This is a genomic window from Acinetobacter colistiniresistens (assembly GCF_000413935.1).
Lineage (GTDB): Bacteria > Pseudomonadota > Gammaproteobacteria > Pseudomonadales > Moraxellaceae > Acinetobacter > Acinetobacter colistiniresistens.
The window spans coordinates 199,209-256,879 of record NZ_KE340381.1; the positions used below are offsets into that span (position 1 = coordinate 199,209).

52 protein-coding genes, 3 tRNA genes, 1 pseudogene and 1 riboswitch (1 of these 57 only partly in view) are annotated in these 57,671 nt (G+C 40.8%); of the genes and pseudogenes, 26 read left to right on the forward strand and 30 right to left on the reverse strand.

The features are described 5' to 3' along the window. The first annotated feature begins 20 nt into the window (after nt 1-20). The 8 genes from F907_RS04530 to F907_RS04495 all read left to right on the forward strand — a co-directional run bounded on the left by F907_RS04530 (nt 21) and on the right by F907_RS04495 (nt 4,834). Nucleotides 21-95: transfer RNA gene (locus tag F907_RS04530), tRNA-Gln, on the forward strand. A gap of 18 nt (nt 96-113) precedes the next feature. Continuing rightward, a tRNA-Gln gene (locus F907_RS04525) sits at nt 114-188 on the forward strand. Nucleotides 189-272: 84 nt separating this feature from the next. Next, nucleotides 273-347: transfer RNA gene (locus tag F907_RS04520), tRNA-Gln, on the forward strand. A 37-nt stretch (nt 348-384) separates the two neighbouring features. Next, nucleotides 385-1,338, forward strand: a complete 954-nt coding sequence (locus F907_RS04515; RefSeq protein ID WP_005239282.1) for a ribose-phosphate pyrophosphokinase — start codon at nt 385-387, stop codon at nt 1,336-1,338. A gap of 96 nt (nt 1,339-1,434) precedes the next feature. Further along, complete coding sequence (rplY, locus tag F907_RS04510; protein WP_005239283.1) at nt 1,435-1,731, forward strand: 50S ribosomal protein L25; 297 nt, start codon at nt 1,435-1,437, stop codon at nt 1,729-1,731. Between the two features lie 19 nt (nt 1,732-1,750). Continuing rightward, nucleotides 1,751-2,332, forward strand: a complete 582-nt coding sequence (gene pth / locus F907_RS04505) for an aminoacyl-tRNA hydrolase (RefSeq protein ID WP_005273295.1) — start codon at nt 1,751-1,753, stop codon at nt 2,330-2,332. 139 nt (nt 2,333-2,471) lie between these two features. Beyond that, the gene (gene panD / locus F907_RS04500; RefSeq protein ID WP_004655255.1) at nt 2,472-2,852 is read left to right on the forward strand and encodes an aspartate 1-decarboxylase; all 381 of its coding nucleotides are present in this window, start codon (nt 2,472-2,474) and stop codon (nt 2,850-2,852) included. A 191-nt stretch (nt 2,853-3,043) separates the two neighbouring features. Beyond that, nucleotides 3,044-4,834: a patatin-like phospholipase family protein gene (locus tag F907_RS04495; protein WP_016652871.1), complete on the forward strand. Its 1,791-nt coding sequence runs from the start codon at nt 3,044-3,046 to the stop codon at nt 4,832-4,834. A 12-nt stretch (nt 4,835-4,846) separates the two neighbouring features. On the opposite strand, the gene F907_RS04490 is transcribed toward F907_RS04495, so the two are convergent. Beyond that, complete coding sequence (locus F907_RS04490; protein WP_016652872.1) at nt 4,847-6,025, reverse strand: hypothetical protein; 1,179 nt, start codon at nt 6,023-6,025, stop codon at nt 4,847-4,849. 15 nt (nt 6,026-6,040) lie between these two features. Further along, entirely contained in the window at nt 6,041-6,253 is a 213-nt protein-coding gene (locus tag F907_RS04485; RefSeq protein WP_005273290.1) for a hypothetical protein, read from the reverse strand. Between the two features lie 187 nt (nt 6,254-6,440). Continuing rightward, nucleotides 6,441-6,596: riboswitch (FMN riboswitch) on the forward strand. A gap of 97 nt (nt 6,597-6,693) precedes the next feature. Between F907_RS04485 and ribB the strand changes: the two genes are divergently transcribed. Then, nucleotides 6,694-7,353 carry a 3,4-dihydroxy-2-butanone-4-phosphate synthase gene (ribB, locus tag F907_RS04480; RefSeq protein WP_016652873.1) on the forward strand — a complete coding sequence of 220 codons (660 nt, stop codon included), beginning with the start codon at nt 6,694-6,696 and terminating at the stop codon, nt 7,351-7,353. Between the two features lie 45 nt (nt 7,354-7,398). Here ribB and F907_RS04475 read toward each other — a convergent pair whose 3' ends face one another. Then, nucleotides 7,399-8,073 (reverse strand): HAD-IA family hydrolase, encoded by a 675-nt coding sequence (locus F907_RS04475; RefSeq protein ID WP_016652874.1) that lies wholly within the window; start codon nt 8,071-8,073, stop codon nt 7,399-7,401. Nucleotides 8,074-8,166: 93 nt separating this feature from the next. Here F907_RS04475 and F907_RS04470 point away from each other — a divergent pair, with 93 nt between their 5' ends. After that, nucleotides 8,167-8,934, forward strand: coding sequence for a hydroxymethylpyrimidine/phosphomethylpyrimidine kinase (locus F907_RS04470; protein WP_016652875.1), 768 nt, complete (start codon nt 8,167-8,169; stop codon nt 8,932-8,934). 78 nt (nt 8,935-9,012) lie between these two features. Here the strand turns inward: F907_RS04470 and lysM are convergent, their stop codons facing one another. From lysM to F907_RS04440, 6 genes are all read right to left on the reverse strand, one after another. Then, entirely contained in the window at nt 9,013-9,486 is a 474-nt protein-coding gene (gene lysM / locus F907_RS04465) for a peptidoglycan-binding protein LysM (protein WP_016652876.1), read from the reverse strand. Between the two features lie 206 nt (nt 9,487-9,692). Continuing rightward, entirely contained in the window at nt 9,693-9,929 is a 237-nt protein-coding gene (gene acpP / locus F907_RS04460; protein ID WP_004655272.1) for an acyl carrier protein, read from the reverse strand. An 86-nt stretch (nt 9,930-10,015) separates the two neighbouring features. Continuing rightward, nucleotides 10,016-10,750, reverse strand: coding sequence for a 3-oxoacyl-ACP reductase FabG (fabG, locus tag F907_RS04455; protein WP_005239296.1), 735 nt, complete (start codon nt 10,748-10,750; stop codon nt 10,016-10,018). After that, nucleotides 10,747-11,739 (reverse strand): ACP S-malonyltransferase, encoded by a 993-nt coding sequence (gene fabD / locus F907_RS04450; RefSeq protein WP_005273278.1) that lies wholly within the window; start codon nt 11,737-11,739, stop codon nt 10,747-10,749. The genes fabG and fabD overlap by 4 nt, the downstream gene beginning before the upstream one ends. Before the next feature lie 197 nt (nt 11,740-11,936). Next, nucleotides 11,937-12,122, reverse strand: a complete 186-nt coding sequence (rpmF, locus tag F907_RS04445) for a 50S ribosomal protein L32 (protein ID WP_004638135.1) — start codon at nt 12,120-12,122, stop codon at nt 11,937-11,939. Nucleotides 12,123-12,197: 75 nt separating this feature from the next. After that, a complete protein-coding gene (locus F907_RS04440) occupies nt 12,198-12,758 on the reverse strand; it encodes a YceD family protein (protein ID WP_005273275.1) in 561 nt (186 codons plus the stop codon). A 96-nt stretch (nt 12,759-12,854) separates the two neighbouring features. Between F907_RS04440 and F907_RS04435 the strand changes: the two genes are divergently transcribed. Together F907_RS04435 and F907_RS04430 are read left to right on the forward strand one after the other, a co-directional pair. Further along, nucleotides 12,855-13,517, forward strand: coding sequence for an elongation factor P hydroxylase (locus tag F907_RS04435; RefSeq protein WP_016652877.1), 663 nt, complete (start codon nt 12,855-12,857; stop codon nt 13,515-13,517). A gap of 87 nt (nt 13,518-13,604) precedes the next feature. Next, entirely contained in the window at nt 13,605-14,222 is a 618-nt protein-coding gene (locus F907_RS04430; RefSeq protein ID WP_004655282.1) for an L-threonylcarbamoyladenylate synthase, read from the forward strand. Nucleotides 14,223-14,232: 10 nt separating this feature from the next. Here the strand turns inward: F907_RS04430 and F907_RS04425 are convergent, their stop codons facing one another. Then, nucleotides 14,233-14,949, reverse strand: coding sequence for a GNAT family N-acetyltransferase (locus F907_RS04425; RefSeq protein WP_016652878.1), 717 nt, complete (start codon nt 14,947-14,949; stop codon nt 14,233-14,235). A gap of 246 nt (nt 14,950-15,195) precedes the next feature. Between F907_RS04425 and F907_RS04420 the strand changes: the two genes are divergently transcribed. The 3 genes from F907_RS04420 to rluB are packed head-to-tail and all read left to right on the forward strand — an operon-like array spanning nt 15,196 to nt 17,572. Next, the gene (locus F907_RS04420) at nt 15,196-15,990 is read left to right on the forward strand and encodes a segregation and condensation protein A (RefSeq protein WP_016652879.1); all 795 of its coding nucleotides are present in this window, start codon (nt 15,196-15,198) and stop codon (nt 15,988-15,990) included. Further along, nucleotides 15,987-16,586, forward strand: coding sequence for an SMC-Scp complex subunit ScpB (gene scpB, locus F907_RS04415; RefSeq protein WP_016652880.1), 600 nt, complete (start codon nt 15,987-15,989; stop codon nt 16,584-16,586). The genes F907_RS04420 and scpB overlap by 4 nt, the downstream gene beginning before the upstream one ends. Nucleotides 16,587-16,627: 41 nt before the next feature. Next, entirely contained in the window at nt 16,628-17,572 is a 945-nt protein-coding gene (rluB, locus tag F907_RS04410) for a 23S rRNA pseudouridine(2605) synthase RluB (protein WP_005273264.1), read from the forward strand. A gap of 59 nt (nt 17,573-17,631) precedes the next feature. Here rluB and F907_RS04405 read toward each other — a convergent pair whose 3' ends face one another. From F907_RS04405 to F907_RS04380, 6 genes are read right to left on the reverse strand one after another with little or no spacing between them, the layout of a single operon-like run. Continuing rightward, nucleotides 17,632-19,362, reverse strand: coding sequence for an ABC transporter ATP-binding protein (locus F907_RS04405; protein ID WP_016652881.1), 1,731 nt, complete (start codon nt 19,360-19,362; stop codon nt 17,632-17,634). A gap of 13 nt (nt 19,363-19,375) precedes the next feature. Further along, nucleotides 19,376-20,518, reverse strand: a complete 1,143-nt coding sequence (locus F907_RS04400) for an ABC transporter permease (RefSeq protein WP_016652882.1) — start codon at nt 20,516-20,518, stop codon at nt 19,376-19,378. A 10-nt stretch (nt 20,519-20,528) separates the two neighbouring features. Next, entirely contained in the window at nt 20,529-21,467 is a 939-nt protein-coding gene (locus F907_RS04395) for an ABC transporter permease (RefSeq protein WP_004655290.1), read from the reverse strand. Between the two features lie 12 nt (nt 21,468-21,479). Next, entirely contained in the window at nt 21,480-23,498 is a 2,019-nt protein-coding gene (locus F907_RS04390; protein ID WP_016652883.1) for a M3 family metallopeptidase, read from the reverse strand. 25 nt (nt 23,499-23,523) lie between these two features. After that, nucleotides 23,524-25,338, reverse strand: coding sequence for an ABC transporter substrate-binding protein (locus tag F907_RS04385; RefSeq protein WP_016652884.1), 1,815 nt, complete (start codon nt 25,336-25,338; stop codon nt 23,524-23,526). A 14-nt stretch (nt 25,339-25,352) separates the two neighbouring features. After that, entirely contained in the window at nt 25,353-27,137 is a 1,785-nt protein-coding gene (locus F907_RS04380) for an ABC transporter substrate-binding protein (RefSeq protein ID WP_016652885.1), read from the reverse strand. A 655-nt stretch (nt 27,138-27,792) separates the two neighbouring features. Between F907_RS04380 and F907_RS04375 the strand changes: the two genes are divergently transcribed. The 5 genes from F907_RS04375 to F907_RS04355 all read left to right on the forward strand — a co-directional run bounded on the left by F907_RS04375 (nt 27,793) and on the right by F907_RS04355 (nt 33,129). Continuing rightward, nucleotides 27,793-30,471 carry a TonB-dependent receptor gene (locus F907_RS04375; RefSeq protein ID WP_032862293.1) on the forward strand — a complete coding sequence of 893 codons (2,679 nt, stop codon included), beginning with the start codon at nt 27,793-27,795 and terminating at the stop codon, nt 30,469-30,471. 148 nt (nt 30,472-30,619) lie between these two features. Beyond that, nucleotides 30,620-31,333 carry an energy transducer TonB gene (locus F907_RS04370; protein ID WP_016652887.1) on the forward strand — a complete coding sequence of 238 codons (714 nt, stop codon included), beginning with the start codon at nt 30,620-30,622 and terminating at the stop codon, nt 31,331-31,333. Nucleotides 31,334-31,375: 42 nt separating this feature from the next. Continuing rightward, nucleotides 31,376-32,251 carry a MotA/TolQ/ExbB proton channel family protein gene (locus tag F907_RS04365; RefSeq protein ID WP_016652888.1) on the forward strand — a complete coding sequence of 292 codons (876 nt, stop codon included), beginning with the start codon at nt 31,376-31,378 and terminating at the stop codon, nt 32,249-32,251. A gap of 11 nt (nt 32,252-32,262) precedes the next feature. Further along, entirely contained in the window at nt 32,263-32,688 is a 426-nt protein-coding gene (locus F907_RS04360) for an ExbD/TolR family protein (RefSeq protein WP_004914066.1), read from the forward strand. Between the two features lie 21 nt (nt 32,689-32,709). Further along, complete coding sequence (locus F907_RS04355; protein ID WP_016652889.1) at nt 32,710-33,129, forward strand: ExbD/TolR family protein; 420 nt, start codon at nt 32,710-32,712, stop codon at nt 33,127-33,129. 75 nt (nt 33,130-33,204) lie between these two features. Here F907_RS04355 and F907_RS04350 read toward each other — a convergent pair whose 3' ends face one another. The 7 genes from F907_RS04350 to F907_RS04320 all read right to left on the reverse strand — a co-directional run bounded on the left by F907_RS04350 (nt 33,205) and on the right by F907_RS04320 (nt 39,278). Further along, nucleotides 33,205-33,873, reverse strand: a complete 669-nt coding sequence (locus F907_RS04350) for a hypothetical protein (protein WP_016652890.1) — start codon at nt 33,871-33,873, stop codon at nt 33,205-33,207. Between the two features lie 16 nt (nt 33,874-33,889). Next, nucleotides 33,890-34,387: an SMI1/KNR4 family protein gene (locus F907_RS04345; protein WP_016652891.1), complete on the reverse strand. Its 498-nt coding sequence runs from the start codon at nt 34,385-34,387 to the stop codon at nt 33,890-33,892. Beyond that, on the reverse strand, nt 34,371-35,030 hold the full coding sequence (gene bioD / locus F907_RS04340; RefSeq protein WP_016652892.1) for a dethiobiotin synthase: 660 nt from the start codon (nt 35,028-35,030) through the stop codon (nt 34,371-34,373). Before bioD ends, F907_RS04345 begins: the two co-directional genes overlap by 17 nt. Next, a complete protein-coding gene (bioC, locus tag F907_RS04335) occupies nt 35,027-35,779 on the reverse strand; it encodes a malonyl-ACP O-methyltransferase BioC (RefSeq protein WP_016652893.1) in 753 nt (250 codons plus the stop codon). Before bioC ends, bioD begins: the two co-directional genes overlap by 4 nt. Continuing rightward, nucleotides 35,776-36,930 (reverse strand): 8-amino-7-oxononanoate synthase, encoded by a 1,155-nt coding sequence (locus F907_RS04330; RefSeq protein WP_016652894.1) that lies wholly within the window; start codon nt 36,928-36,930, stop codon nt 35,776-35,778. Before F907_RS04330 ends, bioC begins: the two co-directional genes overlap by 4 nt. Beyond that, on the reverse strand, nt 36,917-38,212 hold the full coding sequence (bioA, locus tag F907_RS04325) for an adenosylmethionine--8-amino-7-oxononanoate transaminase (protein ID WP_016652895.1): 1,296 nt from the start codon (nt 38,210-38,212) through the stop codon (nt 36,917-36,919). Before bioA ends, F907_RS04330 begins: the two co-directional genes overlap by 14 nt. Before the next feature lie 352 nt (nt 38,213-38,564). Further along, nucleotides 38,565-39,278 (reverse strand): alpha/beta hydrolase family protein, encoded by a 714-nt coding sequence (locus tag F907_RS04320; RefSeq protein WP_032862337.1) that lies wholly within the window; start codon nt 39,276-39,278, stop codon nt 38,565-38,567. A gap of 195 nt (nt 39,279-39,473) precedes the next feature. Between F907_RS04320 and F907_RS04315 the strand changes: the two genes are divergently transcribed. After that, on the forward strand, nt 39,474-40,052 hold the full coding sequence (locus F907_RS04315) for a peroxiredoxin (protein ID WP_016652897.1): 579 nt from the start codon (nt 39,474-39,476) through the stop codon (nt 40,050-40,052). 52 nt (nt 40,053-40,104) lie between these two features. On the opposite strand, the gene ftn is transcribed toward F907_RS04315, so the two are convergent. Continuing rightward, the gene (ftn, locus tag F907_RS04310; protein WP_016652898.1) at nt 40,105-40,569 is read right to left on the reverse strand and encodes a heteropolymeric bacterioferritin subunit Ftn; all 465 of its coding nucleotides are present in this window, start codon (nt 40,567-40,569) and stop codon (nt 40,105-40,107) included. Nucleotides 40,570-40,920: 351 nt separating this feature from the next. Between ftn and F907_RS04305 the strand changes: the two genes are divergently transcribed. Next, nucleotides 40,921-41,976, forward strand: a complete 1,056-nt coding sequence (locus F907_RS04305; protein WP_016652899.1) for an SDR family oxidoreductase — start codon at nt 40,921-40,923, stop codon at nt 41,974-41,976. A 61-nt stretch (nt 41,977-42,037) separates the two neighbouring features. On the opposite strand, the gene F907_RS04300 is transcribed toward F907_RS04305, so the two are convergent. Together F907_RS04300 and F907_RS04295 are read right to left on the reverse strand one after the other, a co-directional pair. Further along, on the reverse strand, nt 42,038-42,556 hold the full coding sequence (locus F907_RS04300) for a DUF6155 family protein (RefSeq protein ID WP_016652900.1): 519 nt from the start codon (nt 42,554-42,556) through the stop codon (nt 42,038-42,040). Further along, nucleotides 42,553-43,434, reverse strand: a pseudogene (locus F907_RS04295) (helix-hairpin-helix domain-containing protein); the annotation flags it as partial. The pseudogene F907_RS04295 and the gene F907_RS04300, both read right to left, overlap by 4 nt. A gap of 108 nt (nt 43,435-43,542) precedes the next feature. Between F907_RS04295 and F907_RS04290 the strand changes: the two are divergent. Genes F907_RS04290 through F907_RS04275 form a run of 4 tightly spaced genes read left to right on the forward strand, consistent with a single transcriptional unit; the run spans nt 43,543 to nt 50,069 of the window. Next, entirely contained in the window at nt 43,543-46,161 is a 2,619-nt protein-coding gene (locus tag F907_RS04290; protein ID WP_016652902.1) for a hypothetical protein, read from the forward strand. A gap of 11 nt (nt 46,162-46,172) precedes the next feature. Beyond that, on the forward strand, nt 46,173-48,161 hold the full coding sequence (locus F907_RS04285) for a hypothetical protein (RefSeq protein ID WP_016652903.1): 1,989 nt from the start codon (nt 46,173-46,175) through the stop codon (nt 48,159-48,161). A gap of 16 nt (nt 48,162-48,177) precedes the next feature. Next, nucleotides 48,178-48,714, forward strand: a complete 537-nt coding sequence (locus tag F907_RS04280; RefSeq protein WP_016652904.1) for a hypothetical protein — start codon at nt 48,178-48,180, stop codon at nt 48,712-48,714. Further along, nucleotides 48,714-50,069 (forward strand): site-specific integrase, encoded by a 1,356-nt coding sequence (locus F907_RS04275; protein ID WP_016652905.1) that lies wholly within the window; start codon nt 48,714-48,716, stop codon nt 50,067-50,069. The genes F907_RS04280 and F907_RS04275 overlap by 1 nt, the downstream gene beginning before the upstream one ends. 669 nt (nt 50,070-50,738) lie before the next feature. Here F907_RS04275 and F907_RS04270 read toward each other — a convergent pair. The 4 genes in view from F907_RS04270 to F907_RS04255 are tightly spaced (each overlapping or abutting the next) and all read right to left on the reverse strand, a layout consistent with a single transcriptional unit that may run on beyond the window. Beyond that, nucleotides 50,739-53,855 (reverse strand): HsdR family type I site-specific deoxyribonuclease, encoded by a 3,117-nt coding sequence (locus tag F907_RS04270; protein WP_016652906.1) that lies wholly within the window; start codon nt 53,853-53,855, stop codon nt 50,739-50,741. Beyond that, nucleotides 53,848-54,978 carry an AAA family ATPase gene (locus F907_RS04265; RefSeq protein WP_016652907.1) on the reverse strand — a complete coding sequence of 377 codons (1,131 nt, stop codon included), beginning with the start codon at nt 54,976-54,978 and terminating at the stop codon, nt 53,848-53,850. Before F907_RS04265 ends, F907_RS04270 begins: the two co-directional genes overlap by 8 nt. Continuing rightward, nucleotides 54,978-56,144 carry a restriction endonuclease subunit S gene (locus F907_RS04260; protein ID WP_016652908.1) on the reverse strand — a complete coding sequence of 389 codons (1,167 nt, stop codon included), beginning with the start codon at nt 56,142-56,144 and terminating at the stop codon, nt 54,978-54,980. Before F907_RS04260 ends, F907_RS04265 begins: the two co-directional genes overlap by 1 nt. Further along, nucleotides 56,141-57,671: the 3' portion of a type I restriction-modification system subunit M gene (locus F907_RS04255; RefSeq protein WP_016652909.1), read on the reverse strand. It continues 29 nt past the right edge of the window; only the last 1,531 of its 1,560 coding nucleotides appear in the window; the start codon falls outside the window, past its right edge — the gene reads right to left on this strand; its stop codon occupies nt 56,141-56,143. The genes F907_RS04260 and F907_RS04255 overlap by 4 nt, the downstream gene beginning before the upstream one ends.

The following is a 57,671-nucleotide window of genomic DNA, read 5'->3' on the forward strand; positions in this document are numbered from 1 at the left end:
TGTAGATATATGTAATATATAGGGGCGTCGCCAAGTGGTAAGGCACCGGGTTTTGATCTCGGCATCCGTTGGTTCGAATCCAGCCGCCCCTGCCATTACATATCATCAAATTTAGGGGCGTCGCCAAGTGGTAAGGCACCGGGTTTTGATCTCGGCATCCGTTGGTTCGAATCCAGCCGCCCCTGCCATATCTAAGACAGACTTGTTTTATATTGATATTTGATCAAATATATTGACATTATCCTGTAAAACTATTAAAGTTCTGCCGCATTAGGGGCGTCGCCAAGTGGTAAGGCACCGGGTTTTGATCTCGGCATCCGTTGGTTCGAATCCAGCCGCCCCTGCCATCCAAATTCATTATAAGCCAACCGCCAAGGGTGCTTCATGCCCAATCTTGTCGTTTTTAGTGGAAGTGCTCATCCACATTTCGCGCAAAAAGTCGTAAGCCATTTACACATTCCTTTAGGTGCTGCTTCTGTAAGCAAGTTCTCTGATGGTGAAATTTCAGTAGAAATTACTGAAAATGTTCGTGGTAAAGACGTTTTTATCGTTCAGTCTACCTGTGCGCCTACCAATGATAACCTGATGGAAATCTTGGTTATGGCTGATGCTTTGCGTCGCGCAAGTGCTGGTCGTATCACTGCTGTCATTCCTTATTTCGGTTATGCACGTCAAGATCGTCGTCCGCGTTCTGCTCGTGTACCAATTACAGCGAAAGTTGTTGCAGATATGCTGACAACCGTTGGAATTGACCGTGTGGTAATGATTGACTTACACGCAGACCAAATTCAAGGTTTCTTCGATATCCCTGTTGACAACATCTATGGTACGCCAGCGTTATTGGCTGACTTACGTCAACAACAACATCATAACCTCGTGGTGGTTTCACCTGACGTTGGTGGTGTTGTTCGTGCCCGTGCTGTTGCAAAACAAATGGGTGATATCGACTTAGCCATCATCGATAAGCGTCGCCAAAAAGCAAATGAATCACAAGTGATGCATTTGATTGGTGATGTAAAAGATCGTGACTGTGTCATCGTTGATGACATGGTAGATACAGCAGGTACGCTTTGCAAAGCTGCGGATGCACTGAAACAATTTGGTGCTCGCCGTGTTGTTGCCTATGCGACTCACCCTGTTCTATCTGGCAAAGCAATTGATAACCTTCGTAATTCTGTGATTGATGAATTGGTTGTTACAGACACCATTCCGCTTTCAGATGAAGCATTGAACCTAGGCAAAATTCGCCAAGTTTCTGTTGCAAGCATGGTTGCTGAAACAATTCGTCGTATCAATAACGAAGAATCTATTAGCGCAATGTTCGATAGTTATCTATAATAGCCCAGCTTTTTTCTTAAACCCTAGCTCGCTAGGGTTTTTCTATCACTAAACTGGTCGCAAGTTTAGTTACTTACACTCAATGAGGATATGCCCATGGCAAACTTCGTATTAAATGCTCAATCACGTGAAGCTGCACAACAAGGGAAAGGTTCGAGCCGCCGCCTTCGCCACGCTGCTCAAATTCCAGCAATCATCTACGGTGGTAGCGCTGAGCCTGTAGCAATTACTTTAGAGCTTCGTGAAATCGTTAAAGCTTTAGAAAACAACGCTTTCTTCGAAGAAGTTATCGAAATCAAAATCGGTGACAAAGTTGAAAACGTTAAAATCCAAGCGTTACAACGTCACCCAGCTAAAAACACTCCTATGCACGCTGACTTCAAACGCGCATAAGTGTTAAAGGCGTAAATTAGTGTCAAATATTTCGCTAATTGTCGGTTTGGGCAATCCTGGAAAGGAATACGCCCAAACCCGCCATAATGCAGGTTTCTGGTTCGTTGAACAGCTTGCAGATCGTTATGGCATCTCTTTAAAAGCTGATCCTAAGTTTCATGGATACAGTGGTCGTGGCCAGATCGAAGGTCATGACGTTCGTTTATTATTACCCACCACTTTTATGAACCGTTCTGGTCAAAGTGTTGTCCCCTTCGCCAAATTTTATCAAGTTGCTCCTGAAGCAATCCTGATCGCGCATGATGAACTGGATATGAATCCAGGTATTATTCGTTTGAAAACAGGTGGCGGACACGGCGGACATAATGGTCTTCGCGATATCGTTCCGCATATCGGTGCGAATTTCCACCGCTTACGCATTGGAATTGGACACCCCGGTTCAAAAGAGCGTGTTTCTGGTCATGTTCTTGGCAAAGCACCAAGCAGTGAACAAGGCTTAATGGATGCAGCCATTGATCATGCCTTATCCCAAGTGAAAATGCTGGTTGATGGGCAAGTGTCACAGGCCATGAATCAAATTAATGCTTACAAGCCTGCTTAAACTGAATTGTTGATCAATCCCGCTTGCCATATTGTATTTTTAAGCGCAAAATGCGCATCAAACCGCCCATAGCCCGCGGAAAACGTGACAAGTCAACCTTAAGAGAATCATCTTAGGTCTTACTCAGGAGACGCTAGCCATGCTATCTCGTTTATTAAAATGTAAAATTCACCGTGCAGTTGTGACTCATGCAGAGCTTCATTATGAAGGTTCTTGCGCAATTGATGGCGTATTAATGGACTTAGCAGGGATTCGTGAATACGAAGAAATCCACGTATGGAACGTCACCAATGGTAAACGCTTTACCACTTATGCAATTCGTGGTGAAGACGATTCAGGCATTATCTCAGTCAATGGTGGTGCAGCCCATCAAGCTGATGTCGGTGATTTAGTGATTATTGCGACTTTTGGTGATTTTACCGAAGTTGAAGCCAATCTTCACAAACCACGTTTAGTCTATGCAAATCCAGACAATACAGTGAACCACACTGCAAACTGTATTCCTGTACAAATTGCATAAGCAATCAAAGATTTCCAAAAAGCCAGTCGCATATATGAACTGGCTTTTTTATTGACTGAATAACATCAATTTAATATCTCCAGTATAAATACAAAAACACTGAAAAATAAGGTCAGGTTTTACGCAAGCAAACTTGCAAAATAGCGCTAGAATTTGTTCAATAAAAAGACAATAAAGATAATTTGAACAATATGGATATTATTAATATTTTAAGTAAAGTGAGCCTCTTTGCTGAGCTAGATCATACGATGCTTGAGCCATTGCTACCCTATTGTCATATTCGTCATCTGCAAACGGGACAACAACTGTATTGTGTCCATGATATTGCTGATCATGTCTATATTGTTGCCTATGGGCGCGTCAAACTTACCACCACGACGGGAGTATTGACCTATTATGGCCGTCATGAGCTTATCGGTGAAACGGGCGTGATTTCCAATCAGCCGCATCATGGTACGGTCAATGCTGTTCGAGACACAGCCCTACTCGGTATTCCTCAGCAACAGTTTTTAGATTTTATCCATCAGCATCCCAAAGTCCTGTTTGCCTTATCCAGACTGATCATCAATCGTTCACAACCTGAACAGCAACATTGTCACGTGATGGGAAGCAGCCGAACACTTTCGGTCATTCCTGTCTCTGCCCAGATTCCCGCCAGCCATTTGGCAGAAAAACTCACTGAACACCTACAGCGTTGGCCGCATGTACGTTTAGTAACTGCGGCGCATATTGATGCCCTGTTTGGAGTAGGTTTCAGCCAAACCCCATTGGATTACAGCCCTGAAGATTTACAACTTAGACAATGGTTGGCCAGCTTAGAAGAAAAGCATTGCTATGTACTTTATGCCGCCGACAACAGTGAGGATGAATGGTCAAAGCGCTGTTTGCATCAGGCAGATCGGATTCTGATTCTGGCCGAGGCCAATCAAACACCGACCCAAACCCCACTCTCGCATGTGCTCAGTCAACACGAATGGCAAAGCCCAATTGAATTGGTTTTGCTTCGTTCCGAAGGTGATCCTTCACCCCATACCTTAATCTGGAAACAGCTCTATCATGCCCGTGCCCATTACTTTGTCCATCCTTGGGCTCAGAATGATATCTGTGCGGTGGCGCGTCAGATTTCCAGTCAAGGTGTGGGTTTGGTCCTTGGCGGTGGAGGTGCACGTGGCTTTGCCCATATTGGTTTAATTCGTGCGCTGGAGCAATTGCATATCCCGATTGATATTGTCGGTGGTACCAGTATGGGGGCTTTTGTGGCCGCATTGGTCGCTTGTGGTTTTGACAGTGTCGAAATGACCCATATCGCTTATGAGACTTTTGTAGCACGCAATTATCTCAATGATTACACCATGCCACGGGTTTCCCTGATTCGGGGACAGCGCTTTCATAGCCGCCTCCATGCCATTTTTGGACACCGACGTATCGAAGAACTTAGACAGACCTATTACTGTATTTCGACCAATCTCACCACAGGACAGGCCGTCATTCATGATCAAGGTGAACTTGCAACTTGGGTCGGCACCAGTATGAGTGTGCCCGGGGTTGCACCACCCGTTGCTTGGCATGAAAATCTCCTCTGTGACGGTGGTGTGATTAATAATCTCCCCACCGATGTCATGCAGAATTTAGAAAGAGGCACCATTATCGCCAGTAATGTCAGTTTACACGATGATATCCGAGTCCCTGGTATTGGTCTGGATAAACCCGATCAAAGTGCCCTGCTCAACTGGAATAAAGTGATTAAAGATAAACTATTACATGCACCACGACTGGCAGAAATCCTGATGCGTACTGCGACCCTTGCCAGTGATACCATGATTCAAACAGCAGCCATTGAACGGGCCAATTTACATGTGCGCATGCCGATCGAAGGCATCGGTATGTTTGACTGGCATAAACTGGATGAACTGGTTGAACGCGGCTATGACCATGCCATAGAAATGCTGCTCCCCATTCGAGAAACACTACCCAGTGCATAAGTAAGATAGGAATTACACATCGGAAGACTGAATCTGATAGCGATCAAGTAAAGCATCTAAATACCGATAAGTTTCAGGGTCTAGTTGCTGCATATAGCCATCAAGAATACGATGGCACTGTTGCTGCTTTGCAACAGGCATCCGTCGCATAATGTCAAATGTCACTTCCCATTGTGAGCGTAATAATGAGGCATAAGCAATATGATGCAGGACTTGCTCATCAATTTGGGCAATTGCGGTTGCGACGACCTCTCTTGCCTCATCTTGCATATAGTTCACAATAACCAACATATCAGTCCACAAATCGCAACGATCTGCCGCCTCAACAATACTCTGGATAATGTCCACACGCCTTAATGCTGGCAAATTGGCAACAAAACGCTGTGCTTGTGCCGACAAGCAAGCCACAACAGGCAACATATCTTCCCATAACTGATCTTCCTGTGTGGCTTGAATAATGGCATTGACCACAGGTTCGCCTTGCAGAACCGCTAGATCACCCAACTCCTGTTTCAGCCCATAACTGATATAACTCATCAGCGCCAAAACTTTGGGCCAGACTAAGCGCTGTGCTGGATCACCAATAATCAATAAGGCTTTCTCAATCCGCTGTTTGGGCAAGACATGCACCAAATGATCAATTTGCTCACGTGACTCGATAAAAAAAGCAATCTTCAGCAAATCACTCTCACTCTCAACCACTTGCGCCACATCTTGTAAAACCGCATCAGACAACATGCTGACGAAGCGCCCCATGGTGACAAAATCACGCTGTTCCAGCAGGACTTGACTAATCTCCGTAATCTGATGCGTAGTAAGATAGCCCAACAACTCTCTGGCCAAGCGTGGATCTAAATACACTGAGATTGCAGCAACAGTTTTAGCCGGCAAGTGCTTCACGATACGATAAGAACGCTCAGTGGACAAATACACCGCAATTTGCGCCACGATAAAGGGTTCCAAGACGTGTTTCACCATAAAAACACTGATCCAGCGCGGTAGCCAATTGACCCAGGCGGCCAAATAGCGAAATCGTTTTTTCTGCTGATTCTGTAATCGTTCTAAGAGCGCAAAACGGAATTGCCTTAAATTTTCAGGCGCCAAGGACTGCATAAATACCAATTCTGCTTCAGTAACCCTCAAGATACGTGCCAACTTGATGATTTCTGCCTGTACCGCAAGTCGAGTCATGGCTTTCCTTCCCCCTTATCGATCTCGGAACAACCAACGTAGAAAAAAAGGAGTCTGATATAAGCTCTGATTCATTTTCTGATCTTCATGCTCAAGGGTGCGTTGTAATTGCTGATTGAGCCAAGCCAAATCTTGACTAGATAATTGAGAAAATGCTTGAAGACTCATAACGGGTCGATGTAATTGTTGCGCCAATTGTTCTAGCTCAGTTTTCTCTACTTTCTCCATTTTACTGATCTCTACTCATGATTATTATTTTATCTATTGAGTGTATGCTCAATTTCATGCGATTGCCAATTTCACAGATCGGCAGCAAAACCTGAACAACAGCTCAGTTCTTTTTTTCATTTTTATAGAACGATTCATTCTATAAAAAGTTGCCTTTTGTCATAAAAATCTGGCTATAATCAAAGCACATCGCTTCAGGGCGGGGTGAGATTCCCCACCGGTGGTAAGTTAGGCATCACAATCCAATGACCTAATCAGCCCACGAGCCTGTATATATTTATATACTCGCAGATTTGGTGAGAAACCAAAGCCGACGGTATAGTCCGGATGAAAGAAGACGAAATCACTGGAACACGCTTTTGGCGTTGTTTTTGTGCACGCTTATTTTTACATCAGTCCTGAAATGTTCAACCGTATCCTAATTACGAGAGCGTTTCATTATGTCCAGTTTAATTCAACCCGAATTTTTCTTTTCAGCCCTTTCTCCTGCTGAACAACGTATTCAACAAGCTTTAGAAGACATCCACCAAGGCAAACCTGTGTTGGTGATGGATGACTTTGACCGTGAAAATGAAGCAGACCTGATTATCGCGGCGGAAACACTGACCGTTGAAACCATGGCACAAATGATTCGGGATGGTTCAGGTATTGTGTGTTTATGCCTAACTGAAGCCTTGGCTGATCATTTAGAACTTCCACCCATGGTAGTCGACAATTCTAGCCAATTCAAAACCGCATTTACCGTAACCATTGAAGCCGCACAAGGCGTGACTACGGGTGTTTCAGCCAAAGATCGCGTCACCACCGTTTTGGCAGCAACCCAAGAAGGTGCCGTAGCAACTGACCTCAATCGCCCAGGTCATGTTTTTCCTTTACGCGCACGTGAAGGTGGTGTGTTGAGCCGTCGTGGCCATACCGAAGGAACCATTGATTTAGCACGTTTGGCAGGTTTAAAACCAGCTGGAGTACTGTGTGAATTGACCAATCCAGATGGTTCAATGGCGTCAGGTATCCAAGTGCTTGCTTATGCACAAACCCATGGTCTTACGGTAATCAGTATCGATGAACTGGTGCAATATCGTCTCAAACATAATCTCTGATGAAAATAAAAAGCCTCGATCATTCGAGGCTTTTTACAATTCGTTTTATGAAACTTTTTGTTCTGCGTTCAGTTCAGCCACTGTTTCAATGAGCTGACTAAACTGTGAAATTTGCGTCATAGGCTCCGCCTGAGCCAACTCCTCTGCTCGACCATAGCCATAATTCACTGCAATAGTTTCAATCCCATTGGCACGTGCACCCATAATGTCATATTGGCGATCCCCCACCATAATGCAATGCTGTGCATCCAGTTGTTGCTGTTCAAGAATATAGGCAATTAAGTCAGCCTTATTGGTTCGCTCACCAGTCAGTTCACTGCCATACATTTCGGTAAAATATTGATCCAGCTGGAAATGAGCCAGAATCTGCTTGGCATAAATGATAGGCTTGGCTGTCGCCAAGAACAAAGCATAGCCTTGTGCTTGTAATTGTTGCAAAGTCTCAACGACGCTTGGATAAACCTCATTTTCAAATAAGCCGGTGACCGAAAAACGTTCGCGGTAAGCCAGCAAAGCCTGTTCAGCCAACGCATCATCTTGGGTATTCAGTAATTTTGCCAAAGATGCTTTGAGGGGTGGCCCAATGGTCCAGTCCAGATCTACATCATCAGCGACAGGCTGGCCTAATTTTTCTAACGCAAAACGAATTGAACCATGAATCCCAGTTTTAGGATCGGTTAAGGTTCCATCTAAATCGATGAGAATATTTTTGATCGTCATTCGTTCAATCTCTTGCAGTCTTACACAACAGAGTCGAGAGTTTCTCGAAACTTCCCTATACTACCGTAGATTGAAGAATAAAAGGAAATTGCAGTGCGTCCAACCGTACTTTGTTTTTCAGGTTTAGATCCATCGGGTGGAGCTGGCCTACAGGCCGATATTGAAGCAATTGGACAAAGTGGTGCACATGCAGCCATTGCCTGTACTGCTTTAACCATTCAAAACTCACAACAAGTGTTCGGTTTTGAAGCCACTTCGAAAGAATTACTGTTGGCGCAAGCCAATGCCGTAGTCGGTGACCTGCCGATTAAATGTGTGAAGTCAGGTATGCTCGGCACAACAGATAATATTGCGGCGCTGGCTGAGTTTTTGCGTGAACATCCCGATTATTTGTATGTGCTGGATCCGGTACTGGTCGCAAATAGTGGTGGTTCGCTCGGCGATCAGGCGACCTTAGTCAAAGCCTTTGTGGAATTAATTCCTTTGGCGACAGTGATCACCCCCAATACGGTTGAGCTAAGAGCCTTAACTGGTCTGGATGATATTGAACAAGCGACCCATAAACTGTTTGAAATGGGTGCAAAAGCAGTATTGGTTAAAGGCGGCCATGAAGACACCCCAGATCATATCCGTAATGTGCTTTATGCCGATGGCAAAATGCTGGCTGAAAGCCGCTGTCCTCGCTTAGAAGGTCAATACCACGGTTCAGGTTGTTCATTGGCAAGTTTCATTGCTGGACGTTTGGCCCTAGGTGATTCTTTAAAAATTGCGGTTCAGCATGCTGAAACCTGGTTATTTGGTGTATTAAAACAGGCAGAAACGCCAGTGCCCAATGGGCAAAAGCTTCCAAAACGCTTTTAGCATCTGTGTGTAAAATGAACTTTCGAATAAAAGTTTAATAAAAAAGGCGCAATCAGCGCCTTTTTTAACATGCATAATTTACTGCGGAATACGTAACACTTGACCTGGGAAAATGTCATCTGCATTTTTAAGTAATGGTCGATTAGCTTCAAAGATTTTATTGTATTGGTTTGGATCACCATAATACTCTTTTGAAATCTTCGATAAGTTGTCGCCTGATTTCACCGTATAGAATTTACTTTCTGGCTCAGGGCTTTCCACTGTCATCTGATCATCAACTTGTGCGACATGATCAGTATTTCCTACAGCAAGTACAATCTTTTCTTTATCCGCCTGACTTTTAACCTGCCCTTTAATCGTTGCTGTATCCGTCGTGCTGTTATATGTCACAGCCAAACCTTCAACCCCAAGGCCTAAACTTTTAATCAAACCTAATAATTTATTTGCAATCTCTTGAGCTGAAGGTTCAGCTGGTGTTGCTGGCGCAGCTTGAGGTTCTGCAGGCGCTGTATTTTTCTTACCAATACCTTTAACAAAATCAAAAAGACCCATTGTTATTTCCTCTGTAATTATTAACCGCATATGGTCAAAATCGACCTACATCTAGTTATACAGAAAAAATAAATTACACGAGTTTCAATTTAAAGCGGTCTTGTAAATATATGTATATGCATTAGAACTTAATCAAAAACATTCTGTTGCGAAAGCATTACACACAAAAAAGCCACCTTACGGTGGCTTTTGATCATGCAAGATGATTAACCAAGTTTCTTAGTTACGTAATCGATTGCAGATTGAACAGTTGTGATTTCGTTTGAATCTTCATCCGGAATCGTGATGTCAAAATCATTTTCGAAAGACATTACAAGTTCAACCAAATCTAAAGAGTCAGCACCCAAGTCATCCATGAAAGATGCTTCGTTCTTAATCTCTTCAGCACGCATACCTAATTGTTCAGCTACAGCTTGTTTGATGCGTTGTTCGATATCGCTCACAGGAATTCTCCTCATTGCTTGTGGCGTTTTAATTTGCCACTAGTTTAATTGAATATTAAATTTTTTAAAAGTTTATACATCGCCACTTAGGCCATGTATAGACCACCATTTACATGTAAAACTGTACCAGTAATGTAACTAGCCTTATCGCTGGCAAGGAAACTCACTGCATCAGCAATATCTTGAGGTTCACCTAAACGATTTAAAGCAACTTGATCAGTCATTTTTTTACGAATCTCTTCGCTTAACTGATCAGTCATTTCAGTGGCAATGAAACCAGGTGCAACACTGTTCACTGTAATCTGACGGCTTCCCATCTCTTTGGCTAAGCTACGACTGAACGCTTCAATCCCTGCTTTTGCTGCCGAGTAGTTCGCTTGTCCAGGATTGGCAAAGTGTGCAACCACCGAACTGATATTAATAATGCGACCAAAACGTGCTTTGGTCATGCCTTTCAATACACGCTTAGATAAGCGGTAAACCGCTTTCAGATGGATATTGAGAATGTCATCCCAATCATCTTCAGACATACGAAGCAACAAATTATCTTTGGTAATGCCTGCATTGTTGACCAATACCAATACTGAACCATATTTTTGCTCAATGTCTGATACCAGTGCATCAATGGCTGCGCCATCACGAACATCCAGTACAGCGCCTGTTCCATGCTCAGCAAAGCTTTCTGTCAATTTTTGCGCGCCTGCTTCAGAAGTCGCGGTACCAACTACAAAAAAACCGTCTTGAATGAGTTGCTGTGCAATCGCTGCGCCAATACCGCGGCTTGCTCCTGTCACTAACGCAACTTTTCGTTGTTGTGTCATGCAATTTTTCCTTCTGCCACTAACACTGCGTTTAGGGCATCTTCCATACGTGCTTTGCTATCAATGGCAAATGCTTTTTCTATGTTCGGTAATCGCTTGGCAAGATTACTGAGCACGGTACCTGGTCCACATTCAACCACATACTGAATACCCTGATCTTGCAGATATTGCATGGTCCGTGTCCATTGAACTGACTGATACAACTGAGCCGTTAATGCCTGACGTAACTGGGCAACATCTGTCGCGATTTCCGCGTTGACATTTTGTATTACAGGAAGGCATGGTAGCTCAATGGCAGTTTGTTCCAAAGCTTCCGCAAACTTTTCTGCGGCTGGCTTCATCAAGGTACAATGTGAAGGCACCGAAACAGGCAATGCGATGGCCTTACCTGATTGTTCTTTTGCTTCTGCCATGACTTGCTGAACCAAAGCCGTGCTACCTGCAATCACAACCTGCCCTTGTGCATTATAATTTGCAGCTTCAACCGAGCCTTGTCCCGCAGCAGAGGCATTGGCATTCTGACAAAGCTCAATCACTTTTTCATCCGCCAAACCAAGAATGGCCGCCATTGCACCTGTACCCTGAGGAACAGCGCTCTGCATCAATTTGCCACGCAAATGAACCAGTTTCACCGCATCAGCCAAGGTCATTGCTTCTGCAGCAACCAACGCGCTGTATTCTCCCAAAGAGTGTCCAGCCAAGTACTTCGGTGCGATACCGCCCAATTCTAACCAAACACGCCACAAGGCAATACTTGCAGTCAGCAACACAGGTTGAGTGTTTTCAGTTTGATCTAAACCCTCGCCGCTTTGGGCAATCTGCCAAAGATCAAAACCAAGCGCTGCTGATGCTTCTGCAAATGTATCTTGTACGACACTAAACTGCTCTGCAAGTTCAGCCAGCATACCTGCTTTTTGTGAGCCCTGACCCGGAAAAACAAATGCTGTTTTTGTTGCTTGAGCTGCCTGCTCAAGTCGTTTAGTCGACATATAAAAATCCTTAAAATGGTCTATCGCCAGTTTCATCAACTCCCATGATTCTACATGAGAATGACAACAGACTCTTTTCCGATGCGGCAATTTACCATTGATTAAATCGTTTTTTAATTGCGAAAAACAACAAAAAAGGGAGCTTTCGCTCCCATTTTTTCTATACTTTAAGCTAACGCTTAATGCATATGGTTCAATTATTCAGCATCAGCTGCTTTAGCGAATAATTGACGACCACGGTAAATACCGTCTTTAGTCACGTGGTGACGACGATGAGTTTCACCAGTAGTTTGGTCTACAGATAATGCATTCTCGGTTAAAGCGTCATGTGAACGGCGCATGTCACGGCGAGAGCGACTTTTACGGTTTTGCTGAACGGCCATGATGGCTCCTTACAAAGATCGAAAAAATGGATCAGAAACAAATTCAGTTGTCTTAACTCAACATTATATCACAAATTATGAGTTAAGTTTACCCTTCAAACTTGCCAAAACATCAAACGGGTTATCCCGCTTCTCTTCGACAACGTCCTGAATGGCAGGTCGATGCTTATGCTCACAAACATCATGCTTGGGAGATAAAGGCATCAACAATAACAGTTCATCTTCTAGTAGTGCGAGCAAATCAATCGAAGCAGGTGTATCAAAATCACCCTTTTTCGAAGACTCACTTTCACCTAAAACGATGAAATCAGCATCCTCATCCAAGCGCTCTATCAGTGACTCATCATCGATCAAAGCCAAATGGAAGTTTGAAACAAGTTCAGTTTCAACAGTATCCAAACAACGTTGGCATTCCATTGGAACTTTCGTTTCAATATGTCCATCCAGCCATACAATGCGATGATATGCATCCATTGATAGCTTACAGTCTACGTTGATCAATCGATCATTAATTGATCCAACAGCTTCACGAGCGATACGAGCAAAGCGAGACAATGGCAGTGTGCCTGACCATGTAAAGCCCTGTTCAGCCCATTTAAACGGCTCAATCTGTGCCGGAAAGGTATTTGCTGACATAATTAAGGCGGCAATTCTACAAATTCATCGGTACTCTGTCAAAGATTAAGATACAATTTTGCACTTCTTTAGACAGAACTCGGGGTAAATTAAGCAATGCACCTGTTGCAGCCGCAACTTGAAGTAACAACTTCATTACTTGTTAGCACCCATTCAACCTCTGCTCCTGCGTTAATGCCAGACCAAGTGCAACGCTCATCTTGGCAAAAGTTAACATCAGAACCAGAACAGGTCGATTGGCTTATTTTACACTTTAATCACTGGTTTTCCCACCATAATGTGACACTAGTTAAAGGTGATTTTGAACCAGAATATTTCCCAGCGACAAATCAGCATGCCGCAAGAATCCAATTTGCCCACGGTTTCTTTAATAGTGCCCTGCATGAAATCAGCCATTGGAGCATTTCTGGCGCGCAACGTCGCCTATTGCCTGATCTTGGTTATTGGTATGCGCCAGATGGTCGAACCGCCGAACAACAAGCCTTATTTGAGCAAGTCGAAATCAAACCACAAGCGATTGAATGGTTGTTTGCGACTGCCTTTGGTCGGAAATTTCGTGTCTCTTTGGATAATTTAACCGGCGACAGCGGCAATGGCCAGCACTTTAAAGATCATGTCTTTGCACAAGTACAGCGTTATTTTTCTGGCGAAGCTAAATTGCCACGCGACGCTGCACATTTCATTCATTACATCTGCCATTGCACACGGAATAGTACACCATTACAACGAGATGAATTTAAACGCGAAGACCTTGATTAAAAGACAAAATTGTCACATCTAATGCTTGCAACTTAACCATAACCCGTTTCATACTAAATTTAGCCATATAGATCAGGGAGTTCAAAGATGTTGCATTTACATATTCATCCTGAGAATCCACAGGCTCGCTTAATTACCCAAGCGGTAGAACGTATTCGTGCAGGTGATGTGGTGGTTTATCCCACCGATGCAGCTTATGCGATTGGTTGCCAAATCGGCAATAAAAGTGCAATGGAACGGATTGCACAAATTCGTGGCTTAGGCCCGAAGCATCAATATGCCATTATGTGTTGTGATTTATCTGACATTGCGACCTATGCCAAAGTTGATAATGCCATGTATCGCTTATTGAAAAATAATACCCCCGCAGTCACCACCTTTATTTTGCCCGCGACTAGCGAAGTGCCAAAACGTTTAATGCATCCAAAGAAAAAAACCATTGGTCTGCGTATTCCAAGTAATCCTGTTGCGCAGGCCTTATTACAAGAACTGGGTGAACCGTTGTTAACCAGTACTCTGATTTTACCTGATCAAAAAGATCCGCTAGATGATCCTTATGATATTGAAAACCAGTTAGGCAAACGTATAGATGTATTTATCGACAGCGGCTTCGGTACCTTATCCACCACCAGTATTGTGGATTTATCTGGAGAAAATCCTGAAATCGTACGTCGTGGTGTCGGTGATGTCAGTGCTTTTGAATAAGCACTGATCTTTAATCAATCAAAAAATCAGACAATCGCTGTTTTTGAAAACCTTGCGCATCAAAGTTATCAGGACTGAGCCATTGTTGATAAATTTTTTCTAAATCAGGCCATTCTTCATCAAGGATTGAAAACCATGCGGTATTACGGTTATGCCCTTTGGTAATCCGATCTTGACGGAATAAACCTTCGTACTGAAAACCAAACCGTAAAGCAGCAGCTTTAGAAGGTGCATTACAATCATCACATTTCCACTCTACACGTCTAAACCCGTGAGCAAAACATTGTTGTAACAGTAAAAACATCGTTTCAGTTGAAGCTTTAGATTTTTTCATTCGATGGGAAAAATAAACATTGCCGATTTCAATTACCCCCAGTTCCAGTCTTGGATTTAACAATGCAATCCAGCCTTGAATTTCTCCATCGACTTCTATGAGGAAATGTGTAGAGCCATTAAAACCAAATAGATTTTGTAAATCCTGTTTTAACAAAATCTGGCTTTGCGGTGCGACATAAGGTAAATAAGTCCAACATGCTGCATTGGGCTCTGTGACAACCACTTGCCAAATCTGACTGGCCGCCTGATCAGAGATTTCATCGACGATATGAATCAGTCTTAAGGAGTGACTCACGAGATCGCTGCTGATTAGCTGGCTAGGTGGATGGTCTAAGGCAAAGCCAACGGTTTGTCCAAATGGGTTCTGCTGTGTTTTTAAATATTGTTTCATGGCAATTTATCATTTAAATAAAATAATGATTTCGCTGCTCATTTAAGCATACGTTTTTTCTATGGCCGATATAATCTTGCATAAATACAGAAAATACCCTGAGAAGTTTAAGGTTTTTGTAAGTCAGCAATTTATTAAATTGGCAATTTCGATTACAATAGGCCTGCTCTTGGTAGCATGTGCCTCTCTTCGCACAAAAAATTATATCTTTCATGCTTTTGAAAATTCGCGTGGCTTATAACGGTAATGAACCAAATTCTCCCCAAAACTTTGGAGTCCACTCCTTCCATTCGCGTGCTTGACGAGTGGCAAGAAGTCATACCTGAAGATTTATATATACCGCCTGCTGCGTTTGAAATTTTACTGGAACAATTTGAAGGTCCCTTAGATTTTCTGATTTATCTGATTCAAAAAAATGGCTTTGATTTATTGCAGGTCGATATTTCTCCGATTGCAACCCAATATCTGTCCTATATGGATAGCATGAAATCACTCAATATCGAATTAACTGCAGATTATATGGTGATGGCTGCATTACTGGCTGATCTGAAATCACGCCTACTTCTACCAAAACCTGTTGCTGTTGATCAGTTTGAAAAAGATCCGAAACAGGAATTGATTGATCGTTTAGAAACCTATTTACGTATCAAGCAAGCGGCTGAACGATTGGGGCAAATGCCAATTTTCGAGCGCGATACTTTTAGTACCAATGTCAGTATTGGGCATATTGCCCCGATTTATGAAGGCTATGATGTTGCCGCCTTGCACGATGCTTTATTTTGCGTCTTCAACCGCCCAGAACCGATCACCCATGTGGTGGCACAAGAGCCCGTCCTCTTAGAAGAACGTATTGCCTTTATTGAAAGCCAACTGGCATCAGGTGAAGCCTTGAGTTTTATTGAGTTATTAAATCCGATGCAAGGCCGTATGGGTATGGTCGTTACGTTTATGGCGGTACTTGAACTGACACGTCAGCAAAAAATTCAAATTATTCATACCGGAATTGAAGCTCCCTTAACGATTCAAGGAGTGACGGCATGAATTTAGATCAATTTGAGCAAAATGAAGGCATGTCATTTGAAGACATTCATCATGAGGTTTTATTGCAAATTGAAGCGATTTTATTCGCCAGTGACTCCCCAGTTTCTCTTGCGCGCCTAAAAGAAGCCTTTCAAAACCAATATAATAAGCAACAATTACGTACGTTTTTACAACAGCTTGCGATGTTGCAACATGGCCGATCCATCGAGTTGATTGAAACGGCGCAAGGTTTCCGCTTTCAAGTACGTGCTAAATATCGAAATGTTATCGCACAGGTTTGGCCAGAACGCCCAACCAAATTATCACCGTCATTACTCGAAACAGTCGCAGTGATTGCTTACCATCAGCCTGTCACGCGTGCTGATATTGAACAAATTCGTGGTGTATCCAACAATAGCCAGAATTTAAGAACGCTTTTTGACTGGAACTGGATTAAAGAAGCTGGTTTCAGAGATTTACCTGGAAGACCTGCGTTGTTAATTACAACGCCCCAATTTTTAAATGCATTTGGTTTAGCTTCGCTAGGCCAATTGCCTCCCCTGCAGAACGCCAAGGAAGCATTCATGGCTCTCGATGCACATGCACCGAAGTCTTGAGAAGGTGAACTGTTGATCATTATGTCTAAGGTTGTGCTGTCATGAGTGAAAAATTACAAAAGGTTTTAGCGAGAGTCGGGTTAGGCTCGCGTCGCTATATGGAGGAAGTCATTGCTGCTGGTCGTGTCAGTATCAATGGTCAAATTGCCCAAGTCGGTGAACGTATCGAACCGGGTGATGAGCTTCGTATCGATGGTCGTAAAGTACAATTCCAAATTGAAGACGAAATCCGTCGTCGTGTTTTAATTTACTATAAGCCAGAAGGTGAAATTTGCTCACGCAATGACCCTGAAAAGCGTCCTACCGTATTTGATCATTTGCCGCAAATCGCCAATGACCGCTGGGTAATGGTCGGTCGTCTGGACATTAACAGTACTGGTTTGTTGTTATTCACCAATGATGGTGAACTTGCCAACCGTTTAATGCACCCTTCAAACGAAGTTGAACGTGAATACGCGGTTCGTGTGATGGGCGAAGTAACGCCTCAAATTCGCAATAACATGCTGAAAGGGGTTGAGCTTGAAGATGGTCCAGCCAAGTTTGAATCATTCTCTGAAATTGGTGGTGACGGGATCAACCGTTGGTATCAAGTGGTGGTGAAAGAAGGCCGTAACCGCGAAGTTCGCCGTATCTTTGAATCACAAAGCCTGAAAGTCAGCCGCTTATTGCGTACCCGTTATGGCACGGTCATTTTACCGCGTGAGTTACGTACAGGTCGCTGGATGGAGCTGGATAAAACCGATATCGACAACTTGGCAAAATCAGTGGAATTAAAACCACGTCAAGGGACAGGTTTATTCGGTATGGCAAAACGTCGTACCGAGCGTATGGCCGACAAGCCTATGGCCGCGCGTCGTGGTGGTTACCTACGTCAACAACGCCGTGATGACGAACAAGACCAATCACAGCAACGTTCAGGCGCAAATGGCAACAACAATAATGGTCGTAAAACCATTGGTTTCAATAAAGGTTTTAAAAAGTTCTAATCTTTTTTCCTTTAAAATAAAAAAACGCTCTGATCAGAGCGTTTTTTTATGCCTTGCTTTTAATGAGGGTGGGCAATCCCCTGAGGAATCGCATTCAGCAACTTTTTGGTATATTCATGTTGTGGATGGAGGTACAGCTCATCCGAATTGGCGATTTCCACCAACTCACCATGATTCATGACCATTACCTGATCTGAAATATATTTCACCACCGATAAATCATGGGAAATAAAGATATAACTCAGACCAAACTCATCTTGCAGGTCCTGCAATAAATTCAGCACCTGTGCTTGTACCGATACATCCAGCGCAGAAACCGATTCATCACAAATCAAAATCTCAGGTTTTAAGGTCAAGCAACGTGCAATCGCAATCCGTTGTCGCTGCCCGCCAGAGAACTCATGCGGATAGCGATCATATGCTTGCGCGGGTAGGCTTACCCTTTCCAGTAATTCCAAAGCAATCTTTTTACGTTCTGCATCATTCTGCCCAATGCCATGAATTCGCATCGGCTCCAATAGAATCTGTCCGATGGTAAAACGGGGATTAAGCGATGCATACGGATTCTGGAAAATAATCTGAATCTTGCGCTGGTACTGACAAAACTCTTTCTCACTCATGGCAAGAATATCTTTGCCGCCAATTAATGCCTGCCCACCGGTTGCTTCATGTAAGCGCATCAGTAACAAGCCCACTGTAGTTTTACCTGAACCAGACTCGCCAACCAGCCCTAAAGTTTTACCTTTTGCAAGCTGAAAAGAGACCCCTTTCACCGCTTGAAATTCGTCACGCCCCCACAATCCTTTACGGCTATAAAACGACTTTTTCAGATCTTTGACCTCTAAAATGATCTGCTCATTTCCCGTCAGCCCTCTAGACCGCTGCTTTAAATTCAACTCAGATAAATTGGCCACTTCAACCAATTGTCCATTTTCCTGCTTCATAAAATCACTGGTCACAGGTAAACGATATGGACGAGTCGAGAGCTGTGGACGACAATGCAGCAAAGCACGGGTATACACATCTTGTGGTTGTTCCAGCACCTGTGCAACAGGACCAGATTCACGAATCTCGCCATGTCGCATCACAATCACTTCATCTGCGATTTCCCCGACCAAAGCCAGATCATGGGTAATAAACAGCATCGACATTTCATGACGTTGCCGTAAAGACTCCAGTAAATCAATAATCTGCTTCTGAATCGTGACATCCAAAGCCGTGGTCGGCTCATCCGCAATCAATAGCTTAGGTTCACAGGCAATTGCCATCGCAATCATCACCCGTTGTTGCTGGCCTCCTGAAAGCTGACTCGGATAAGCATCAATCTTGGTTTCGGGTGCTGGTATACCCACTTCTCGAAGTAGCTCTAATACACGTCCTCGCGCTTGCTTGCGCCCCATACCTAAATGAATACACAATACCTCGGCAATCTGGTCGCCTACAGTAAAGACTGGATTCAGTGAGGACATTGGTTCCTGAAAAATCATGGCAATGTCTTTACCACAGATCTTTCGAATTTCTTTGGCCGATAAATTCAGTAAGTCTTTTCCCTCAAAGCTGATTTGGCTCTGTTCTGCAATCTGGCTTTGCCCTTTGGGCAACAACCCCATCACCGCAAGGGAAGTGACCGATTTGCCACTGCCCGACTCTCCAACCAAAGCCACGGTCTTGTTTTTCGGAATGGAAAATGAAATGCCTTTGACCGTTTCAATCCACTGTTTATTTTCACCTTTAAAGCTGACATGGAGATTGTCTACATGTAATAGCGTCGTTTCATTTTGATCTTGCATAATTATCTCTCCGCTATTTCAACTTAGGATCTAAAGCATCACGCAAGGCGTCGGTAAACATTGAGAATGCTGTGACCAAAACAGCCATTGCGATCGATGCCGCTGCTAATTGCCACCATTTGCCCAAGATCAACTCACTTTGCGCTTCATTCAACATACTGCCCCAAGATACCACCCCGACAGGTACGCCAAAACCGAGGAAGCTGAGAATCACTTCGGATTTGATAAATGACACCACCAAAATCGAAATCTGTACCAAGGCAATATGACTGACGTTCGGAAAGATATGCACAAACATGCGGCGTAAATGGCTGACACCAATGGCTTTGGCCGCAAGCACATACTCCCGTGATTTATGCTTCATATATTCAGCACGTATCAAGCGGAAAACGCCTGTCCATCCCGTCAATCCAAGAATTAACACAATCGACAGAATGCCCTTTTGTTGCAGGACTGCAGCAATGGCCAAAACCAATAACAAATAAGGAATCGAGGTAAAAATGTTATAGAACCAGTTCAATACATCGTCGACCCAGCCACCGAAATAACCAGCAATAGCGCCTAAGAAAGTACCAATCACTACGGCCAATACTGCTGACAATAAGCCGACTAGAATTGAAGTCTCAGCCCCTTTAATGGTTTTGAGCAACACATCTTGTCCCCATTTATCTGCACCAAAAGCCAAGGTGGTTTTTAATTCTTGTTTTTGATCCAGTAAATGTCCATCGAGCTGCTGATCAATCTGTTTCATATCCTCAGCCAATGGATCAACCATGCCATAGTTATCTATGGTTAAACCGTTTTGTTGTTCCTTTTGAATTTCTGCATTCAATTGTTGAATCACCTCTTTCAAGGGATCAACTGGATTTTCAGGCAAAGCGGCGGCTGTTTCCGTCTTGGTTTTGATTTGGTCTGACTCTTTATCCGCACCTAAAAATGTCGGCGGCGCATAACTGACGGCCACTTCTTTATTCCAGTTTGATGCAATTACCCCCGTCATGGATAACGCCAATAAAATGAAATAGAACAGCACCACAATAAAAGAAACGACAGCGATACGATCTGCTTTCAAACGCCGTAATGCCAGTTGCCATAGACCTGTTGCAGCCGTTGAGTCATTTGAAGAGACTTTGCCTTTAAAAATTGTATTAAGCATCTTCATCCTCCTACTTCAGCTGTACACGAGGATCGAGGAGCTTATAAATCAGGTCGGCGATCAGGTTAAAAATCATGGTCACCGCAGCGATATATACGGTAATCGCTTTAATCACTGGAAAATCACTACGTTCAACAGCAATAATAATTTCACGGCCGATTCCGGGAATACCAAAGAAACGTTCGATCAGGAAAGCTCCGATCAACAAGGCGGGCAAGCTGGCCATCACTTCAGTCACAATCGGAATCGAGGCATTCCGCAAAACATGTACACCCAGTACTCGAGACTCCCCCACGCCTTTAGCACGTGCTGTACGGACATAATCTTGATTGATTTCATCCAGCACAAAGCTGCGATATAAACGCAACGTCGGGGCAATACTGACCACCAACATGATCAAAATAGGCAACAAGGCATAATGAAATAGATTTTGGCTAAAACTATCACTCCAGCCCTGTACGGGGAACCAACTGAGTTGGTAGGCCAAAACATATTGGAATACGATGATATAAACCAGAATACTGATCGACATGCCAATGGTACACAGCATCATCACCATACGATCGGTCAATGAACCACGAACCGATGCAACCGCCAACGCCAAGATGATAGAAATGACGGTTTGTAAAATGGTCAGTGGAATCAATAAAGTCAACGATGGCCCTAAACGGGTCAGAATAATCTGCGAAACGGACTCTCCTGTACTCCAGCTTGCACCATAGTCAAAGGTCAGAATCTGCTTAATAAAAATCCAAAGCTGTACATAATACGGTTGGTCAACGCCCAACTGTTTACGGATGTTTTCAATTTGCTCAGGGTTAGACATCTTCCCTGCCAAGATATATGCAGGATCACCTCCAACCCAGTTAAACAAGAAGAAAATCAGCAAAATAACACCCAACATGGTCGGGATCATTTGCCATAATCTACGCACGACATAAGCAAGCATAATGGCAAATCCTTATTTGACCCGTTGACCTGTAATTTCATTAAAGAAAGCTTTGTTATCTGGTTCTCGGCCTAAAAAGTCTTTGACCAATTGTGTAGCATCTTTCTGACTGCCTTGCGACAAAATCGTTTGACGGTAACGCTGACCAACTTCTGGATTATTCAGGTTGTCACCAAAAGCAGATAACATATCCAGGGCCAATACCTCAGACCACATATAACCGTAATAACCCGCTTGATACCCCATCAAATGTCCAAACTGTCCCGGGAATTCAGTATTCGGTACGTAGCCCAATGCAGTTGCAGACTCCATTTTTTTCCAGACATCCATCGGCTGTACTTTCAGTGCATCCGCACCATGTAACGCCATGTCATATTGCGCATAAAGCGTTTGACGTGCATAGCGCAGACCACGTCCATAATTATGGACTGATTTAAGACGTGCAATCAGTGCATCATCGACGCGTGGGCAAGCAGGATCACAATAGTCGGCTACTTTAGCTAAGGTTTCTTTACGACGCGCCCACTCTTCATACATTTGTGACGGTGCTTCAACAAAGTCACGTTCGACCGAAGTCCCAGACTGACCTGAATAACGGGTTTTCGATAAAATGCCATGCAAAGCATGTCCAAACTCATGTACAAAAGTTTCCAGTTCATCACTATTTAAACCTTTGCGGTTAAAGTTGGTGACCAATACCGAAATGGGCTTACGCTTGCTGAGCGTACTGCCCCCATAAACACCCCAGACTGCCGCATGACCATACTTACCTTCACGCGGAAATTTATCCATGTATAAACCGCCAAGCACTTCACCAGTCTTCTTATCGGTAACATCGTAATATTCAACTTCATCTTGCCATGTAGCAACTTTGGCGGGTTTGAACTCAATGCCATATAGATCAGATGAAATCGCAAATAACCATTTTTGAGCGGCTAATGTCGGGAAATAATCACGGAGTTTCTCTTGATCAATCTGGTATTTTTCCTTGCGGAGTTTTTCACTCCAGTAATTGACATTCCAGCGGTTAATTTCGGCTTGTTCTAAAGCAATATTCAAGGTTTTGGCTTTAAATGCACGTAATTCTTGTACTTCTTTTTGCTCTAATGGGGCAACCACTTGATGCACATCGGACAAGAAGGTATTGACCGTTTTGGGTGTTTTGGCCATGCGTTTCTTTAAAGCCCAGTCAGCATAACTTGGCTGACCAAATTGCTGCGCCAATTCATAACGCAAATCGATAATTTGTTTCAGTAAAACTAAATTCTTTTCAGTACCACGGCGTGTAAATGCGGTTTGATAACGTTTCCGTGCCGCATCGCTGTCTGCCAACTCCATAAACGGTTGGTACTCTGGATATTCAAAGCCTAATAAATAGTTACCTTTGTCATTTTTCTTTAGGCCTGCAATATAGCTGTCAGGTAGTCCTTTCAATTCGGCTGGCGTAAATTCTAATTTTTCTGGGTTATCACGAATATTACGGGAGAACTCTTGTGAAAGTTTGGTGAGCTCATCAAAAATCGTTTTGACCCGTGCTCTTTTCGCAGGGGGAAGTTGTACCCCAGTATCTTCAAAGGCATCGAGGATATCCTGACGATATTTACGGTCAATCGCATCCTTGGCTTTGGTGTTTTTGAAACGTTGATACAGTTTTGGATTTTGATAGATTTCCGTCTGTAGTTGATTGAGTTTGACCTCACAGTCTTCTGCTGCTTTACGCAATTTCGCGTCAGGATCGACATTGCTATACAGGCTAATCGGCCCTGAAAAATCTTCAAAGCTTGCCATCAGCTGATCCCACTCTGCCAAGACAGGTGCCGCATCAGATTGAGCGGTTACGGTTTGTTTTTCGAGTTGAGCGATGCGCTGCTTTAAGGTCTGCACATTGGCATCACACCATTGCGCACTTTCACTGGTTTTTAAAATTGGTAACGTGGTTCGGGTATTTTCAGCCCAAATACCTTGGCTCATGCCTAGCGCTGCCAGGGATAACAGCCCCAGTGTTGATCGTTGTAATATTTTTTTCGCCATTTCTCTCTCCAATTTAATCTGTTTGTTATTTCTTGTCTTGAATATCGATGTACATCCACTCTGCGGGTAATACCGGATGCTTTTTATAACCAATCACACGCGGCTGAGCGACTACGGTACGGTAACGAGTCGACATGAACTGTACAGGTGAATAAAACTCTAACAGCCGTGACATTTTGCGATACAGTAGATCACGCTCAGGACTGTCATCCAGTTTCTGTGATTGCTCATAGAGACGATCATATTCTGGTAATTTAAAGCAGGTATGGTTGGTCGCGTGGATATTATTGCCATAGAACAACTGCACAAAGTTATCTGCATCAGGGTAGTCTGCAATCCAAGCGGAGGCCTTAAACATGGTCTTACATTGTTTTTCTGCTTTTAAACCTTCAGCAAATGGAACGGGCTTGGACACCATATTAATTTTGATATTGGTCAGATCTTTTTTCAGCAATTCTGCCATTTGCATACTACGGGCACTGCTGGTTGAAGGCATAAACTCAATCACTAAAGGTTTGCCATCCGGTAGAGTCCGCCAGCCATTCTTACCGACTTTATAGTTATAGCGATCCAGTAACAGATTGGCTGCCTTGACTGAATAAGGAATGCTGCTTTTATAATTTGGATCATGTCCTGCCACACCAAAAGGAATTGGCGACTCTAATTTTTGAGCATTGCCTTTGGCTAAAATACTAATGAATTTATCTTTGGAAATTGCCATAGACATAGCACGGCGCAGTGCAATCTTGTCCTTACTCAAGCCCCCTACCACAGGGTTCTGGATATTCCAATACAGATAGTCAATCGACGGATCTAAGATACGCGATAGCTGGATACCCTTCTTGGCAAGTTCAGGTTTTAATTTGCCATCTTGATCTAAGGCCTGTACGGGTAACTCACCATCCAAGGTAAATAAATCCAGTCCATCTTTCTGAAAAGACAGCCATCCAGATTGCGATTCTTCAATCACCTGAATATCAACTACACCAATCTGCGGCATTTTCTTGCCTTGCATTTGTTGCACAATTTTCTGATCGGCAGGATCATTGGACTTAAAATCCCAGATAAAACCACGATAATCTGGATTTGCTTTCAGAATAATCCGAGAACCCGGTGTCCAGTGTGACAGCATATAAGGGCCTGTTCCGACAGGTCGCCCCATCACATAACCCGCTTTATCCCGATATTTTTCAATCACCTCGCGCGCCACTGCACCCGTCGGTTGATGCGCCAACAGCATCGGAAAATTATGATTCGGTTCTTTTAAACGGATCACCAAAGTATACCGATCGGGTGTTTGTATCCCCGCCATCGGCTGATCATAATTAAACTTTCCTGTTTTACTGGCTTGTTGAATAAGTGGTTCAATCCCAATAATTTTATCTTCAAATAACCAACTGTTGGGTGAATGTAGATTTGGATCGAGCAAACGTTTAAAAGAATAGGCATAGTCTGCTGCAGTTAATTCTCTCGCTTTGCCTTTAAATACAGGATCAGGTGTGAAATAAATCCCTTTCTGAATCCGAATGGTATAGGTCAACCCATCCGCACTCACTTCAGGTAATGCTGCTGCGGTTTTTGGCACCAACTTGGCAGGCGAAGCTAAATAATCGTAGGTATAGAGCGTTTCAAAAATAGAATATAAGACATGCGCCGAATACAGGTCTTGTGTCGCTACGGGATCAAATCCCGTTTCCGCCACAGGAAAGGCATAACGTAAGACTTTTTTAGGATCAGCCGGGCTTTTCGCTTCTGTAATCGTTACCCCTAGACTTAATGTTGTCCCCAATAACAGCGCCAGACTAGCCCGTTGCATCGAAAGTTTTAAATTTTGCTTCATCATACACGTATCACTTATTTTTGATTTGGTGAAACAATATCTAAGTATTGCCAGTTGGTATTCATAATTGGATGAGCTTTAAAGCCCTTCACCTCAGGATGAATCAACCAGTTCCGAATCCGTGTATCTTGTAAAATCCACGTTCCATCGGCTTCAATTTGGCGACTCATTTTTTCATAGAATGGCATACGTTTTTCAGGGGCTTGCTGCATCGCCTGTTTATATAAATTGTCATAAGCAGCTGACTGATAACAGGATTGATTACCACGACCAACATTCGGACCATAAAGCAATTGCGTGAAATTTTCACCCTCTGGATAATCCGCATGCCATGCTCCACTCCACATCATGTATTGACACTGGGTTGCGGCTTTTAAGTTATCGGCAAAATTACTGACTTTAAAGTCTGCCCGAATCCCGATTGCATCTAAATTTTTCTTCCACAATTCAGAATACATCACGGAAGCTGTACCACTCTCGGTATTTATTTTTAAGGTTAAAGGCTTCCCATTGGGCAAATTACGATAGCCATCTGGGCCTTTTTTATAGCCAAAATGATCAAGTAATTTATTGGCTAACACTGGATTGTAACCAATACTACTGCGATAATTCGGGTTATGACCGTTAATGCCTGAAGGTACCAACATTTCAGCCTTAACCGCCTGTCCTTTTCTTAAGATACGAATATATTCATTGACATTAAAAGACATCGCAATTGCACGTCTTAATGCAATTTTATCGAGGCTATTACCACCCACCACAGGATCACGCATATTCAACATCGAATAGGTGATCTCTGCCTCTTTATTGGCATAGAGACGTATCCCCTGTTTTTGTATTTCTGCTTTTAACTGATTATTTTGATCCAGCACTTTAGGAATTGCACTTGAAGTGACCTTATCAAAATCGAGTTGCTTAGACTGAAAAGCGAGCCAACGTGATTGTTCTTCTTCGATAATACTGATATTGACCTTGCCAATTTGCGGCATTTGCTTGCCACTCATGTCTTTAACCAGCTGGTTATCCCATGCTGTGCCTGTCGATTTAAAATTCCAGACAAAACCACGATAATCTGGATTGGCAACCAATTCGATCTTGCTGCGGGGGACATACTTACTCAGCATATAAGGTCCCGTCCCCACAGGATGCATAGCCAGACGATCTTTATAATAATCAACCACTTCACGAGCAGTAGCACCAAACGTACTATAAGCTAGAATATAGGGAAAGTTATAATCAGATTGAGTCAAGGTAAATTGAAGTGTGTATCGATCTAAGGCTTTTACTCCCTCAATCTTGGCATCATAATTGAAGCGACCTGTTTGCTTCGCTTGCTCAACGAAGGCATCTGCACCCACAATTTTATGGTCAATAAATGCATATGAAGAAGAATGATTTTTAGGATCTAAAATACGTTTGACCGAATACACATAGTCTTCTGCAATTAACTCTCTACGCAAACCTTTAAATGCTGGATCAGCAGTAAAATAAATACCTGGTTTTATTTTAAATATATAAACTTTCCCATTTTCTTTGATCATAGGCATGCTTTGTGCTGTAGCTGGAACCAACTTGACAGGATTAGCTAGATAATCGTATTGCAGCAATCTCTCAAAAATAACATCGGCTACATTACCGCTATAAAAATTAAAAGTTTTGACCATATCAAAACCATCGTCAGGTGCTTCAAATGCGATTCGAAGCACCTTATCCGCTTGCGCTGGAGTTTTAGCGTTTCCCAAAGGAGCAAATACAATAACGGTTGAGAACAAAGCGACCGTAAAAAATTTAGACTTCAATTCAATGCTCACATTATCGTTTTTTAACAAATACTAAACTTTTGCATAGTATTCAACCACTCATCGATCTCACCTGTCTGACTTAATCCAATGATCTTGTTCACAAAAATGAATGGATTGTGATATTTTTACCAATCATAAAAATGATTCAGATGTAAAACCGACATCAAGACCCAAAATTACAATGCTAATTTCATGCCACTTTTCAAACAAATTTTAAATAGAAAAATTAGACTCCCATCTATTCACCCATCTAATCAATATTTATTTATCCTAATTAAAAGTAACTTTATGCAAAATCTCATTTTTTCATAATATTCTTAACAATTAAAATAAAAATCTATAAATACATGTTTTAAAATACATAAAAACAAAATGCACCAAATAAATGCAGATAAAAATTAACATGTTTCATTTTAACACCATGTCTAAAACCTAGAAAAATGTAAAAAAATGCCAATAAAAAATATTTTTATAAATTCATAATTTTTTAATAAATAGTAAAAATATGAAAAGCTTATTCAATAAAACTAGAACGCTTTTACACAATTTATTCTAGATTAAACCTGATCCAAAAATGTATTTGGCACATGTCTTGCTAAAACGCTCTTGTTCAGTCTTTAAGAGTGACAATCCACTAGGGGTTATAAATTTAATGAAAAAAACCAATTTCGTTCAATCAAATGCTATGCCAAAAGCGAGCAAAACCATACTCAAACTCAGTACCCTGAGTCTAAGTATGTTGTGTTTAACCATGGCTCATGCTGCTGAGGCCGAATCGCCTTCCGAGGAAAAAGCAGCCAAAGTCGTCAAAGTTGCCGTTACAGGATCATCGATTAAAGGCGTTACTGCACAGAGTGCATCTCCGATCACGGTGATTAGAGCAGATGACCTTGTAAAGCAAGGTGTTACGACGGTAGAAGAAGCTTTAACCAAGGTTAGTGCCAATCAAGCAGGGTTTTCTACAGCTCAAAATGTAGGTGCAAGTAATACCGAGGGTTCTTCTGCGAATCTTCGAGCATTAGGTACGGATAAAACATTAATATTATTAAATGGTCGACGTTTAGCATACAGTCCATTTAGTACCTCAACCACAAACCTAAATATTATTCCAATGGCAATGGTTGATCGTATTGAGATTTTACGTGATGGTGCTTCGGCAACTTATGGTGCGGATGCAATTGCTGGAGTAATCAACTTTATCACCAAGAAGTCTTTTGAAGGTTTAAATATTAGTGCTGGCTTTATTCAACCAGAACAAAGTGGTGGCGATAAACAAGACATTTCAATTTTCGGGGGTTATGGTGATCTTGATGAACAAGGCTTTAATCTTATGGGGGTTATTGACTATCGTCGTTCAAATGACATTATGGCGAAAGACCGTAAAATTAGCCGACGCGGTGGTTTAATACCGGAGCTTGGTATTGATGGAACTTCTGCAAATGGTTTCCCAGCAAATTTTCGTGATCCTGCTACAGGAGCTCTTGGTAATCCTTATGGCAATCTAAACTGTAATAATGCACCAAATACTATCGCTGATGGTGGGCTCTGCTATCTCAACACACAAGCATTGATCGGAATTGTACCAAAAACAGAAACAATATCTGCTTTAGGACGAGGTACGTTCAAATTAAATGATAATTTCAATGCCATCGCTGAATATGTTTACTCACGAAATGAAGTGACTACATCAATCGCACCTGATGTTTACAGCCGCTCCGTTACTCTTCCTTCTACAAGCCCATACTATCCTGGTAATGGCATAACTCCTGCTGTCGCTGGTTTAAGTGGTGAACCCCTAGAACTCTATTTAAGATCACAAGCTGGAAACCGTATATCGAATCCAGTGAATGAATCACATCGGGCGTTAATCTCTTTAGAAGGTGAAGCTTACGGTTGGGATATCAATACAGGTTTATCTTATGCACGTAGCGAAGCGACAGACGGTTTTGCTGGAGGGTACTTAAACAAAAGTAAACTCCAAGCTGCTTTAAACAATGGAACCATCAATCCATTTGGTCCTAGTGAAAATCAAGAGCTTTGGAAGTCCTTTGAAGTAAAAGGCGATACCAACACCGGTACGCTCACAGCCACCACTTTTGACTTTACTATTAGTCGCCCAATTTACACTTTACCTGCTGGTGATGTTGGCTTTGCTTTTGGAGGTAGTTTTAGTAAACAGGACTGGAAAGCCAATGTGAACTCAGAAATCGTCAGCCAAGTTCCTGGTAGCGGTATTGATCCTAGTAAACCTGAAAGCAAAGGTAAGAGAGATATCACCGCAGCTTTTGCAGAACTACATGTTCCAATTACCAAAACCTTAGAAGCGCAACTTGCTGCTCGTTATGATGATTATAGTGATTTTGGTGATACATTTAATCCTAAAATCGCTTTCCGCTGGGAACCAATTAAACAATTAATGTTCCGTACCTCATACAGTACTGGTTTCCGAGCGCCAAGTTTATACGACATTAATGCACCTCAAAGTAAAACTTATACAGGCGCTCGCTACGATGACCCTGTGTTATGCCCAAGCGGAAAAGCAATAGCACCAGAATATCAAACTGAATGTAATACCCAATTCTACCGTACACAAGGTGGAACAAAAGACTTACAACCTGAGGAATCAACCTCAATTACTGCCGGTTTCGTCTTAGAGCCAATCAAAAATTTAGTTTTTTCAGCTGATTACTACAATATCAAAATTGATGGTTTGATTAGTAGCATTAGTGAAACGATGATTTTTAGTGATCCTACAAAATATGCTGATCGTTTTATTCGTGGGACTGATGGTCGATTGGAATATATCAACAGCGCATTAACAAATATGGGTGGAGTTAAAACTGAAGGTATTGATTTAGCGCTAAATTATCTTTCACCGATGACTTCTACTGGTCGTTTTGGCTTCGGTATTGATGGCACATATGTTATCAAATACGACCGTCAAGAAGAGAAAGGTGGTGCATGGGAAGGTTATGTTGGTAAATACGATGATCCAGCAATCTTACGTTGGAAACATGTTGCCAATCTTAACTGGAGCTACGAAAACTGGAAAATGGTCTTCGAGCAAGAGTTCTACCGTGGCTATAAAGATCAAAACCAAATTGGTGATGAGAAATATGATAATCACCGCGTAAGTGACTATACCCTGTACAACGTTTCAGGAACGTATAAAGGCTTTAAAAATCTAGAATTGACTGCTGGTATCAAAAATCTATTTGATGCTGAACCTTCTGCTTCGAATGTGCTCGATAACTTCCAATATGGTTATGACCCTCGCTATAGCGACGTAACGGGACGTGCATATTTCCTCAGAGGCACTTATAAATTCTAAAACTATAACCACTGCAAGATGTTCCTTTTTATCTTGTAGTGGTTCAACGTAATCCTGATGTCTATATAAGATAAAAATTGCTATCAAGATTTTCAATCTAGCCTAAATATTTTTATATAACTCAGCGATTACATTTTCAGGAGCAATTATGGGCATACCCTTTGCTGAAAGTGAAAATCAATCTGCTAAACGTCTCGTCGGACTTGGTCTAGTTTTATTTTTACATCTTGTGATCGCCTATATTTTAGTAACAAGTTTAACCACTGATTTTACTAAACCAGTCGAGAAGCCTGTAGAACTTCAGATTATTCAATATATTGAACCACCACCACCTCCTCCCCCTCCACCCAAACCTGAGGAAAAACCACCTGAACTACCCAAAATGGTTGAGAAAGTGGCAAAAATGCCTGATCCGCCTAAGCAGGTGGAGAAAGTAACGCCTATTGCAAAACCAACACCTACACAACCAACCAAAACTTCAGTGGCAACACCTGCACCTGTCACAGCGGCTTCTCCAAGTCCTAGCCCTGTTGCTGCTCCAGTTGCAGCTGCTGCTCCCCCAGCACCTGCAAAACCAGCTGGAATTTCACGAGGAGTTTCTGAAGGTGAAGCCGGTTGTAAAGAACCTGGTTATCCACGTGAACAGGAAATGGCTGGTGAAGAAGGTACTGTGCGTATGCGCTTACTTGTGGATAGCTCGGGCAAAGTAATCGATGCAAAAGTCAAAAAATCTAGTGGTGTACGTGAGTTAGATAAAGCCGCGACCAAAGCTTATAGCTTATGTAGCTTCACACCAGCGATGAAAGACGGTGTACCTCAACAAGATTGGTATGAAATCGAATACACATTCAAGATTTCTTAATAAATATAGAAGTGAATTAAACAATTTTTTGGAGAATTTAAAATGAATACAACTGTAAAAACAATCTCTCGATTTGCTGCGATTGGTCTTATCTCAACCAGCACCTTGCTTCCAATTAGTTCTGTTTGGGCTGAAGAAACCACTCAACCCACAGCTGTAACTACGGTCGCGACTGATGCAACAACACAATCATCACCAACACCACCACCTCTTCCTGCGACTGAAGAAAAAGTGCATAACCCTTATGGCTTAGAAGCTTTATGGCGTGAGGGTGATCTCGTTGCAAAAACAACCTTATTCATCCTTGTTTTAATGTCAATTGGTACGTGGTACATCATCCTTTCAAAACTATTTCAGCAAAGCAAAATCAAACGCCATGGTACTGAAGCTGAACGTAACTTTTGGGAAGCAGATACGTTAAATAGCGCAAAAGAAAGCTTAGACCCTAGCAGCACGTATCGCTACATCGCTGAAAAAGGTATTCACTCAACCAAACATCATGATGGCACCTTATTAGAACGCATTGATTTCAACACATGGGTAACGATTTCGATTCAACGTGCGATTGATAAAGTACAAAGCCATTTAGGTAACGGCTTGGCATTCCTTGCAACAGTGGGTTCAACTGCACCTTTCGTTGGCTTATTTGGAACAGTTTGGGGAATTTATCACGCATTGACTGCGATCGGCATTTCAGGACAAGCATCAATTGATAAAGTTGCTGGGCCTGTAGGTGAAGCACTGATTATGACCGCAATTGGCCTTGCAGTCGCTGTTCCAGCTGTACTTGGTTATAACTGGTTAACCCGTCGCAATAAAGCTGTCATGGACAATGTCCGTTCATTTGGCTCTGACTTACATGCAGTTTTACTCAGTGGCGAATTACGCAGCAATCCTGTCAATCGTGATTCTAAATAAGGAATACGATTATGGGCATGATGATAAATTCAGATCAAAGTGATGATGATGTGATCGGCACGATTAACACCACTCCGCTTGTGGACATCATGCTGGTGCTTTTGATTATCTTTTTAATCACTGTTCCAGTGGTCACACATACGGTTCCTGTAAAGTTACCTGAAGAAAAGAACACACCTTACGCCACCACCCCTCAAAATATTCAACTTTCAGTCAACAAAACTGGCGATATTTTTTGGAATGAACAATACGTTGCAAATAAAGAAACTTTACTTGCTCGTTTACAAGTTGAGGCACAAAAGCGCCCGCAACCTGAAGTTCATATTCGTGGTGATCAATTGACACACTACGCTGCAATTGATCAGGTAATTAGCACCACCCAACAAGCGGGTATTGGCAAAATCGCATTTGTCACTACCCCGCCTAGTTCACCTTAATCAGACGATAAGGAGTTAGTCATGGGTATGAATGTCGGACCAAAAAGTGGCGAAGATGATGTGATGCTCGATGTCAACATGACACCTTTAATTGATGTCATGCTGGTGTTATTGATTATGTTCATCATCACAATTCCAATCCCAAACAATGCCATTAATATCAATTTACCTAATGGCGCACCACCGCCACCAACCGATCAGAAACCACCTGAAACCATCAACTTAAGAGTCGATGCACAAGGTCGTATTTTCTGGAACGATCAAGCTGTTGATGATCGCCAAGCATTGAAGGTTTTGTTTGAATCTGTTGCGCAAAAAGCTGATCAGGATCAGATCAAGTTTAAACCTGATCCTCAAGCCGAATATAAAAATATTGCTATGGTGATGGCATTAGCTCAGCAAAGCAAAGTCACTAAAATAGGAATCGTGAGTAATAACTAGAAAAATAAACACTAACTATTAGGCTTCACAATTCTAAGTTCCTCCTGTGCTAACAAGTCCGCTTGTTAGCTTTTTTTATTTAATTTCACTAATGACGATTGGGAGAACCAAACTATTTACTTTGTATCCTTTAGGCTTGTCATTACAAGCATTTCCTGTCACCGTCGTTTTCACAACGTAAGGCGAATACGGCATCACGTTTAAATAACCCGTATTATCTGATCCAGTACGACAATCCTCTGCATCAAGTTTTTCGTCATAGCGACCAGCATTAGAAGACTCTTGAACTTCAGTAATCAACTTGGCATTCCATTGGCTCAAATAAACTAAACTTTTAGTAGCTTCAACAGTTCCTTGTCCCGAACCAGCACTTTCGATTTCAACCAGTTCGATCGATTTACCTTTATACATCGTTGGATGAACTTTAAATGTATTCGATTGACCACCAAACTCTTTTAAAATTTTTGCTTGTTTGAGCTTTGGTCGAGTCAATACATAACCCGCCCAAAAGTTACGCCCAGCATTTTCAAAACTAACACCAGACAAATAAGCTTCTTCGCCAGAAATTAATTTTACTTTTTCCGTGTGATCAATCTGAATGGCTTGCTGAGGATTCGCATTTGAATCTTGTAAATTAGTGATCCAACTAATGATAGTCTTATCTGACGGTATAGCAGCATGTACTACTGAAAGCGATGAACTCAATAAAAATACTGAACTGACTAGATAGTATTTGTTATCCACGAATAATCCCTCTCTCTTATTCCCAAAATTTTTGACCTAATTTACTTACATACTCTGTAATAAAACTATAGAAATTTATTTCAAGATTATTCCAATTATTTCTGCTATCTAATGGCCTTACAATCATCATAGAACCATAATCATTTTTTGATGGATCAGTTCTTAATAATAAAAGATCACTATCACCCAAAAACTCACCAATAATTAAATCCCCTTTTAAATAACCACTATTTCCTTCTATGAAATCTCGTGTTTTCTGTTGAATTAAAAAAGCATCCAACAATTGCAATCCCCATTGACCATACACAATATCTTCAAATAGATAAGCTCCATTTGCTAATTTGTAAAACTCAGCAAACTCTTTTGGTAAATCAATAAGAAGCTCTTCTATCCCGATAAAACCATGAAAAAATTGGCACCTAAAAAGTAGGTCGCGAGAGACAGCCTCTATATATTTTGGAATTGTCCAATCTTTTTTTATTTCACTAATCAGTTCTTTAAATAATTTTTCCATTTAAAAACTTTTCCAAATCAATCCATTGAGCATCAGGAAAATGCTTTGCCAAATAAGCTTTTAAATAATCCGCTGTATCTTTAGAAATAAGTGGATCTTTCGATTCATCTTTTAAGTTATATACCAAAGCATGCAAACTCAAACCACGATGTTTTAAAGCTTCTAAACTCAACAATGTGTGGTTAATGCTTCCCAAACGTCCAGAAGTCACCAAAATCACAGGAAATTGATGTTGAGCAATATAATCAATGGTCAATAACTCTGTGGTTAAAGGCACCATTAAACCGCCCGCACCCTCTAATAGCACCACATCAAAACGCTGAGCTAGCTCTTTAGTTGAAGCTTCGATCTTGGCAAAATCTAACTCACGCCCATCCAAACGTGTAGCTAAATGTGGCGAGGCAGGATAGCTAAAAATTTCAGGCATGGTCAATTTTTCATGATCTTCCTGAAACCAACCACTTCCCATAATTTCACGGTGTTTTTCGATGTCTTCAGACACATCGACATTACCCGTTTGTACTAATTTCTGGGTGATAACACGCTGCCCTTGTTCGGTCCAAAGTTTGGCAAGATAACCTGTGGCATAAGTTTTACCAATTTCAGTATCAATACCGCTGACAAAATAAATTGCTGCACTCATGCTATTCTCCGCGCAATCACATAGATCGGGTGATAAGTCAGGCTAAAACCCTGCTCACCATAAAACTGTTGATAATCTAAATAAAACTGCTGCAACGATTGCTTATTCCAACGATGCGATTTTGCTGTTGCGGTCACGCCTGTCGCTTTTAAATGCTGCAATACCGATTTTGGATGATCAAAATAAATCTGCTTCACTTCTTGCTCAATGAACAGCACTTCAAAGTTTTGCTGTTCAAGCTGTCGTTTTAAAAACTCTAGGCTAATATAATTTAAGCCTTGTCCTGTCAACTGCTTAATTTCAGTGAGATTATCTGACCCAAAAGTGGAAAAACCGAAATATGCATTGGGTTTTAAAGCATCATGAATTCGGTGCAATAACGTAGGTAGATCAGTCATCCACTGTAATGCTGAACTAGAAATCACTGCATCTAAGGACTGCGGTAAATGCAGTTGCTCAATATCTCCGATCAACCAAGCTATATTTTCAATCGTTGAAAAATGCTGATAGACATCCTCATAAAGATCATTTAAAAATAGTTGATCAACTTGAAAATAAGAATGAAATAAGTGAGTTAAATTACCCGAACCGCAGCCAATCTCAAGCACAGAGGCTAAGTTCTGCGGACAATACACTTTAAGGTATTTAAATAATTGTGCACTAATCTGTTTCTGTACCACAGCATGCTCGACATAGCTTTGCCCTGCTTTGGCAAAACGTTGGGCAACCAGTGCTTTATTAATACTCACAAATACTCCACTAGTTGTTGCAATTCATTTTTTTGCACCAAAGAGGTTAATGAAATTCGCAGGCGTGAACTATTTTGTGGCACTGTTGGTGGGCGTACTGGCATAGCATAAAAACCTTGTTGTTGTACATAGCGTGCTTTTTCAATGGCCGCTTGGCTTTCACCTACGATAACTGGAATGATATGACTGCTCGATGGGCTTGAAAAACCTTTTGCAATTACCGCTTGCTGTAAATACTGACTGATCTCGGCCAAGTGCTGACGCTGTTGCTGCATCCTCAATACTTTATTAAGAATAAAATCGGACCATGCCATTGAGATCGGTGGCAATGCGGTACTAAAAATCAATGGACGCATTTTATTGATCAGATAATCACGGATAATCGAATCACAAATGATATAACCGCCCACTGAGGCAATTGCTTTGCCAAAGGTTCCCACCAAGAAATCAATCTGATCCAATACGCCATATTGTTCAGCACAACCCAAACCTTGCTCTCCCCTAACCCCAATCGCATGTGCTTCATCGACATACAACATGGTTTTGGCAAAGCGCTGCTTTAACTGCGCCAATGCAGCTAAATCCGTTTCGTCGCCATCCATACTAAAAATACTTTCAGTCACCACAATAATGCGTTCAACTTGTTCATCTTGATGATACTTTTGCAATAACTGTTCCAGATGCTGCAAATCATTATGGCGATAACGCACATATTGAGCATTCGATAATCGAATGCCATCAATCATACTGGCATGCACTAATTTATCGGCCAGAATCACGGTTTTGCTATCACATAAGGCTGGCAAAATACCGATATTCATGTGGTAGCCACTATTAAAGAGTAAGGCAGCTCGACCAAAGGCTATGCTTAGGCTATTTTCAAATTGTTCATATTCTGCAAAATTACCCGTCAGTAAGCGTGAAGAAGATGAGCTAAACAGTGCACGGTCGATTTGCAAAGTATCAAGAAATTCTTCTCTTAAACTTAAATCAGCGGCTAAACCTAAATAATCATTGGATGCCAAATTCAACATGGTTCGATCTTGAATAGTAATCCATCGTCCTTGCTGTTGATTTGAAGTAAATTGGCGAAAATTACCTTGCTGTTTGAGCTGGTCAAGCTGCTCGGCATAATGATCAAGCAAGGACATTGGCATTTGCTCCTTGCATATTTTTTACCACTTCACTCATCTCTGCTAATAAATAATGGAGTTCGTCATTTGTGATCACATACGGCGGCATTACATAGACCAATTTACCAAAGGGTCGTACCCAAATACCCCGTTCAACAAACTGCTGCTGCAAGGTTTTCATATCAACATTAAAGGTTAATTCAACCACCCCAATCGCACCTAGAACACGTACATCAGCAACGTGATCAAGCTGTGCTAAATCACTTAATTGCTCAACAAGAATCTTTTCAATACGTTGAATATTGGCTGGCCAATCCTGTTCTACCAATACTTGGGTACTTCTTAAAGCAACTGCACAGGCCAATGGATTCGCCATAAAGGTCGGGCCATGCATAAACACGCCCGCTTCACCGTGACTAATGGTTTCAGCTACCCGCTTAGTTGTTAAGGTGGCAGACAGTGTCATATAGCCGCCTGTTAAGCCCTTACCAATACACATAATGTCGGGTTCAACTTGGGCATGTTCCCAAGCAAACATTTTACCTGTACGTCCAAAACCCGTAGCAATCTCATCAAAGATCAGCAATAAATTGTATTGCTTACATAAAGCTTTGGCCTGACGTAAATATTCAGGATGATAAAAACGCATCCCAGCTGCACCCTGAACAATTGGCTCAATAATCAGGGCGGCAATAGTGTGATGATGCTGTTCAATCTGCTGTTTGAGCTCCTGAACATCTTGTGGATCCCATTCACCATCGAAGCGGCTTTGTGGCGCGGGTACAAAGATTCGATTCGGTAAACTGCTACCAAAAATCTGATGCATTCCGGTGACAGGATCACACACCGACATCGCATTCCATGTATCGCCATGATAGCCAGAACGGGTGGTAATAAAGTTGGTTTTCTCAGGTAGATGCAATGCAGCCCAATACTGCACTGCCATTTTTAAAGCCACTTCAACCGAAACAGAACCTGAATCTGCGTAGAAAATCTTATCCAAACTCGATGGCGTAATTTTTAATAGTAATTTACCTAATTCAATTGCAGGGTCATGGGTCAGACCGCCAAACATGATATGCGCCATGTTTTGCAATTGGTCAGCAACTGCCTTGTTTAGTTCTGGATGGTTATAGCCATGAATCGCACACCACCATGACGACATGCCATCAACCAAAGTTCGCCCATCTTCTAATTCAATGGTTGCGCCATAGGCACGTTTCACTTTAAAAGTTGGCAATGGATTTAACATCGAAGTATAGGGATGCCATATATGTTCTAAATCAAATAAATCGGTCATCCTCTACCTCATTTGCTGCTATTTCAAAATTTTCCATCAGCCTAATCACACTTTTCGATACTCGGAAATGTCATCTGCAACCTGCGTGATATAAACAAGATACAAGGCTTAGTACACTAGATCAAAAGAAAAAGTGAAAGAAGTGAACAGGTTTTGCAGATGACAAATGGTTTTGCCTACTTTTCCCGAAATGAGAAACATCGTTTCGTAAGGTAGGTCGCCGAAGGCATATCCTGAAAATGGATGAGTACTCGGCACGATTCCGTTAGATCTATAAAATAGGTTTTATCTTAAACTTGTCAGAACCTAAAATATATTGCGAGAACTCTCAATTCAAGCAAGATTAAACCGTCTATTGAATAAAATCTTCAATTATTTGCACAGTCTGCTCCACCATAAAGCATGGAAAACCATGTGAAGCTCCTTCAACAGAAACGATAGATGAATTATTTGCAGCTAAATCTTTAGTTTTTTGCATAACTTGGTAAGGAACTAAAGCATCATACTCGGCAAAGACATGCAACTGCTTACCCTGATAATTTTTATACATTTCAACCAGATTTAATTGCTCCAGCAACTGCAACCCATCCCGAAGCAAAGCAATTGGTTGTGGACGAATCAATTTCTGCATAGCCACGAAGTCTTTTTTTGCCGAACTTGTACCTTGACAGACCAATAAGCCAAACCGTTTTAGCGTAGTAATGGCATCCTGTTCAAATGATTGTTTAAATTGCATAAAAGTTTCAACAGGCATGGCAGTCATCCAATCTGCTTGAGCAACAAAACATGGATTCGATGCTAAAGTGATTAAAACTTTCTGTTCAGCATATTGTTGTTGTATTTGATTGACCAAGATTGTTGCCAGTTGTCCGCCAAGCGACCATCCGATAATTACATCATATTTAACCGCAAGTTCAACATGCTGTTGCAAGATGTCACCATCCAGCGCATTAAAGATATTAAGCCGCTCAACACTATGTCCCTTTTGTTCTAAAGCCTCATGTAAAGGTTTTAATAATTCAGCACCACCGCCCCATCCAGTAATGAGTAGAATCTTATAGGTCACGTGCTTGCTCATCTCCAAAAACTTCAATGCAGTATAATCTCCGATTTATACGAGTCATTATTTTCCTAATCAATCCCTTTCATGATGCTTTGCTCAAAAGACACCATAAAACGGATCAAAATTCTTTAAAGAATTTTCTAACCCATATGATTTCGAAATTTGCTAAAGTAGAGTCTATTACACTTTGAGATCAATATGATGAATACGATAAAGTCCAAAGTTATTATTTTATGCAGTACGTTTTTCTTACTTGGTATCCCTAGCCTTAGTACAGCGCAAACTTCTATTTTTTCTAAGCAAAATACAGCTCAAAAAGAATGGGTTGGACAGTCTGCACCAGATTTTAAACTGCAAGATCAAAGTGGCAAATGGCACACTTTGAACCAATACAAAGGCAAGTGGATTGTACTTTATTTCTACCCTAAAGATGACACTGCTGGCTGTACACAAGAGGCTAATCAGTTTAAATCACTTTATCCTCAATTCTTAAAATCGAATGCAGTAGTATTGGGTGTCAGCTTGGATGATGTTGCATCACACCAGAAGTTTTCACAAAAGCTCGGTTTACCGTTCCCAATCTTGGCAGATGAAAAAGGCGAACTTGCTGGAAAATTTGGCATTGTTAGAAACCTCGGGATTACAAAAATTGCTAAACGTGAGAGTTTCTTGATTAATCCTCAAGGTGCAATTATGTATCACTACACGAGTGTGAATACGCAAACGCATGCTGATCAAGTATTAAAAGATTTAAAAGAAGCCCAAACTAAAAAATAATTCATAAATAAAAAACTCAGCAGGTGCTGAGTTTTTTATTTATTCGAAAATCTTAAATTTGCGATTGAATATAATTTTGCAAACCAATTAATTCAATTAAACGCAATTGTTTTTCTAACCAATACGTATGATCTTCTTCTGTGTCCGAAAGCTGCTGACGCAACATATCACGACTAATGTAATCACCTTTATCTTCACAAAGCTTAATGCCTGTCGCTAGTTTTTCACGCACATGATATTCAAGTGCTAAATCAGCTTTTAAACAACTTACGACATCTGTACCCACATTAATATCTTCACGATTCATATTCGGTTGAGCGCCCAAAAATAAAACACGGCGAATGATTGAATCAGCATGTGAAGCTTCTTCTTGCATTTCATGATCAATACGCTCACAAATTTTACTTAAGCCCCAATCTTCGTACATTCTTGAATGAATTAAATATTGATCACGAGCAGCCAATTCACCGCCAATGAGCATATTTAAATAGTCGATGACTTCTGGATTGCCACGCATAATATTTACTCCTATCGAATAATAATATTATGGTGAACTTAAATCATATTTGCAAAATTAAATTGTGTAAGTTTATGATTTTTATCAAATTAAAATGAGAAACATACGCATTTACAGTTTTAATTCGCCTAATTTATCTAAATAAAAGAAGCATTTGCATATCATTTTAACCTTTTAAAATAGATAATCTTATTGAAAATCATTTGTTTGATTTTTTGTAACGATTCGCAATGCTTCTTATTCCACTGCAATTTTGATCAAAAAAGATTAAAAAATGACTGCTCGGCTGTTGTTTGTTTATACAAAATTCGGTAAATAACATCAATCACAAAAACACAATGCGGAAATAAAATGGATAAAAGTAAGCCAATTCTGGTCACGGGTGCAACGGGTTATATTGCGAGCTGGATTATCGAACGCCTGTTGAATCAGGGTTATAGCGTTCATGCCACGGTTCGAGATCCATCTAAGAAAAATAAAATTCAGCACCTGTATGATCTAGCAGATAAATCATCAGGACAAATCCAGTTTTACCAAGCAGATTTACTCGAACCAAATTCCTTTGATGAAGCTATGCAAGGTTGTGAAGTTGTTATTCATACTGCATCACCTTTTGTAGTCACTAACTATAAAGATGCCGTCAAAGACATTATTGAACCTGCAGTGAAAGGCACAGAAAATGTCTTAGATAGTGTAAATCGTACAGAATCAGTCAAACGTGTGGTTCTCACTTCAAGCATTGCCTCAACCTATGGCGATGCGATTGAGATTCAAAATACCGCGAATAATGAGTTTGATGAAAGCAACTGGAACGATACCAGCAGTGAAACCCATCAACCATACCCCTACTCGAAAGTTGCCGCAGAACGTAAAGCCTGGGAAATGGCAGAGCAACAAAATCGCTGGAGTCTTGTCTGTATCAACCCTGCACTAGTGATGGGACCATCACTCACTGATGCAAGTCAATCCGGCAGTATTGAAGTACTACAACAGTTTGGCAATGGTACCACTCTGTTTGGTGTACCACCAATGTGGAATGGTATTGTTGATGTTCGTGACGTTGCCGATGCACATGTTGCTGCGGCACTCAATCCTAAAGCACAAGGTCGCTATATCATTTGTGGTGGCACATTAAGCCTACTAGAAATGGGCCAGGCATTAACGAAAAAGTTTGGCTACAGATACCCTTTCCCACATTTTACTGTGCCTAAGACAGCATTTTCTTTAGTTGCACCCATATTTGGGCATTCCCGTCAATTTGTAAAACTGAATATGGGTTATCCAATCTACTTTAATTCACAACGTAGTGTGAATGAGCTAGGTATTCAATATCACGATATTCGTGAAAGTGTATGTGAACATTTCCAGCAATTGCTTGATGATGGGATTGTGAAAAAATACATTTAACAATAAAAAGCCTATTCAACCACATCGGTTTGAATAGGCTTTTTTCTTATACTGTCAAGTATTAATCATCAAAATAATCACTATAAATTTCACATAGACCATCATGAAACCCCCAGCCAATACTATCTGTATCGTGACAAATTTTTGCTGCTCTTTGTTGAAATTGACTTTCTACATTGAGCTGCTTCATCCATTTCATTGCCTGAGCAAACATTGACTCCATACTATTATAAAATGGCTCATTGATATCACCATACATGTTGGTAAATTTTACTCCAGTTTCAACATAATAGATTGCAAGATCAACTAGATGTATATTTAATCCATTGAGTTTTTTAAAGTCCATAACCGCTTTTCGTGCGACAGATAACCTTGCATCGCCAAATCCATGTTTGGGCAAAAATTCATCCTGAATTATTTTTTTATATTTAGAGAGTACGTCATTTGCCCCCTCTGCACTTATCTGTGAATCATAAAAATCTCTGACTACTGAAAACTGTTGATATAGTTTAACAATTTCTTGAAGCAATTCTTTTTCAGGTTTTGTGACCAAATGGGCTTTCAATGCTTTAATACTCATTCAACACCTCCGTACTGCGCCAAGAACTCTAAAAACTCTTGTTCATTCATCACCCGAATGTCCAGTTTCTGCGCTTTATCCAACTTGCTTCCTGCTTTCTCACCAGCCACCACACATTTGGTTTTACTGGAAACACTACCACTGACACGTGCACCCAAAGCTTGTAACTTTTGTGTCGCCTCATCACGCCCCATACTTTCCAGTGTACCTGTCACTACCCAGCTTTCACCATTCAATGGTTGACGTGTTGGAGCTGTCGGTGCATCCCAATGAATTCCTGCTGCCAATAAACGATCGAGTACTTCAATGTTATGTGGTGCTTGGAAAAAGTCAGCAATCCATTCTGCTGTAATATCACCGACATCAGGCGTTTTCTTAAGTGCTTCAACATCTGCAGCTTTCAAAGCATCCAAAGTTTGGAAAGTATTGGCTAACATGCGTGCTGTAGTTTCACCTACACCACGAATACCTAAGCCATAAATAAAACGTGCCAAGGTGGTTTTCTTACTTGCTTCGATGGCATCAATCAAGTTCTGAACGGATTTTTCACCCATTTTCTCGATGTTCAATAAAGTATCACGATGTTCATGTAAATGGTAAATATCAGCGACATCTTTAAGTAAATCGAGATGTAATAGTGATTCCACCCAACGATCGCCCAAGCCTTCAATATCCAAAGCTTTACGCGAAACAAAGTGACGAATGGCTTCAATCCGTTGTGCTGCACAGTATAAACCACCCGAACAACGTGCCAACGCTTCCCCCTCTGGCATCACAACAGGTGAATCACAGACTGGACAATTCGTCGGAAGATGAACCATCTCTGCATCGGCAGGTCGGAACTCCGCCCAGACCTTCTCAACTTTTGGAATCACATCAAAGTGTCACCTTACAACCAACTTTTCATCATGCAAATATTATTGTAATAACTGAAATTTTTATATAAAACTAGAATATCTTCACTAGTTGAAACTATCAAAAAGAGAATGGCTGTGATAAATCATGACGAAAGGCTCATTTTTTTATCTACGTTTATTAGTGTCGGTGAGTTGGTCAGAAAATGGATTGATTCTAAGAGCACGAATCAGCAACCCTTGCTTTCCCTTATCTTTATTCGATACATCGAACTGATTCATTCACCTTTCAATAATAATGATATAAACGAGCTAATTCTTAACCTTACTTACATTCGTGCTGACCTTTGCCAACAGAATAAATTTAAATATGCAAATGAAAGGTATAGAAAGATTTGCTTGCTCATAAAGTACATTATTGATGAGAGCTATTTCAAAGGCGGAAATGTCGATAGTCTATCTTTCCTCATGTGTACTCTCACTAAATCTCAATACGAAGCCTGTAAGGCTGAGAAAATTCCATTCGAGGTTTCTCTCAAGTTCAACTATGACCTTTCCAAATCAGATACAGTAGACAACGCTAAAGATGCCCCCCTCTCACCTACTGTTGTGCTAAGACTTGAATACTTATCAGGAATTTTGAATGATGATGTTTATTATTTAATTACTAATTTTATATCTCAGTCGAATAAGCAGCGACAAGCCCAACTATCATTTTTAATGAAAAGATACATAGCAATACTGTATGAACCGCTTAACAATAACGATTCAGGTGAACTAGCTAAAAGCCTACAATATATTCGAATAGACCTTTGCAAAAGACACACTTTTAAAAGCAGTATGGCCTTAATCAATAATCTTATAATGATCATTAAACGATTAATTAATACAGAATTTTTTAACAAGAAAGAATTAAATAAACTAGATAATTATCTTACTTTACCAACTGAATCTCAATTCAAACTAATTAAGTCAGAAATTATACCAGAAGAAATATCAAATCTTTTCGCACATGAATCCAGCGCCGATGAGAACTTTAAGAAAATACTAAACTCCACCTGCACTCCAGAAATTGCGAATAGATTAAAAGAGCACGTTAACAGTTTTAAGCATAAGAAACATCATAGAGGACCCTTAATTCAATTTTTAGAGCAAATTTCATCAACTAATATTGAGTGGTATAAACATCCCAGAATTATTCAAGGTGAGCTTTTAAAATATAGAGGTAACTTGCTTGATGAATATCAAAGAAATACTGCTTATGGTAAATTCCAGAACGTTAAGAACTCACTTGATGTGTTAGTTAAACATAGCCTGTTACCAGAAAACGTTGAAATGCCAGACAATTTGCGTAGGTGTACAAATACGGAAAAGGTGCGAAAAAACAACCCGCTCTTATGCGAAGTGGACATGTATGATGAAAAAAAACGTGATGAATACATAAACACTCCCCAGTTTATCGAGTCTTTAAAGAGCGAACTTTCATATAACTTGTGTATCCTTGTGAAAAACGCCCAAGAGATTGTTTTTCAGGGGTACAAAAAGTTTTGTAATAAAAATATCATCATAGAGCAAAGCCAGTTTGATGAATTCATGAACCACCCTCAATTTCTCGTAAGTAGAACAAAAGGCAGCAATTCTAAGTCAAAGATAAACCCTTTTAATAGCGCACATCCACTACGCTTAAATAATTTAACTGCTTATTACGATCATTACTTTAATGATCTACTGAATGGCAAAACTCAACATAATATTAACGGTCTCGCTATAAGCGAAGATATCCTTGGATATCTAGGCTTAACAAGCAGTATTGCATCTGCGATGCAAACCATCATCACAGAAGAATTAGGGATTAATCCGTACTCGCTTTATAGAGTAAAAATATCATCTGACGGTCACGGCCATGAATTTGTTATAGTGGATGATGAGGGTTCTGTAAGAATTAAAGCTTTAAAGCCACGAGCTAGAAACGCTCGCTCAAGAAAGGCAGAAGGATCTTATAAATCATTAGCCGATATAGATGCATATGAAATAAATGCAGCTACTTGCTTAAGAATGGCATTAGAAATGACAGCAAGAATCAGAGAGACCTTGGGAATACGAGATCTATGGGTTTGCCTAACTTGTCACGGTGTCACTGTTCCATGTCCTGAAACATTCCAAAATAAATTTAATAAGTTCTGCTTGACGCTCTCACCTCAGAACACGACTTTGCAGGAAGCTACATTAAAAAAAGTACGTACATCAAAAGGTGTTTTAATTTATTTAAAATCAAATGGCGACTCCATCAAGACTGCGACATATTTTGGCAATACTGTTAAGACAACTCTTAATCGTTACATCCCGAAATATTTAACTGAGATAATTTACAGGCTCAAAATAAGAAACTTTCAGAAGATATTTCTGTTTATGGCTACCTCATCTGATAAATTACCTTTCGAGTCACTAAATATGAGTGAGGCCGAATTTAAATTACAGCTAAAACAAGTTTTCAACAATCCAGATATGGGAGGTAATTTATACAAAAAACTAACTAACCCTTGTATAGATAATGAGGAAGATACCCCACTATATTTTTGTGTATCTGATCAAAACCTTCAACTAGCTATAAAATATGCGAAAGATGGTAAAGATGAGAAGTTAAAGAAAAACTGTAAAGATGTACTTGATAAGATTGGGCAAGAGTCCTCAGTAATGATGAAGAATATGCTTAGGAAAGCACAGTTAAATGTCGAGAAAAATAGTTATTAGGTGTGTAAATAATGAAAAGTAGTTTAAGCCCTATCAAGGAATGCATAGACCCTAATGACTTGCCAGAGACCATTGTTAATTCCTCTTACCCTAAACCTCGATGGATGTTGAACGAGTCTATAAATGATAAAACTTGGTACTTATCCAAAGTTGGTATTAATTTATCCTTCTACAAGGAAAACATTAATAAAGCACAAAAGTTTGAATTCAAACAAAGGATTGCAGATAATGAGTATCTGACTGACAAAATTAATGAAGCATTATTAATAGATATCCGTAACAGTCTTCTTTATCTTGATTCAACAGGTAAAATTACAAGACCAACTAGGATTTCGGATATCGCTATATCTGTAATTCACCTCATCTACCATGCAAATGAATTTCGTATTGCCAAAAGCGAACCTTTAGTTAGAAGCCTAGAGCAAATCAAATTCAAAGAGTTGAAACATTACTTGTTATCTTTTAATGTAGAGAGGGCTTTGTTTGAGAAAGCAGTTAATTTTATATTAATAAAATGGAACTCAAGGAGCGATATAAACTGGTCTTTAATAAAAACTGAGTTTGCTCTTACAACTAGGGAATTTAAAAGTCTTAAATACAAAATAATTAAATACTTAGAATCAAAAGATGATAGCTTTACTTCTAAATTGATGTATAAGCGAGAATACAATAATGCATGTACACGAGAGTTTGACATAGACTTTGATCTGTTTCCAAGTCAAAGTACAATCTCTAATGAAATATCTAAACTGGAAGCCTTTTTTACTGCAAGAACTGCCCAAAAATATAAGTTTAAGTATTCGCCAATGAAACTGTTTTCTTCGGGAAGGACTATTTTTGATGAAATGATCGATAGAGTAAAAACTCCATTGATGCCAATTTCATTATCCCTTCATACAACCTCCTCAGCATTACATTTTGCACGCGTTTATGGGGAGCCACTTCGTCAGTACCTTTCGGATTTATCTAAAGGCGAAGTTAACAGGATAAAAGAACTTGGTATAGCTTTATCAACCAGCAGGAAATATAGCCTAGAGATAAAGAATTATGTATATAAAACAACTAAGATCCCAGACGCTCTCAAACCTTTAATTATTACGTCATGGGAAAAAGGAGATGACAATAAATTTGACTATAGCGAATTAAGAAATGGCATGTCTGTTAATATGGCTATCAGACTTTACACAGCTGCAATATGGATTTTGATCGCCAGCTTCTCTGCTGGTAGAGCAACATCATTGCGGACTTTAAACCGTAATTGTTTTGTACAATCCCCAGTTGATGGCTTGTTTGACATAGTCATGAAAATTCCTAAAAGCTCAGAAAGGTTAGAGTTAGAAAAAGTACATAGACCTATCCCTGATTTAATATACGATTACGGTCTAGAGTTCGCTTTAATGGTATGTGAACTTGAAGAAAGACGAGGTTTTATAGGAGATGAGAATGAACTATTTTTATTTGGTTGTGCATTGTCATATAGATCAATAAGTGCGGCTCGTGAAGATGGCGGGGAAAACTCTAAACACCCTTTAAGCGATGACTATATTAATGCTTCCATTAATATGTTTATGGACTGGATTGAATCTCCCCTGATCGGTGGAAAAAGATGGTATCCATCAACACACCAATTTAGAAGACTATTTGCTGTAGTGTATTTTAACTTCTCAGATCAAGTTGGATTAGATGAGCTATCTTGGTTCATGGGCCACTCTAACCTCGATCAAACATTCTATTATGCAGAAGTGTCACCTGATGATGAATGGATCGACGAAGCTGAGGCTACTATTGCACGGATAGGGGCATCATTAAACAAGCATATTAATGGTGATGAAGCAGTGAGAAGCATAATTAACAAAGCCAGACAGTCAACAAATATTTCAACTGTGCTAGAGACACTGGTTCGTAGATTGATTGACGAACATAAAGAAAAAACAGGTCAACAAGTCCGTTTCTGTAAGATCGATGGAAACGAAGTTTTCTTTTACTTTATTAAGCCATAAAAGTAGGAATTTAGTTATGTCAAAGTTTAAGAAGGGGGAAACTTCAAAATCAGTTATCGATAAAAAGATTGAAATATCCTCATCTATAAAGCGAAAAACTGAACTCATAAATAAGATAGAATGCTTCGAAGATATACCTAGCAGCTTGGAAATAAAAAATAACACCATTTCACAAACTTCAGTTCATAAGTGGAATGATAGTGAACATAATATTATATCTTATTCTTACAATACAGCTCATGCTGCGCATAACTTAAAATATTTAAACGATCTAATTGATTCAATTAAAAATGCCAATCATAGGCTTTCTAAACTCTCAGAATCAGAAAGGAAGGATAAAGGTAATTCCACCACTAGAATATCACAAAAGGAAGTGAACAAACTAAAAATTGAAAACGAGGAATTACGTGTTGCATTAGCGGAAGTGTATAGAGCTTATATGAGTCTTTTAGATCAATGTCGAGAAGATAAGGAAATCGATGCAGCATATAGAAAGCTTATTCTATCTCAGGCTCAAATCCTAGGTAGAAATCGACTATGGCTGGTTAAATAATGTCTTCTGTAGTCGTTGCAAAAGATCCTAACCTTAAATTTCTCAATACTAGTAGGCGAATAGACCAAAACAATGATTGCCCACTTCCCATGATTTTAAAGAAAGGTGGTAAGTTTGATTGGAATGCTAATTCATTTATTACTCATTATGGCGGTGGTTCACAAACATATAATATTCGCCCATTAGCAAAAACCGTTCAAAAAAAAGCATATAGTTTAAATTTGTTCTGTGATTTCCTTGAAGATAATTCTATAAATCTGAGCGAGATTAATGATAGCACTCTTTATCAATATATTAAGGAGTCAAAAGATAGGAATATTAAAGACGGTACTATTATTCAACATGGAAGGACTGCAATTGAGTATATAGATTATCTCAGTAAAATGTATCCAGAATGGAAACTAGGCACTACAGGGAAAGATCCAGATAAAATATTCAGCGTGCATTATGAAAAACTTAAATTCAAGAAAGGAAGTATAACAGGTGAATATTTTTATCATGAATCACTTGTTGGACTAATTAACATTGCCTCTGAAGTTGAATACGTGCATGATCACGAGTTAGTTATGTGGCTAGATGCCATCAACTGCACAACCAACCATCCAAGAATAAATACATTCCTCATAAGCAGGTGGGAAGCCTTAACCACATTACTAGATGTTACAGGCTCTAGAATAAGTGAAGCTCACGAGATAACCCGAACTATGATAAAAGAGGCAGCGGATTCATTACTCATCAGTGACAAGCAGCCAATAATCCGAAATATTCCCATAAGGAAAGGAAAATACAAAGGTAAAACTCGATCAGTGAGGACTACCCATGAGGATATTCAAGTTATTCTTTTATACGTGCATGTAATTGAAGATATGTTTCCTGATATGGAGCATGATGCTCTTTTTGTCGATTCAGTCACAGGAAAACCATTGAAATCTACTTATTTAAAAAATTATGCAAAAAAGGTTATTAACGGTAGTAAGTATTGTGAGGCTCTGAGGCACCTAACCAATCATTCTTTTCGCCATAGATTTATTACCCTTAATATAGCTAAAGCAATTAAGAAAATATCAGCACAAGGTAGCTTTTCAAGTATTCTGAGTGTTGCTTCAAATGCATGCCGTAAAGTTACCATGCACGCAAACAATGAATCTTTATCACATTATGTGCATCTAGCCACTGAATATAATGAAAAAAACGATCAAGCAGATATAGATATGAGCAATGTTTCTCCTCAAATTAGAATTCGTGTAAAGAAAATGATCTCAATTGCAAATTTGTTCCGCTTAAAGGAAATAAACGAAGCTGAAGCTTTAGATTCTCTTCTTTCAACGATAGATGGATTTAAGAAGTTCACATAAAACCAATCAGCCTTTGTTCTTCAGCTCAGATATGCGAGCGGGAAACGTCCAAAGCTTCTGAAGCCTCTTTTTGTGACCATCATTTTTGATCGATTACGTTTGAGATTATGATTGATAAGTCCATTTTCAACGCTATTTTTGTTGCTACTCTTTCTTCATGTATAGAACGTCAACTATCTTAACCGGTCCGTTCAAGTTAATTGTCGCTCTATACATCATGAGTAGCATGAAACGGACTGTCGTAGAACTTCAGCGTCATATAAACTCTCCAACTAAAATATAATTTTTTCAATAAGTTACTTACCTATAATTTGTTTTTGATGGCAATGCTATCAGCAGATATTTACAATCAATGCCGAATCTAAATGTCACCTTGTTTGCATCTTTTTGATACGCAAGCTTACAGATAGAATTTTCAAAAGCTTTATCATCAATCTAACCTGTAGCTAAGTCAATTTCCACATGCTGAGCCCGTATCAGGCACCATTCATGATTTGAGTTTTTCACAAACGTATCCTGATTGTTTTGGAGAAACGAGTTCACTTGAGACTTTTCCAGTCTCAGCTCCTTGGCAATTTGACGTCCTTTCAATCCCAGTGAGTGGTTTAACAAATCTGAAATAGCTCTTAGCAAACCGCATCCTCCATTGATCTATTCCCTCAAGAGATTCTATATCTGCCCACCCACACCTTTGAATTTTTCAACAAAAGCGGCGATTTTCTGAAAAACCGTTTGCTTCTGGGTTCGGTACTGCGGATTCAAGGGGCTGAGTTTGGGCAGCGCTTCATTAAGAGCAGTGCCATTTTCAGAGGCGTACTCACGCTTGAGTGATGACGCAATATAGCGTTTGGCAGCATCGATATTGAGCTTTTCAGAGGCAATAATGGCATCGGCTTCGCGCTTCTGCTCCACCTGGGCGAATTTGAAGAAAGCGCCGATAATGCTGGCTTTGTCATTGATCTCATCTAGGTTTGTCTGGTTAATAAAATCAACCACTAAGCTCTCTTTCGCTCTATTACCAAGGCTACCGCGGATCATACGACGAACTTCTTCAATCAAGCCTTCTTTGCTCTTGTTCTTTTTATTGTGATCAAAAATCAGTTCAAGAATGTAATCAAGGTTGATTTCTTGCGATTTAAGCAAATCAATTTCAAAGACCACATCGTCCCAGTCTACCGTTGACTTATCTTTGTCCTGACCTTCTTTATCGCGTCGCAACCAGTCACGGATATCATTGTAAGTAGAGCGATAATCTTGGATAGCACGTTCGCTCGGCATATCGATAGTTTGCATTGCCTCGATGTCAGCATCGTCCAGATAGTACTTTGACTTGAACTCTTCAACAGCTTGTCCATCACTGGTATCTAAGCTTTGCAGCGCTTTTAATCCAGCAAACTCATCGTAGTTTTGTAAAATATTTTCTGCCTTTAGGTATTCACCAAACAGTTTGGCAAACTCTTTTTTATCTTGTTCTTTTTCAATATTTTCTGGGTTTGGAAAGCGTTCTTGCAGCTCTTTTACGATATCAACAAAACCTCGACGCATCTGGCCAGTAGCAATATCGTTAAAACCTTCCATGTATTCTTTGTAGCTCTTCTCCAACACCACGTTTTTGGTGTTTTTGTCACCAAACAAGGTGATAGCATCAATGGTTGCCTGCTCTAAGTCCCGGAAGGTAACAATATTGCCAAAGGTCTTCGTTGCATCATAAATGCGGTTAGTTCGAGAAAAAGCCTGCATCAAACCGTGATAACGCAAATTTTTATCGACAAACAAGGTATTAAGCGTAGGCGCATCAAAGCCCGTTAAAAACATACCGACCACGATAAGCAGATCAACCTCTTGATTCTTCACTCGCTGGGCAAGGTCTCGGTAGTAGTTCTGAAAGCCATTACTGTCCACGCCATAGTTAGATTTAAACATGGCGTTGTAATCGTTAATCGCGGCGCTCAAAAACTCTTTCGCGCTGCTGTTCATAGCATTGACTTCAAAACTCTCATCTAAAATATCACCAATGGCGTCCTGCTCTTCATTGGCTGCAAATGAGAAGATAGTCGCAATGCGCAGAGGTTTACTTGTGGGTCCATTCTCAGCCTCGGCCTGCAATGTTTTGAAGGTTTCATAGTACGCTTTCGCCGCATCAACACTACTTACCGCAAACATGGCGTTAAACCCTTTGGCACCAGAATAGGCTCGATGCGTTTTCTGGTTAAAATGGCTCATAATATACTGCGAGATTTCACGAATGCGCATCGGGTGTAAGAATGCTTTCTTGTTCTCTGCGGCACTGAGCTTCTTATCATCCTGCTCAGTCTCAATGCTCTTAAATTGCGGGCGCACATCGTTATAGTCCACTTTGAACTTAAGTACTTTCTCATCACGAATCGCATCAGTGATCACATAAGTGTGCAACTGCTGGCCAAACACGCTGCCCGTGGTTTCAGCTCCCAAAGCGTTTTCGGGGAAAATTGGCGTACCGGTAAAGCCAAACTGGTAGTACTTTTTGAATTTCTTCTTCAGGTTTTTCTGCGCTTCACCGAACTGGCTTCGATGACACTCATCAAAAATAAAGACAACTTGCTTGTTGTAGATAGCTAAATCGCTTTCGCTTTTGATTAAGTTGTTGAGCTTTTGGATAGTGGTAACGACAATCTTGTTATCGTCTTTATCTAGGTTACTCTTAAGCCCTGCGGTACTGTCTGAACCGTTCACACTATCAGGTGAGAACCGCTGATACTCTTTCATCGTCTGATAGTCGAGGTCTTTTCTGTCCACCACAAAGAAGACTTTATCGATACAGTCTAAATCGGTGGCCAAACGTGCCGCTTTAAAGCTGGTGAGTGTTTTGCCTGAACCCGTGGTGTGCCAAATGTATCCGCCGCTCTCGGTGTTGCTCCAATTCTTAGCGTTAAACGCGCTCTTAATCTTCCATAAAATGCGCTCTGTAGCGGCAATCTGGTAGGGGCGCATTACCAGCAAAGTATTGCTGACGTCAAACACCGAGTAACGCAAGATCACTTCAAGTAGCGTCTCTTTCTGAAAAAAAGTGGCGGTAAAGTCTTTTAAATCCTTGATCAGCGTATTGTCTGACTTCGCCCAGTTCATCGTGAAGTCGAAGCTGTTTTTGTCTCGCTTAGTGGTATTGGCAAAGTAGCGCGTGTCGGTGCCATTAGAGATCACAAACAGCTGCAAGAACTTGTACAACGAGTTCTCTGCATTAAAACTTTCTTTGCTGTAGCGATGTATTTGGTTAAACGCCTCACGGATAGCCACACCACGCTTTTTCAGTTCAATTTGTACTAAAGGCAAACCATTGACCAAAATCGTCACATCATAACGGTTGGCATGGCTTCCCGTTTGTTCAAACTGCTTAATGACCTGCACTTTGTTACGAGCAATGGTCTTCTTGTCGAATAGGTAGATATTTTCTATATGGCCATCATCGAAGACAAAATCGAAGATATAGTCACTGTGCACCTTGCGGGTTTTGTCGAGAATATTGTCGCTGGGTGTGCTCAGGTATTGCTCGCAAAAGCGAGCCCACTCACCATCAGTAAACTGGACCTTATTGAGAGCTTGAAGCTGCTTGCGCACATTAGCCATCATGGCATCGGGTGTCGTCAGAGCAGGTAAATATTCATAGCCCTGGTTACTTAGGTCCTGAATCAGCTCACGTTCTAAATCACCTTCGCTCTGGTAACTTTCACTTATCTGCGTTTGCTTTGTGTATTTGTCTAAGACAATAAAATTATTTGATTCTGCAATCGGCTTTGTTGTGCTAGTCATTCTGTGCTCCTTGCAGTTTAAAACCATAGTTATTTAATAGATGTTCAAGTAGAAACTTAACAATCTGCTTCTCAGGTTCGGTAGGTTCTGCAACTTCTTCGTTTGATAATGAACGATGACTATAAAAGTGCATCACTCGTTTGGCGTATAGCTCGCGGCTCTCTGGTAATAGCGCTGTCCAGTCTGCGTACCCCAAAAATGCTGCGACTTTCTCATAAAGGTTGCGCAGTAAATTGAAGTGAAAACGCTGTATTTCATTGTTCGTGATAGCTTGTTCAATCAATTGCTTGATATACAAGTGATAAGAAAAACTGGTATTCGCGCCACCTTTTTTTTCTTTTAAATCAAAGGTTCCGTCTTCAAAACGTTGCAACAAGTAACAGATTTTCGCATTAAGCTCATTGTGCAACACATTGTAAAATAACGGATTATGTGTCGATATGATAAATTTAAGCTTCTCAGATTTGCTTAACTTGATTAGTTCCGCCAAATTAACTGCAAGTTCAATTAAATGGTTTTCATCTAATGAGCTGACGGGGTCATCAATGAACACATATTCTAGCTGATTGAAGCTCTCATCATCCTCTTCATCAGGATTATTCATGACTCTAACAACTTGCTCTAGAAGCCCATGAAAAATACTCCAGACAAAATTACTTTCTTCGCCCTTAGATATTTTTACATGCTGTGCTCTTTCCGCATTTCCTCGCTCAAATGAAAACGTTACTTGAGTAAAGTCTTCATTAAAATGAGGCGTCAACTTCTCGTTGCTATAACGCTGAAACAACCTGGTGATATTAGGCTCTTGACCTTGTACTTTTAATATCCAATCGGTAAACGTATTGGGTTGGATTTTTAGCTTCGGCTGGGCATCTGCATCTAAATCGTTATCCCAGTAAAACAAGTCTTCCGTAAACGCGTTGTAATACAAAATCTTGTGGCGCGACAGTGGTGCTTGCTCTGCATCAATAAGCGCATCTTGTCCATCTTCCTTTGGCGCGATGATCTCTTTAAATTCACGCGACAAACGTGTTTTACCTGTACCATTAAAGGCATAGATTAACTGCACTTTTTTGTCGGATGCTTGCAACAACTCTGCTATTTCCGTTAGCGTTTTACTCATTAAGCTGCCTCATCTGATTTCGGAAAGCTTAATAACAGCTCACGATAATACTCGTATTGCTTTTGGCGTAACTCGATTTCGCGGGGGAGACCTTCTTGCAGCGAAGTGGTTAACGTGTCGAATTTGTTCAAAATTTTGGCTATCTTCTTTTGCACAGAAATAGGAGGAACGTTAATAGCCAAATTAGCTAAATTTCCTACGGCAAGACCGGGTTGCGCAGATTGTGACTTGTATTGGTTTAAATTCATAAAAGTAAGCATATGAAAAACCCAATCGATATCTATCTCTTCCTTCGGCGTACAAACAACTGCGTGTTCCGTAGCATAAAATTTTCCTGTAGCCCGCTTTACATTTCCACATAAAGCGCCTTGCCTACCAATTAGCGCATAATCGCCATCATGGCTGTGTGCTTGAACAAAACCGCGTGAGCCATTTCCACCGAAGCAAATGTATTTATGCTCTGTGTTTTTAATTGCAGAGATGTCTTTTGCTTTAATATGCCTACCAGCTCGCATATCAAGAACTTCACCTAAAGTAGCTGTTTTACTAGAAGGAAGTTCTGAGGCAAGTAACTTTTCGCGGTAGTAGTTGTATTGTTTTTTGCGTAGGTTAAGCTCGGCGGTCAGCTCGGCGGTCATGGCGGTAAATGCATCCAGAATGCGTACAATTTCAGCTTGTACTGCCAGCGATTTTTCTGGGTTATCTGGGCATGGGATGGGAACTAACCGGCTTTCTATAGCTCCTTTGCTCACGTGCATCATTGTAGAACCAGTTGCATGCTCACCTTGGAGTGCTTTTGTATCCCATTCAAGCAAATAGAAAAGGAATTTCTTCAAAACCTGGTTAACATTAGGGATAACCTTCCAAATATGGTAGTGATAGATGACCTTTCCACCTTCCCAAATTCGCGGTCCAAATGAAGCCGACCATGCATATAAGAGATCGCCATTATCGCAATATTTATCTTCATCTAGCTCTAAGTCTGAGTAATACCAATTTTCATTAGTAAAGAAGTTCCCTACCCTCAAGACAGGATACTTACCTTGCTCTAATAATTCCGGCTTTTTATATGCTCTGCCATTGATAAATCGCGCTACTTCTCCCAATGGCTTCCACTCAACCTCTACACCATCCAATAGCTTTTCTATATAGCTTATATTGCTCATGCTTCAAGCTCCTCACCTTCAATTTCTGCCACAATGGCATCAATATCACTGCGAAGCGCATCAATTTTAGCAACGGTGGTTTTAAGTTCGGCATTTAGCTCTGCAATATCTACCACCTCACGGTTGTCTTTTGCGTCTACATAACTGCTCACTGAAAGGTTGTAGCTGTTGCCTGCGATAACATCCAAATCAACGGATTTGGCAAAGTGATCCACGTTCTCTTTGCTGGCAAACACCTTCATGATGTTTTCGATGTGCTGCTCAGTCAGCACGTTGTTGTTGGTTTCTTTTTTAAACAAACCGCTGGCATCAATAAACTGGGTGGTGGTGTCAGTTTTGTGTTTCGACAGCACCAAAATATTCACCGCAATGGTGGTGCCAAAGAACAGGTTAGGTGCGAGTGAAATCACGGTTTCAACATAGTTGTTATCAACCAAGTACTGACGAATTTTTTGCTCAGCACCACCACGGTAAAAAATACCTGGGAAGCAAACAATGGCTGCGCGACCTTTGCTTGATAGGTAACTTAGCGCATGCAGCACAAAGGCAAAGTCCGCTTTTGATTTGGGTGCAAGCACACCTGCGGGCGCAAAACGGTCGTCGTTGATTAGGGTTGGGTCGTCGCTACCAATCCATTTCACTGAATAAGGCGGGTTAGACACAATGGCATCAAAGGGTTTGTCATCCAAAAAGTGCGGTTCGGTTAAGGTATCACCCAACTGAATATTAAACTTGTCGTAGTTAATGTTATGCAAAAACATGTTCATACGCGCCAAGTTGTAGGTAGTGTGGTTGAGCTCTTGGCCAAAAAAGCCATCTTCAATGATATGCGCATCGAAGTGCTTTTTAGCTTGTAACAGCAACGAGCCCGAACCCGCCGCAGGGTCATAGATTTTATTGACACTGGTTTGGCCGTGCATGGCCAACTGCGCGATCAATTTTGAAACGTGCTGAGGGGTGAAAAATTCACCACCTGATTTACCCGCATTGGCGGCATAGTTTGAAATCAGGAACTCGTAGGCATCACCGAATAAATCAATTTGGTTGTCTTCAAAATTACCGAAGGTTAAACCTGCCACGCCTTTTAACACGGCTGCCAAGCGTTTGTTTTTTGCCTCTACCGTATTACCCAGACGATTACTGGTCGTATCAAAATCCGCAAACAAGCCTTTGATGTCTTTTTCTGAATCGTAGCCATTGGCTGAGTTTTCGATTGCAGCAAAAATAGCGGCCAAATCCGTATTTAAATTTTCGTTTTTGTGTGCATTAGCCGCCACATTGCTAAACAACTGGCTAGGGTAAAGAAAATAGCCCTTGGTTTTAATGGCATCTTCTTTAGCAAACTTGATGTTTTCATCATCGTCAGACATGGCCGCATAATTAACGCTCTCATCACCGCCAGTGATGTAGTTGACAAAGTTTTCACTGATAAAACGGTAGAACAGCGTACCCAGTACATATTGTTTAAAATCCCAGCCATCCACTGAGCCTCGAACATCGTTGGCAATCGCCCATATTTGGCGTTGA

What these genes read in the sequence shown, in the direction of transcription:
- F907_RS04435 (WP_016652877.1), top strand. Translation starts at nt 12,855, where the DNA reads ATGCACCTGTTGCAGCCGCAACTTGAAGTAACAACTTCATTACTTGTT.
- F907_RS04495 (WP_016652871.1), top strand. Translation starts at nt 3,044, where the DNA reads ATGGATATTATTAATATTTTAAGTAAAGTGAGCCTCTTTGCTGAGCTA.
- scpB (WP_016652880.1), top strand. Translation starts at nt 15,987, where the DNA reads ATGAATTTAGATCAATTTGAGCAAAATGAAGGCATGTCATTTGAAGAC.
- F907_RS04315 (WP_016652897.1), top strand. Translation starts at nt 39,474, where the DNA reads ATGATGAATACGATAAAGTCCAAAGTTATTATTTTATGCAGTACGTTT.
- F907_RS04345 (WP_016652891.1), bottom strand. Translation starts at nt 34,387, where the DNA reads ATGGAAAAATTATTTAAAGAACTGATTAGTGAAATAAAAAAAGATTGG.
- ftn (WP_016652898.1), bottom strand. Translation starts at nt 40,569, where the DNA reads ATGCGTGGCAATCCAGAAGTCATCGACTATTTAAATATGCTCATTGGC.
- bioD (WP_016652892.1), bottom strand. Translation starts at nt 35,030, where the DNA reads ATGAGTGCAGCAATTTATTTTGTCAGCGGTATTGATACTGAAATTGGT.
- F907_RS04430 (WP_004655282.1), top strand. Translation starts at nt 13,605, where the DNA reads ATGTTGCATTTACATATTCATCCTGAGAATCCACAGGCTCGCTTAATT.
- fabG (WP_005239296.1), bottom strand. Translation starts at nt 10,750, where the DNA reads ATGACACAACAACGAAAAGTTGCGTTAGTGACAGGAGCAAGCCGCGGT.
- rplY (WP_005239283.1), top strand. Translation starts at nt 1,435, where the DNA reads ATGGCAAACTTCGTATTAAATGCTCAATCACGTGAAGCTGCACAACAA.
- panD (WP_004655255.1), top strand. Translation starts at nt 2,472, where the DNA reads ATGCTATCTCGTTTATTAAAATGTAAAATTCACCGTGCAGTTGTGACT.
- F907_RS04280 (WP_016652904.1), top strand. Translation starts at nt 48,178, where the DNA reads ATGTCAAAGTTTAAGAAGGGGGAAACTTCAAAATCAGTTATCGATAAA.
- rluB (WP_005273264.1), top strand. Translation starts at nt 16,628, where the DNA reads ATGAGTGAAAAATTACAAAAGGTTTTAGCGAGAGTCGGGTTAGGCTCG.
- F907_RS04305 (WP_016652899.1), top strand. Translation starts at nt 40,921, where the DNA reads ATGGATAAAAGTAAGCCAATTCTGGTCACGGGTGCAACGGGTTATATT.
- F907_RS04270 (WP_016652906.1), bottom strand. Translation starts at nt 53,855, where the DNA reads ATGACTAGCACAACAAAGCCGATTGCAGAATCAAATAATTTTATTGTC.
- F907_RS04490 (WP_016652872.1), bottom strand. Translation starts at nt 6,025, where the DNA reads ATGACTCGACTTGCGGTACAGGCAGAAATCATCAAGTTGGCACGTATC.
- F907_RS04420 (WP_016652879.1), top strand. Translation starts at nt 15,196, where the DNA reads ATGAACCAAATTCTCCCCAAAACTTTGGAGTCCACTCCTTCCATTCGC.
- F907_RS04390 (WP_016652883.1), bottom strand. Translation starts at nt 23,498, where the DNA reads ATGGCGAAAAAAATATTACAACGATCAACACTGGGGCTGTTATCCCTG.
- F907_RS04260 (WP_016652908.1), bottom strand. Translation starts at nt 56,144, where the DNA reads ATGAGCAATATAAGCTATATAGAAAAGCTATTGGATGGTGTAGAGGTT.
- F907_RS04330 (WP_016652894.1), bottom strand. Translation starts at nt 36,930, where the DNA reads ATGTCCTTGCTTGATCATTATGCCGAGCAGCTTGACCAGCTCAAACAG.
- F907_RS04265 (WP_016652907.1), bottom strand. Translation starts at nt 54,978, where the DNA reads ATGAGTAAAACGCTAACGGAAATAGCAGAGTTGTTGCAAGCATCCGAC.
- F907_RS04360 (WP_004914066.1), top strand. Translation starts at nt 32,263, where the DNA reads ATGGGCATGATGATAAATTCAGATCAAAGTGATGATGATGTGATCGGC.
- F907_RS04440 (WP_005273275.1), bottom strand. Translation starts at nt 12,758, where the DNA reads ATGTCAGCAAATACCTTTCCGGCACAGATTGAGCCGTTTAAATGGGCT.
- F907_RS04370 (WP_016652887.1), top strand. Translation starts at nt 30,620, where the DNA reads ATGGGCATACCCTTTGCTGAAAGTGAAAATCAATCTGCTAAACGTCTC.
- F907_RS04395 (WP_004655290.1), bottom strand. Translation starts at nt 21,467, where the DNA reads ATGCTTGCTTATGTCGTGCGTAGATTATGGCAAATGATCCCGACCATG.
- F907_RS04375 (WP_032862293.1), top strand. Translation starts at nt 27,793, where the DNA reads ATGAAAAAAACCAATTTCGTTCAATCAAATGCTATGCCAAAAGCGAGC.
- F907_RS04300 (WP_016652900.1), bottom strand. Translation starts at nt 42,556, where the DNA reads ATGAGTATTAAAGCATTGAAAGCCCATTTGGTCACAAAACCTGAAAAA.
- F907_RS04475 (WP_016652874.1), bottom strand. Translation starts at nt 8,073, where the DNA reads ATGACGATCAAAAATATTCTCATCGATTTAGATGGAACCTTAACCGAT.
- F907_RS04275 (WP_016652905.1), top strand. Translation starts at nt 48,714, where the DNA reads ATGTCTTCTGTAGTCGTTGCAAAAGATCCTAACCTTAAATTTCTCAAT.
- F907_RS04355 (WP_016652889.1), top strand. Translation starts at nt 32,710, where the DNA reads ATGGGTATGAATGTCGGACCAAAAAGTGGCGAAGATGATGTGATGCTC.
- F907_RS04285 (WP_016652903.1), top strand. Translation starts at nt 46,173, where the DNA reads ATGAAAAGTAGTTTAAGCCCTATCAAGGAATGCATAGACCCTAATGAC.
- F907_RS04425 (WP_016652878.1), bottom strand. Translation starts at nt 14,949, where the DNA reads ATGAAACAATATTTAAAAACACAGCAGAACCCATTTGGACAAACCGTT.
- F907_RS04400 (WP_016652882.1), bottom strand. Translation starts at nt 20,518, where the DNA reads ATGCTTAATACAATTTTTAAAGGCAAAGTCTCTTCAAATGACTCAACG.
- F907_RS04405 (WP_016652881.1), bottom strand. Translation starts at nt 19,362, where the DNA reads ATGCAAGATCAAAATGAAACGACGCTATTACATGTAGACAATCTCCAT.
- rpmF (WP_004638135.1), bottom strand. Translation starts at nt 12,122, where the DNA reads ATGGCCGTTCAGCAAAACCGTAAAAGTCGCTCTCGCCGTGACATGCGC.
- bioA (WP_016652895.1), bottom strand. Translation starts at nt 38,212, where the DNA reads ATGACCGATTTATTTGATTTAGAACATATATGGCATCCCTATACTTCG.
- F907_RS04515 (WP_005239282.1), top strand. Translation starts at nt 385, where the DNA reads ATGCCCAATCTTGTCGTTTTTAGTGGAAGTGCTCATCCACATTTCGCG.
- F907_RS04385 (WP_016652884.1), bottom strand. Translation starts at nt 25,338, where the DNA reads ATGAAGCAAAATTTAAAACTTTCGATGCAACGGGCTAGTCTGGCGCTG.
- F907_RS04365 (WP_016652888.1), top strand. Translation starts at nt 31,376, where the DNA reads ATGAATACAACTGTAAAAACAATCTCTCGATTTGCTGCGATTGGTCTT.
- ribB (WP_016652873.1), top strand. Translation starts at nt 6,694, where the DNA reads ATGTCCAGTTTAATTCAACCCGAATTTTTCTTTTCAGCCCTTTCTCCT.
- lysM (WP_016652876.1), bottom strand. Translation starts at nt 9,486, where the DNA reads ATGGGTCTTTTTGATTTTGTTAAAGGTATTGGTAAGAAAAATACAGCG.
- F907_RS04290 (WP_016652902.1), top strand. Translation starts at nt 43,543, where the DNA reads ATGGCTGTGATAAATCATGACGAAAGGCTCATTTTTTTATCTACGTTT.
- F907_RS04485 (WP_005273290.1), bottom strand. Translation starts at nt 6,253, where the DNA reads ATGGAGAAAGTAGAGAAAACTGAGCTAGAACAATTGGCGCAACAATTA.
- fabD (WP_005273278.1), bottom strand. Translation starts at nt 11,739, where the DNA reads ATGTCGACTAAACGACTTGAGCAGGCAGCTCAAGCAACAAAAACAGCA.